This window comes from Parabacteroides sp. PF5-6 (assembly GCF_029504695.1).
Taxonomy (GTDB): Bacteria; Bacteroidota; Bacteroidia; order Bacteroidales; family Tannerellaceae; genus QVMG01.
In genome coordinates this window covers 230,686-288,356 of the sequence record NZ_JAQFIN010000003.1, presented here as the reverse complement: position 1 = coordinate 288,356, position 57,671 = coordinate 230,686, and the positions used below count along the sequence as shown (strand labels likewise).

The window sequence follows — 57,671 nt, the reverse complement described above, 5'->3', positions numbered from 1 at the left end:
ATGGTCATTGCCCAAACCGATCTCATCTTCCGCACAAATCATACCATTGGATTCCACGCCGCGTATTTTAGACCTTTTGATGGTAAAGACCTCATCATCCTTATACAGTTTCGTGCCGTTTACGGCGACAACTACTTTTTGTCCGGCAGCCACATTGGGTGCTCCGCAGACAATTTGTAAAGGTTCTTCTCCTCCTACATTCACTGTGGTGATATGTAAATGATCGGAATTCGGATGTTCTTCGCAAGTCAGTACTTCGCCGATAAACAGACCTTCCAGTCCGCCTTTTATGGTTTGTACTTCCTCCACACCGCCGGTTTCCAAACCGATAGAGGTAAGCGCCGCTGCCACTTCTTCGGGCTGCAGGTCGAATGACAGATAGTCTTTGAGCCAGTTATAGGATATATTCATCGTAATAAAGTTTATGCTTTATCTCATTTCGTAAATTGACGGGCAAAAATACGAATTATTCGTGAAACGGCTAATAAAATCAGGCAAAAACAATACCTTTGCTGCCCGGTTAAATACCTCAATCATTAATATTTTGTACCCATGCGAATCGATATACTTACCGTACTGCCCGAAATGATCGACGGGATGATTAATTGTTCTATCGTTAAACGTGCCCAGGATAAAGGATTGGCAGAGATCCATCTGCATAACCTGCGCGATTACACGACTAATAAATGGCGTCGGGTGGACGATTATCCTTTTGGCGGAGAAGCCGGTATGGTGATGCAAATCGAACCGATCGACCGGGCGATCTCTGCCTTGAAGAGTGAACGCACGTACGACGAGGTGATCTATACTTCCCCGGATGGCGAGACTTTCAACCAGCCGATGGCCAACCAAATGTCATTGCTGAATAATATCATCATCCTTTGCGGGCATTATAAAGGGGTCGACTACCGGATCCGGGAGCATCTGATTACGAAAGAGATCTCCGTCGGCGATTATGTATTGACGGGTGGTGAACTGGCTGCTGCCATTATCACCGATGCCGTTGTCCGCCTGATCCCCGGTGCGATTGGCGACGAACAAAGCGCCCTTTCCGACTCTTTTCAGGATAACCTCTTAGCCCCGCCCGTCTATACCCGTCCGGCGGAATACAAAGGTTGGAAAGTCCCCGATGTATTGCTGTCAGGCCACGAACGCAAAATCGACGAATGGAAGCTGCAGCAAGCCCAGGAGCGCACTGCCCGGTTGCGACCGGATTTATTACAAAGCACTAAACCGCGTGCAGGATGGGATGCCGCATTTGCCAGGCATTCTCAAGAGGGAAATGGTGAGGATTTGTTTCAATTCTGATAATTATACTCCAAATGAATCGTGTAGGTGTTCATGCCGCCGTTGTTGGTGGTATGATCGGTTTCTTCGATGAAGATGGTGGTGACGTATTCGTTGCGGAAGGTGTAGTCGAAGAGGTATTCGGCGCTGATGTCGGTGTTCGGAACCTGGTACCAGTAGGCACGGGATACCAGTTGTGCGTTCAATGCTCCCCGGTAGAAGTTGATCGGACTGAAAGCGTCGAAGCTAATGGGAGAGAATGCGCTTAAAACCATGAACGGCAGATTCTCCGGACGTTTATCCGGCATGTATTCATAAATCATTTCTTTTGTTTCCTGGGAGAACCGGTTGATATTATTCCCTTCCCAGGTATAGTTGTCGTAGGCGGAATAGGTTCTGGTCTCGTATTGCAGGCTGTTTTCCAAAGGCCAGCGGATTAGTTTGTCGGCTGTATTTAACTTATCCCTTCGGTAGGTGTACGTGTATTCTTCATTGCTGTAAACCGTGTTTTCCGCATAAGGATTGAGGGCGTAGGTTTTCATCTGCGTGATGAAGTTATTGTTCAATGCATACTCGATCTTTTCGGACTCGGGACCGCTCACCGTCAGTTTCTTCTTATCGACGTAAGTAAATTCCAACTTTCCTTTCTCTGCATCCTGCAGGCGTGAGATCGTGCCGTCGGGATTGTAATAAATCTCAACCTGAAAGACAGGGGCAGACTCACTGTTTTTGTAACAGGTGACTTTGGTCAGTTTGTTTAACTTTATTTTCTTGTCATCGTCGTCGCTGGAACATGCCGCCAGCCCTATCAGACCGGCCAACATCAAGAGAGTTAATCTTTTCATCTTTATCTTTTTTACCTCCTACGGACAAATATAACGGGTTTCGACGGATCGGCATGAAGACTTTTAGTTAATTGTATCAATCATTCGGGTATTAGACGAACAAATGCGAAGAAATGACCAATGGGCTAATCCTCTTTTTCTTCTGCCGTTTCCCGTGGCCTTTGCGGTGGGAGCAGGGCCAGTTCGGGGGCGTTTTCTACGATTTGCTGACGGATATACTCTTTGATCTCCGCGCGAAGATTGTGCGGCGTCGGATCGAGCTCTTTCTGGGTGGCCGCCTGGAAGATATCTTTGTAGCGGCATTTGACTATTTTGTACTTGAAATCGTCCAGGTTACCTGTCACATCGACCCCAAGCTTGAACGGAACGGGCGATTTCAATACGGACACGTGATAGTTGAACGTCATATCCAGGTTGTGCGTGCCGCCCACAGCCACCCGGTAGCGGTCCATCTCCAGAAGGAATGGGAAAATCTGGATTTTATTCTCTTTCACCACCAGATCGACCGAGATATTGTCGATCACATTCTTTTCTTTGTTCTTGAACATGAGTGTTTTCGATATCTCCGCAAAGGTTTCGCCATCCAGTAATACCATGTTTTTCCCCGCGACCGAGCAGCCGGTATGGAGCGAGGGCAGAATAACCGACGAGGTGGAGTCGATATCACAGGTCACCGCCATGGTGCAGTCCACAATCCCTTCAAAAGAGCGAAGCATCGGCAGTAGGGTGTCGATTGCCGGGTAAAGGTCGATGAGTTTTTCCACCTGTATGGCGCGCATCTCGAGGTCGCAGCCAACGGAAGCCTTCTCCGTGTTTTTTGCTGTGTAATACATACTGAAATTGCCTTCGCCGATATTCGACCGCATATCCAGTTTCTTCAGGTTGATGCTCTGGTTGCGCATGACGATCTCCCCTTCGACATGTTCCATCTCGAGGTCTTTGTAATCGATCTTCTTTGCATTCATGACCAGCGACATATCGAGAAAAGCCGGGACGACAAAGAGCCTGTCCGCCGAGTCGGCCGGTTGGGTTGCGACAGAGTCTTGCAGAATCTCCAGACTGGCCAGGTTGTCATCCGCCAATAGGACGTCCTGTTCCCGTTGGTCTTGTTGTTCCATCTCTTGCATGCCCCGGCTGATCGCTCCGATCAATTGGTTGCAATCCATATAATCGGACCCGACCGAGAACTTGCCTTGCAGTTTGCCTCCCCTGAGCATGGCCCGACGGATACTGTTGATCTCGCCGGTCAGGGTGAAGTTGCTGTTGCCGGCATAGAACAGGGCATCGGTGAACTGCACCGTGTTGGTGTCGAACTTCACCTTCGTCTTTTCCATCCGCATCGGCAACGGGAAGGCACGGCTGAAGAGACGCATCTGATCGAAGAGCACCGACCCCCGTACTTCCCAGTTGCGCAATAGATCGGTGGAAGAAGAGGCTGTTGTTGCATTGGCGGGCACGGAGTCGGTTGGCTGTTGGCGCCGGTTTGCCCGGGCTTCCCGTTGGCGTCCGGACGAAGTGCGTGCACTCATTTGCCGGGTGCTGTCTTGTCGTGCGGTTTGCATCCGTTGTCGCATCGCATCCCTGAGCGGGAGCGCTTCGACGCTGAATGTGCTTGCGGCAAACGAGATCCCCATCTGAGAGGGAATATCGAAATAGCGTAGCGAATCCACCGTAATGGCAGCCATCAATTGCGGGATTTTCTTATTGGAGTCCGACGGTTTGGTGCCGCCCCGCAGGTAAGCGTTCTTGGCCACGATCGTTACCGAGTCGGGCAGGCGCGAACGGATCTGTTCCACCCGTATATGGGAGGTGACCGACATCACTTCGGTCGTATCGATCACCGGGGAGGTCTTAGCCGTGATCTCCATGCCCCGAAGCATGGTATTAATATCTTCTTTGTACTTGACGCGCATCCGGTCGACCGTCAAAGCGCCGCTCAACAGGTTATCTCCTTTGATATACCGGCTGGTTGATTTGACAGTGTCCATCGTAAAGTGAACGCCTCGGACGAATACATCCATCTCGTAGGGTTCGCTGAACGCTTTGAGCGAGTCGATATTGAAGTAGCCCAGGGCTTGAATCTTATTGTATCGCCCTTCGAGTAGGTCGTCCACCGTGAAAGAAGCCTGAATATCGGCATCCATAAATCCTTCGATCAGTAATGTATCGGCATCCATAAGCTCTCCGGCCATGCGGGTAAGGTCGACCTTCCCTTTGATGGTTGCATCCACGGCCGGCGACTGCAGGATATCGGTTACCTTTCCGTTCATTTGCAGCGAAGTGTTCATTCCCGTCAGGTTCAACTTATCAAGGGTGACGTGCGACGCCTCGGGTTCCGCTCCGCTGAGTAGAATGTCCATTTCCATCTCCAGGGCGTCGATACCCTGATCGACTCCTTTCATGTGGTAGGAACCGTTCTCCAACGTGCAGGTTGCGTTGATCGTCGGCATGACATGATCTCCCAGTTCCCCGAAGATATTCGCATCCATCCGGATCGATCCGGTGGCGAGGATATCCGCCCGGTTCTTCAGGTAAGCCTCCGGAATGAAGCCGATCAGCTCGTTCAGGTCGGAAGCCTGCAAGCCCATCTCTACATTCATCGCGAGAATATTCATTTCGGGTAGGTAGCTGAATGAACCGTCAGCCGAGAAAGGCAGGTTGTTGAGTCGCATCGCCGAGTTTTTCAGTGTAACGGTATGGTAGTTGTCCGTCAGTTCGATGTCGCTTTCAAAATGAAGAGCCATATTGTTGTTCAACGAATAATCCGGACTTTCGAAAAGGATGGAGGAGGAGCCGGTTTCGACCGATAAGGTATTCCCTCCGTTGATGAGCGAACCGGTCAGTGTCAGGAAGAAGCCTTCTACCTCGGTATAGATATCTGCCTGCCGGTCGTCGTAGGTGAAAGAGCCGCCGGTGATTTCTACCTTTTGCAGATCGATGGGAGGGAGTTGCATGGTGTCCGCATCTTCTTCCTGCTCTTCTTCCGAAGCGATCAGGACATCCCAGTTTGCCCGGCCTTCACTATCCACCAATCCATAGAAGACCGGATCTTCAATCCGTACATCCCCGATCGTCAGGATCCCTTTGAAGAGATAATCCATCGGACGAATGGTCAATACCACCTCCTTGAAACGTAATAGGGAGTCTAACTGTCCGCCACTCAGGCTCAGCCCCAGATGCGGGTAGGTGTTGAAGAACGTCAATTCCACCTCTTCACATTCGAACTGCCCGTTGATGCGTTTGTTCACCTCGTTCACCACGATCGGCGTCAGCTTCCGCGAAGGCAGAATGCCCCAGTTTATTATACTGAACACGACAGCCGGCAATACAAAGAACAATGCAAACAGCGTAATGCCAATAGTGAAAAGGACTCTCTTCTTATTTTTCATATTTTTCCAGTATGGAGCACAGGACAAAGATAATGAAAGCCGAAGAACTTTACTCTATATTCTTCCGTATCTTCTTGAGGTAGGTTTTCATGGCTTCGCTGTCTTTCTTTTGGATGATCTCCTGCAGGGCGGACAGTTCTTCCTGGATGCGGTTGATTTGGTTGGGGGTGCGCGGGTTGAAAAGGATTTCCGTCAGGAGGTAATCGTCTTCGGAGAAGAGGCCGCGGGCGATCTTCATGTGACGCTTGAAGGTGGTTCCCGGCGCGTCCTGATGCTTCATGATCGCGGCAAAGACAATGGTCGAAGCAAACGGGATACCCAAGGAATAGGCGACGACTTTATCGTGCTCTTCGAACGTGTATTCGCAGATGTTCAGGTGCAGGCCGTTGTAGAGGTCTTTGAAAAAGATCTTACCCAGGTGATCTCCCTCGGAGATGATAATCGTATTCTCTTTTGCTAGGTTCGCCAGGTTGGCGAAGGTTGGGCCGAACATCGGGTGCGTTGAAACATAAGGGAAACCGCAGGTCTCATAGAACTCCTTCAGATGGGTCTTGACCGAAGCGATATCGGAGATAATGCAATAAGGCGGCAGGTAGGGCAATACCATCTGGAATGCCTCGATGGTGTAGTTCAACGTGACGCAGTTGATCACCAGCTCCGGTGCGAACTCCCGGATCTCTTCCGGCTTCTGCATACGCAGGGCGTTATAGATAAAGCGCATCCGTTTCGGATCCTGTTCCAGGACAGCTACTTCATGGTCGAAGCTCAATAGGTCGGTGAAGAAAGATCCCATCTTTCCGGCACCTAAGATTAGTATTTTCATTGGTTCATGATTATTACTTGTTGACGCACGGATTCTTCGTGGATCTCTTGCAGGATCTCTTTGACAAAGTCGGTATCCAGCTCCATGGCTTCGCCCATATCGGAACGTTTGGTGAGGATCTCATTGTAACGGGGAGACTGCAGGATGGGCATATTGTGCTCTTTCTTATAGATACCGATCTCACGGGAGATACGCATACGCTTGGCCAGGAGTTCGAGCAGTTGTTCGTCGATCTGGTCGATCTGGCGGCGCAGTTCACTCAGGTTCTCCGTCGTTTGGTGCACATCGCGGATCACCAACAGGTTCAAGACGTAATCCAATACCTCGGGCGTGATCTGTTGACTGGCATCGCTCCAGGCGTTGTCCGGACAGCAATGGCTTTCGATCATCAAGCCGTCGAAGCTCAGGTCCATTGCTTGCTGCGACAGGGGAGCGATCAGTTCGCGGCGGCCACCGATATGGCTGGGGTCGCAGAAGATCGGCAGGTTCGGCATCCGTCGACGCAGTTCGATGGGGATATGCCAGAGTGGGAGGTTGCGGTACATCTTTTTGTCGTACGAGCTAAAGCCGCGGTGGATCACACCGATGCGGCGGATACCGGCGCCGTAGATTCGTTCGATCGCTCCGATCCACAATTCCAGGTCGGGATTGACCGGGTTTTTGATCAAGACCGGGATATCCACGCCTTGCAACGCATCGGCGATCTCCTGCACGGCAAAAGGATTGACGGTGGTACGCGCCCCGATCCATAAGATATCGATGCCCATCTCCAAAGCTTCTTTGATATGATCTTTGGTGGCCACTTCGGTGGCGACATACATCCCGGTCTCTTCTTTGACCCGTTTCAGCCAGGACAGCCCGACGGTGCCTACGCCTTCAAAGCCTCCGGGTTTGGTGCGCGGTTTCCAGATCCCGGCGCGGAAGATCTTGACCCCACGGGATGCAAGCGCTTTGGCGGCTTCCAATACCTGTTCTTCGGTTTCCGCACTGCACGGACCGGCTATAACGATCGGGCGACTTGGGTCGACACCCGGTAATACGATTGATTCTAATGCTAAGTTCATTATATATCTATGTTACTTTTTTTACTTGATAACTATCTTGTGTCCTCGCCTGGTCAGACGAGGGGGAGACAACCTCTCCACCAACGCAAGCGTTGGTCCTCCTCTCCTGGCCAGGAGAGGAGCCGAGATAGTATATTGCTTCTATCTGAATTTCTTTTAATTCTGCAGCATTACGACTCTCCGTAATGCCTCTTTTAATGTCTCCTCCGGGCAGCAAAGGGATATGCGAATATATTTTTCTCCCTGATCGCCGAAGATAAAGCCCGGTGTGATAAAGACATTCGCATTGTATAGGATCCGGTCGGCCACTGCTTCGGCGTTTCCTGTGTGATCGGGCACCCGTCCCCAAAGGAACATGCCTACCTGTGCTTCATCATACCGGCAGCCCAGGGCTTTCATTATCTTACCTGCCAACCGCCGCCTTTGGGCGTACACCCGGTTCATACTTTCATACCATTCCTTGGGCGCGTTCAATGCTTCTGCCGCCGCATATTGCATCGGTTTGAACTGGCCGGAGTCGACATTGCTCTTCACTTTGAGTATCCAATGGATAAAGCGGGCATTGGTAGCCAGCATGGCGATGCGCCATCCCGGCATATTGTGGGATTTACTCATCGAGTTCATCTCGATGCAGATCTCACGTGCTCCGGGCACACTGAGGATACTCAACGGCTGATCGTTCAGTATGAAACTGTACGGATTGTCATTGCAGATGATGATTCCGTGTTTGAGGCCAAAGGTAACTAATTTCTCAAAGAGTTCCATTGTCGCGTTCGCTCCGGTGGGCATATTGGGGTAATTCACCCACATGATCTTTACTCCGGTGAGATCCATCGCCTCCAGTGTTTCAAAGTCGGGCATCCATCCCGTCTCTTCACAGAGGTTGTAGGGAACGATCTCAGCGCCGACCAGTTTGCTGACGGAGGTATAAGTGGGATAGCCCGGATTGGGAATCAACACCCGGTCGCCCGGATTCAGAAACGCCATCGATACGTGCAATACTCCCTCTTTGGAACCGATCAGCGGCAGGATCTCCGTTTGCGGATTGAGTTCGACACCGTACCAGCGATGATACCAGTCGGTAAAGCCTTTCCGCAGTTCCGGAATGCCGATATAGGGTTGATATCCATGCTCACCGGCGTGATGGGCATGCTGACACAAGGTCTCTATCGTCTGTTCCGACGGTGGAAGATCAGGACTTCCGACTCCCAGATTGATCACGTTCTTTCCCGCGGCATTCATCCGGGCTACTTCCTGCAGTTTCTTCGAGAAGTAGTATTCTTGTACGTTGCTTACGCGTGTAGCGGGTGCTATTTCACACGCTTTGTTTACCTTCTGCATATTCTCCTAAGATATTAAAGTCTTTTGTTAATGGGCGGATCGCATCGAGCGCCTGTTTGTATCGCGTGAAATCGGTAAAGGTGAGGTCAATGTAGAAAAGATATTCCCATTCGCGGCCGACGATCGGCAGAGATTGGATTTTGGATAGGTTCATATCGTAAAAAGAAAGGATAGAAAGGACTTTCGACAGGCTACCGGCGGTATGCGGCAGGGCAAATACCAGTGAGGCTTTATTGATTTCTTCCTGGTGGAACAGATCTTCGGCAGTCCAGCGATCGGCCAACGCCAGGAAGCGGGTGAAGTTGCGTTTGTTGGTTTCGATGCCTTCGGCAAGAACTTCCATCTGGTAGATCTCTGCGGCCGCTTTGCCGCAGATGGCCGCGTGTCCTTTCAGTTTGTTTTGCGCGATCCAGCGGGCGCTCATCGCCGTGTCTTCTTTTTCCACCAGTTTGACATGAGGCAGCGTATCGAGGAAATCGGCACATTGCATCAGGGCGATCGGGTGGGAGTTGACCTCTTCGATCTCGTGGATTGTGGTGCCGGGCAGGGCAACCAGCGAATGGGCGATCCGGAGTTTGTATTCTCCAATCACACGCAAACCGCTCAACCGGATCAGTTCGTGGTTTTGCAACAGACTGCCGGCAATGGTATTCTCGATGGCCATCAGTCCTAACGTAGCCGGATCTTTGCGGATCGTAGCGATCACTTCTTTGAAAGAGTTACATCCTACGATCTCGATTTCTTCCCCTTCGAAATAATTGTGGCTGGCGATATCGTGATACGAACCGGCAATGCCCTGGATAGCGACTTTCTTTTTTTTCATCATCTTGTTTGCCTTTGCGCACAAAAAAAGTCCCACCGTACGCGGCAGGACTTCTATTATGCTTATTGATTGTTCTATTTCTGTTGATCAATGCTCTACATACATATTCCTGCCTTTATTATGCGATAATAAAAGTAAAAATAAAAATATGTAAAGCTAAATCGATTCATTTCTGACAATTCTCTTGTTTGAGGGAGCAAATGTAACACTTCTTTTGAATATACAAACAAAAAGTGATAAATTTTTACACCACCTTGTGTCCGGGTTGCAACGAAAGGGTTGTTTTCGGCACGGCAGACCGGATACTTTCCGTGATCAGCTGGCCGACGGAATGGCGCACGAAGTCCTTCCGGGTAACCCATACAATCTCCCGGCAGGGACGGGGAATGGCAAAGGGGCGTACCAGTTTTTTCTGCTCACCACTCAGTTGCAAGGTGGCCAGTTCGGGAATGAATGTGATCCCGTTGCGGCTTTCCACCATACGCATAAAGGTCTCCAGGCTGCCCAACTGGTAAGCCGCCTGGCGCACTTTGACCTTTTCCATCTGGCAGAAGCGCATCAGTTGGTCGCGAAAGCAATGTCCTTCGTCCAACAGCCAGAGGTTTTCGTCGCTGATATCGGCTGTCTTGATCGTCTCTTTGGGAAAGATCGATTCGTTTTCGGCGATATAGACAAAGAACTGTTCGTAGAAAAGCACTTCGCCTTTGAATACGGCTTCCACCGGTTGATTGGCAATGATTGCCGCATCAATCTCGCCGCTTTGCAGGGCAAGCATGGTCTCGGCTGTTTTCATTTCCAGGATACGAATATCGAGTTCGGAATGTTTCTTGCGCAGTTGTTGGAAGAAGCGTGGCAACAGGTAAGGCGCGATCGTGGGCAGGATCGCCAGGCGGAATTCTCCTTTCAACGAATGGCGTTCTTCTTTGGCGATCTCCTGGATACGGCCGGTTTCGCGCAATACCACCTGTGCCTGTTCGATGATTTTCCGTCCGCTGGGCGTAGGGGTTACCGGTTGCATGCTGCGGTCGAAGATCTTCGTGTCCAGTTCGTCTTCGAGCTTCTGGATCATCATACTAAGGGTGGGCTGAGTGACATGGCAGTGCTCGGCTGCTTTGGCGAAATGGCGGTACTGATCGACTGCCAGGATATATTCGAGTTGTTGGATGTTCATCGTGCAAATCTTTGGTGTTTTCCTTACAAAGATAAGGAATTATAGATAAACTCTATTTCCCGATAAACTTTATCTGTTGGCAATAATAGAAACGAAACTTAGCTTTGCAATGTAAATCAAAGGCAATATCCATTATGAATACACATCAGTTTCAACAGAATTTAGTAGGCTTACAAGATAATATGCTGAATTTCGCCTTAAAGCTTACGGCCAATAGCGACGAAGCCCATGAATTGTTGCAGGATACCACCCTGAAGGTGCTCGATAATCAGGAAAAATATATAGATAACACGAATTTCAAAGGATGGGTGCTGACTATCATGCGCAATATCTTTATTAATAACTACCATAAGGTGGTGCGTACGCAAACGATGGTCGATCAATATGCCGATCTCTATAACCTGGAGGTATTAAGCGAGGCAAGCTTTGATTCTCCGGAGACCTCCTACCGCATTCAAGAAATAAACCAGGCAATCGAGAAACTGGAAGATGATCTGCGCATTCCTTTCTCTTTCTACCTGAGCGGCTATAAATATCATGAGATAGCCGATCAACTGGCCATGCCTCTGGGAACCGTAAAGAGCCGAATCTATTTTGCCCGGCAGGAACTGCAACAGAATCTTAAGGAACTTAATCTGGAAAGATAAACGTAACTTTCTGCCTTCCAGGGGGCATTTCGTGATTCGCCGGCTTGCTTCTTTTGTTTGACGGCTTTGAAACAGTTGTTTCACAGCTCTTTTTCATTGTTTGACAGCTGTGAAACAGCCGTTTCACAGCCGTCGAACGGCTGTTTGACAGCTGTCGAACAACTGTTTCACAGCTGTCAAACAACGAAAAGCGGGCCGGGAAGTGAGAAAATTTCCCGGACAAGAAGAAAAAGATGGCATTATAGATGAAAGATCAGTCTCCGATTGGCCGTACTTTGCCGGGAGTGGTTTGGGGGCTGTTTCGCTGGGGAAAAAGTGAAACCGCTGAAGGAACGCGGCGCTTTGCCGGGAAATGTGCGGAGAAATGCGTATTTTTATGCCCGATAAGTTAAACTGTATGGAAGAGCAAACAATCCTTTTACCGGCGGAATGGTATCCGCAAAGTGGCGTTCAGTTGACCTGGCCGCACGAGGAAACCGACTGGGCGCCCCTATTGGATGAAGTAATCCCTTGTTTCGTGGCGATTGCCCGGGAGATCCTGAAGCGTGAGAAGTTGTTGATTGTCGGGCGCGACGAAGAGGCGATCCGCAAGCAACTGGGTGAGGTGGATGAAAGCCGGTTGGTTTTTATTCCCTATGACCCGAATGACACCTGGGCGCGCGATCATGGCGGTATTACGGTGCAGGTGGATGGTGCGCCGGTCGTTTATGACTTTGTATTCAATGGTTGGGGCATGAAGTTTCCGGCCGACCGGGATAATCTGATTACCCGGATGCTTTTCATGGCGGAGGTGTTTGCCGAAGAGGTTGCTTATCAGGATATGCGGCCTTTTGTTTTGGAAGGTGGGAGTATTGAGTCGGATGGCGCGGGTACGTTGTTGACTACCGAGGAATGCCTCTTGTCGTTCAACCGCAACGAATATATTCCGAAGGAACAGTTGGAGCTTTATCTGAACGAGATGTTCGGCACAGACCGGATCTTATGGCTTAGCCACGGTTACCTGGCGGGCGATGATACGGACAGCCATGTGGATACGCTGGCACGCTTTTGCAGCGAGGATACGATTGCCTACGTACAATGCACGGATCCGGAAGATGAGCATTATGAAGAGCTGTGCGAGATGGAAAAAGAACTGCAAGCCTTTGTCCGCCGCAATGGTGAGCCTTACCGGCTGATTGCCCTGCCGATGGCCGACGCCGTCGAGTGGGAGGGAGAACGACTGCCGGCGACCTACGCCAATTTTTTGATCCTCAACGGAGCCGTTCTCGTACCTTTCTACGATTCACCGAAAGACGAGGTGGCGCGAACCGCCTTGCAGACGGCTTTCCCCGACCGGGAGATTGTCGGCATCAACTGCCTGGCGCTGATCAAACAGCACGGATCGTTGCATTGCGTGACGATGCAGTATCCGGAAGGGACGCTTTAATTAAAAATTACGAATTACGAATTAGGAATTGGAGCGAAGCGTAAAAAAATTATCAATTATCAACTATCAATTATTAATTAACGATGAAGGTTGGCATTATTCAACAGGCAAATACGGGAGATCACGCGACGAATATCGCGAAGCTGGAACAATCGATCCGGACGTGTGCCGCGCAAGGCGCGGAGTTGGTCGTATTGCAGGAGCTGCATAACGGACTTTATTTCTGTCAGACGGAAGATACGCAATATTTTGATCAGGCAGAGCCGATTCCCGGGCCTTCGACCGAACAGTTTGGCGCCTTGGGCAAAGCGTTGGGCATCGTATTGGTTCTTTCTCTCTTTGAAAAGAGAGCCCCCGGATTATATCACAATACGGCGGTGGTGATCGAGAAAGACGGCACGATTGCCGGGCGGTATCGCAAGATGCATATCCCCGATGATCCGGCATATTATGAGAAGTTTTATTTCACACCCGGCGACCTGGGTTTTGAACCGATCGATACCTCCGTCGGTCGCCTGGGCGTATTGGTCTGTTGGGACCAATGGTATCCGGAAGCCGCCCGCCTGATGGCGATGCGTGGTGCCGAACTATTGATCTACCCGACGGCTATCGGCTGGGAAAACAGTGATACGGAAGAAGAAAAGGAAAGGCAATGGAATGCCTGGATGACCGTGCAACGCGGTCATGCTGTTGCCAATGGCTTGCCGGTGGTGACGGTCAATCGGGTAGGGCATGAGCCCGATCCTTCCGGGCAAACGCAAGGCATTCGGTTCTGGGGAAAGAGCTTCGTGGCCGGTCCGCAAGGGGAACTGCTCACGATATTAAGCCCGGATGCCGAAGAGCTGCAGGTGATCGATATCGATAAAAGCCGCAGTGAGCAAGTCCGTCGCTGGTGGCCCTTCTTCCGCGATCGAAGGATCGATGCTTTTGAAGGGCTGACGGCTCGCTATTTGGAATAAGGGCTTTTAAGTCTTTTAGGTCTTTTAGGTCTTTTAAGTCTTTTAAGTCCTAAATGACCTAAATGACCTAAATGACCTGAAAGACCTAAAAGACTTAATGACCTGAAAGCCCCAAAGGCCTTCAACTCCTTATTCCTTAAACAAAGCAAACACTGATCGATAAAGGCTGCGACGTGCCTTTGTCTTTCGGGGAAGAGGAGCAAATATCCGAATATCCGAGCAGGAAGCTACCATAATTGCTTTCATTATAATACACCTCCTCGTAAGCCTCGGACATATTCTTTACCATACTGTCCGGATGGATCAGGATAACCAAATGCTGCGTGATATGCTTTAACGTGCGGATGGGAATGCTGCTCTCGGCGATCCAAACCATTCCGGTCTGGGACACTCCGAATTCGGCACGGATAATAGTTACATCCATTTTCCCCAGATCATACGGATTGATCACATGGTTCAGCTCCTTATTTCCTTTGATCTCCGGAACAGCTGAGCAGATCGTATCGGCTTGCGGATGGATCTGGTGGATAAGGGGCTTCACCTCTTCGGTAGAATTCAGTTCATACCAATGGATTCCCGCTTTGTTCAGGTTGCATTTGAAAGTTTCTAACATGGAAGATTGTCTGGTTCCGGATGCTGGTGCATCGAAACGCAAAGCGCTGTGGGGCGCCGGATAAAAGCTTGCGGCTTCACACATTAGGTCTCTGGTAGTTGTCATAAAACGTTTCTTTTAATTACTCGCCTGATGCGATGCGATACAACCCGGGCATGCCTGGTGTCAATCTCACTACTTCAAGCGTTCTTTTTGTTTACGGTTTAACATATACTCCGTAAGGAAATATCCCCAAATCCTTACTCGGCTAAATTATTGCATCTGTATCAAACAGAAGATGTCCTTTTTCTTTCTAAACAGTTAAATAGCAATCTTGTTCGCAAAGATATGGGTTATTTTTTGAAAATCCTAATAATCATAAGCTGTCTTTCTTTCGGATGGCAAATTCCTCTTTGTTGAAGACGCACGGGAGAGTGAAATGGAGCCACCCGGACCTTGCGGATTCTACAAATAGATATGCAATTAATAGGATCGAAAGGCTTATTCTCATTGGAATATCCTATATTTGCATGTTGTTTTGTCTGAAACGATAAAAGTGAAAGTTATGAAATATCTTCCGATTTTAATCTCTCTGTTGGTTTGTCTGTCATGTAGCGGGCAACAGAAAAAGAAAGAAGAAGGGCAGGAGAAGAAAATACCCGTCTTTGAAATGGTTACGATCCCCAGTTTAGTCACTGATCCGCAGCACAGGATGGAATATGCCGTTGAACATTACTGGGATAAGTTTAATTTCACCGATACCGCCTACATCCATCATCCGGAAGTGACGGAGCAGGCTTTTTCCAATTATCTCTATATGATGGGCGAGGTCCCGCTGGAAAAAGCCGTTTCTTCTATCCGCAATATGTTGAAGAAAGCTGAAGTAGAGAAACAGATGTACACCTATTTCACGGATCTGTTCGAAAAATATTTGTACGATCCCAATGCACCCCTGCGCAATGAAGAACTGTATATCCCTGTTTTGCAGGCGATGGTGGAAACCCCTTTGTTAGACGAGGTGAATAAGATCCGCCCGGCGCATTTGCTTGAAGTGGCTTTGCGGAACCGTTTGGGAGAGTCGGCGACCGACTTTGTGTATGAACTGCCCGATGGGAAAAAAGGCCGCCTCTACCAGGTGAAGTCCGATTATCTTCTTTTATATTTCTACAATCCCGACTGTGAGAACTGCCGGGAGGTGACTCAGGCGATGAAAGAGTCGCAGTTGATTAACGGGCTATTGAACGCCGGGAAGTTGAAAGTCTTATCCGTCTACCCGGATGAAGATAAAGAAGCGTGGGTGAATCATATCCCTCAGATGCCCACCGTATGGATCAATGGACAGGATCGCGAAGTGATACTAAAGAATGAAGAGATATACGACTTAAAGGCGATCCCTTGCCTTTATCTGTTGGATAAAAACAAAACGGTAGTCCTGAAAGATGCTCCTTTTGAACAGGTCGAAGCCTATCTCTATAATCATTCTGCCATATAATCTTATATTTATGTTCCTTTTAAATAAGTTAGATCTTAGTGGATACAAGAATTGAATTACGCGTACAGGGACTGACCAACAGTCAGATACAATCAGGAGCCTATGCCCTTATCCTGGCCGAAGAAAATGGTCTCAGGCGGATCCCTATTATTGTCGGCACGGCAGAAGCACAATCCATCGCGATTGCTTTAGAACAAATCATTCCACCCCGTCCGTTGACGCATGATTTATTTGCCTCTTTCTCCCGGACTCTTGGGGTAGAGCTGAAAGAAGTGTTCATCTATAAGTTTGAAGACGGTGTATTCTATTCCGAGTTGTTATTTTCGGATGGCGTGCGTGAGATCCGTTTGGATTCGAGAACCTCGGATGCGATCGCGATCGCGTTGCGGATGAAGTGCCGTATCTATACCACCGAAGCGATTGTGCGTGAATGTGGCGTGGTATTGGATGAAAGTCAGGATACCATAGAAAACGAAGAGGGTGAAGCGCTACTCGATGAGCTTGATGCGTATCTGTTAGATCTCGAACCGGAAGATCTGAAAGGGGAAGAAGAATTAGGCAAGTGGCTTAGCCTTTTGGATAAGGAGTCTTTGCAGGAACGTTTGGAAGAAGCGATAATAGAAGAGAACTATGAATACGCCAAGATGTATAAAGATGAACTACATAAACGAGAAGAGGAGGAAAGAACTTTATGATGGAAGAACAAATCGGTTTTAATTTGATTTCACTACTGAGAGGTATATTAGGTTTGGTCGCGATTATGGCTGTTTGTTACTTGATGAGCTATGATCGCAAGCGGATCGACTGGAAGTTGGTCGGTGGCGGGCTAATGATGCAGCTGGTATTTGCTTTGGCTGTGTTGTATGTTCCTTTTATCGGTTCCTTATTGGAAGGTTTAGGCAAGGTCTTTGTCAAACTTATGGACTTTACCCAGGAAGGGCTTAACTTCCTGTTGGGTCCTTACGCCTCGCGGGCCAATGGATTCAGCTTCCTTTTGCATTCCCTTCCGATTGTGATTTTCTTTTCGGCTTTGGTTTCCATGTTCTACCACTGGGGCATCATTCAAAAGGTCGTGGGCGGCTTTTCGTGGGTCCTTCGCCGGTTTATGAACATCTCCGGTGCGGAAGGGCTGGTGGTTTCCGGTAATATCTTTATGGGAATGACCGAATCGCCGGTACTGATCAAAAACTATTTGCCGGCGATGAATAAATCGGAGATCTTCCTGGTGATGGTTTCCGGCATGGGTACGATTGCCGGCTCCGTAATGGGAACGTATATCGGCATGTTGGCCGGAGCAGATCCGGCTTCCCGTATCTTATTTGCCAAACATTTACTCTCGGCCTCCGTCATGGCGGCTCCGGGCGCGATTGTTATTGCGAAAATGCTTTGTCCGCAGACAGAGAAAGCGACGGATATCATCGTTCCGGTAGAGAATGAATCAAAGAAGTCGACCGTATTGGATGCGATTTCCAACGGTACGGTAACCGGAGTAAAGCTGATGACAAACATTGCCGCTATGCTGTTGGTCTTTATCTCTCTTGTGGCACTGGCGAATTACGTACTGGATGATCTGATCGGGAGATATACAGGCCTGAACGAGTGGATTACGCGGATCACGGACGGTAAGTCTACCGGACTGACCTTTCAGTTTATCGTCGGTATTGTCTTAGCGCCTTTTATGTGGCTCATCGGCGTTCCTGGGGCCGACATCACTACCGTCGGTTCTTTGTTGGGACAGAAAACGATCCTGAATGAATTTGTCGCTTATGCGCAGATGCAACAATGGAAAGACGCCGGTGTTTTTGTGTATGAGAAATCAATCTTGATGTCTACCTATATTCTTTGTGGCTTTGCCAATATTTCATCTATCGGTATCCTGCTGGGCGGAATGGGCGTATTGGCTCCGGAAAAGAAAGGCATGATTATTCGATTCGGTGTGCCGGCAATGATTGGTGGCGCCTTGGTTTCTGTTCTCTCTGCTACTATGATAGGAATGATTCTCGGCTAATATGCAGATCTTTTATACTCCGGATATTATTGAGAAATATGTGTTGCCTGAAGAGGAGGCAGCCCATGCAATCCGTGTCCTACGGCTTTCGGAAGGGGATCCTGTATTATTGACCGACGGAAAAGGTTACTTTTACGAGGCAATAATCATTAAAGCCCATCCCAAACATTGTGAGATTGCGATTCGGAAAACGATAAAACAGGAGCCGTTATGGAATACTCATTTACATATAGCTGTGGCTCCGACAAAGAATATGGATCGGATGGAGTGGTTTGTGGAGAAATCAACAGAGATTGGAATCGATTCGATCACCTGTTTATATTGTCGTTATTCGGAACGGAAAGAAATCAAAACAAACCGGTTGGAAAAGATTATGGTTAGCGCCATGAAACAATCTCAAAAGGCCTGTTTACCGACACTGGAAGGAATGACTCCTTTCCGGGAATTCATAAAACAACCGTATGCCGGCCGCAAGTTCATTGCCCATTGCGGAGCCGGGGAGAGGGTTTTGTTGAAAGATACCTATAAAGCCGGACAGGATGCGCGGATCGTTATCGGTCCGGAGGGTGACTTCAGTGCGGAGGAGGTCGATTTAGCGATAGCCTATGGTTATGAACCGATCTCGTTGGGTGAAAGTCGGCTGCGCACGGAAACGGCCGCCCTTGTCGCCACGCATACCATCCGGCTGTTGAATCCATAACAAAAAAAAGGATACCCTTTCTTTTCCGGGGTATCCTTTTATTTTGTTTGCGCTTGATAAATTACAGATTGTACTTTTGATCTGTATCTTTCAGCTTTTGCAACTTCAATTCGATCTCTTCTTTTTCTTTGATCAGGCGAAGTTCTTCTTCTCCCATCTTTTCTTTTTTGTAGCGTAACGCTAAACCAATGGTGTTTTCCAGATCTTCGAAGCTAAGAAGTTTAAGATTCGTTGCTACCAAATTGAAAGCAGATTCTTTTCCTAATTTATTCGCTTCCCGTTTCGCCCGCATTGCTGCTTTGGCCTCTTCCGTCATTTTTGAACCTTTAATTCGTCCCATAATTGTTCCTTATTTCCAAATTTTTTAAATGAATAAACAAATTACAGGACAAATATAAAATAATCTATTGATAAATAACAAAAAAAAGACGTCTTTTTTTATTTTAATCAAATTAGGGGTCAAATGATTCCCTCTCGATTATTTTATTCCCACTCGATTGTTGCCGGTGGTTTGGAGCTAATATCATAGACCACGCGATTGACTCCTTTGACTTTATTGATTATTTCGTTGGAAACTTTCGCCAGGAAGTCGTAAGGAAGCTGCGCCCAGTCGGCTGTCATCGCGTCTGTTGAGGTGACGGCCCGCAAGGTGATCGTGTTTTCGTAGGTTCGTTCATCTCCCATCACGCCGACGGAACGGATTGGTAAGAGGATGGCGCCGGCCTGCCATACCTGGTCGTATAGTCCCCATTCGCGCAGTAAAGAGATGTAGATATCGTCGGCATCCTGCAGTACGCGAACTTTTTCGGGCGTAATATCTCCCAGGATACGGATTCCTAATCCGGGACCGGGGAAGGGATGGCGTTTGATCAGGTGCGGTTGCATACCCAGTTCGATCCCAACGCGGCGTACTTCGTCTTTGAACAACAGGCGTAGCGGTTCGACCAGCTTCAGATGCATCTTCTCCGGCAGACCTCCCACGTTGTGATGACTCTTAATCACCGTGCCTGTGATCGATAAGGATTCGATCACGTCGGGATAGATCGTACCCTGTCCCAGCCATTTGATATCTTTCAGTTTATGTGCTTCTTCATCGAAGACATCGATAAAGCCTTTGCCGATGATCTTACGTTTCTGTTCCGGATCGGTCACGCCGGCCAATTCGTTGTAGAAGCGGTTTTTGGCATCGATTCCGATCACGTTTAATCCCAGGTGTTCGTAGTCTCTCAAGACGTTTTCGAATTCATATTTGCGCAACAGGCCGTGATCGACAAAGATACAGGTCAGGTTTGCCCCGATGGCTTTGTTGAGCAGTACGGCGGTAACGGAAGAGTCGACACCGCCGGATAGGGCGAGTATCACTTTGTCGTCGCCCAGTTTTTCTTTGAGCTCGGCCACGGTGGATTCGATGAAAGAGGCGGGGGTCCAGTCTTTGGCTGCGCCGCAGATATCGAGGAAGTTGTCCAGTAGCTTGGTTCCGTCGGTGGTATGGAATACTTCGGGATGGAATTGTACGCCCCAGGTCTTCTCGCCTTCGACGGTATAGGCTGCTGCCTGCACATCGCTTGTGCTTGCGATGGTTTTGAAGTTCTCCGGAAGAGAAGTAATCGTATCGCCATGCGACATCCATATTTGCGTCTCTGCGGGAATGCCTTTCAACAGGGGATCGTTCGGATCGATCGATGTCAGGTTGGCCCGTCCGTATTCCCTCGAGTTAGCCGGTTCCACGTTGCCTCCCGAAGTGTAGGCAATGTATTGCGCTCCGTAGCAGATGCCCAAGATCGGGAATTTGCCTCTGATCTGACTCAGATCTGCCTTGAAAGCATGGGTGTCGTACACTGAATAGGGACTTCCGGAAAGAATCACCCCTTTTACATTCTTCGTCTCGTCGAAAGGAAATTTGTTATACGGAACAATCTCGCAATACATGTTCAACTCTCTGATCCTGCGACCGATTAGTTGAGTGGTTTGCGAGCCGAAATCAAGAATAATAATCTTCTGCATGCAATAATATTTCTAATTAGATAAGCTGTGCAAAGGTAAGAAAAAATTATTGAAAGGGAATAAAGTTGTAACCCGTGCCTTCCGCTTTTTTGATCTGCCCCATTCCCGGGAAAGGAATATGCATTCCGGCAACTGGTATCCGGTATTTTTCAACATATTCCAGAATTTCCCTACGGGCCCGGATAGCGTCTTCGGGATGGACGTCGTAGGTGACGGCCACTTCCGGATGTGGCATCTGAATGGCCATCGCATGGGTAAGGTCGCCCCAGATCAAGAGTTTCCGCTTTTCTGTTTCGACGAGAAAGACCGTATGTCCGGGCGTATGTCCGTAAGCGGCGATGCCTTGTATGCCGGGCAGTATCGGTTGGGCTTTCTCTCCCAACCGGTCGGGGACGAACAGGTGCAATCGGTCCTTATAGCTTTCGATCACCCGGATGGCATTGTGGAATCCGCCCCGGCGGTTCTCGGGTGTTTGCGCGATAATTTCCGGATTGGTCCAATAGTCATATTCGGGTTGGGGCAGATAAACATCGGCATTGGGAAATGCTTTGTCGTCGCCTTTCAGCATTCCGCCGATATGGTCGCCATGCATATGTGTGATCATCACGATATCGATCTTCTCGGCCGCCACGCCCAGTGTCGCCAGGTTATCGAATAATTTCCGTCCCATTCCCGTGTCGAAAAGAATATTCTTGTCGGGTGTTTGCAACAGAAAAGCATTCATCGCATTGGGAAACGTGCCGTCGGGTGCGTACGTTTTCAGGATCTCTTCAGATGCCCCGATCAGGATGCCGGGATTGGCTTTTTGTTGCGATTCGCAGAGCAGGCTGAGCGTGCAGTTTCCTATTGGATAGGTAAAGACCGAAGGCAGCTCCTGGGCGGAGGCCACCGCAGAGAGGAGCCAAAGCCCCAGACACAGTTTCGTCGCTAAACGTTTCATGACTATATGTATTTGTTGAAGGTTAAGATCTCCCGGTAGCCGGTTAATCCTTGCGAATATAAGGAATAATTTCGGACGAACCGTCGCTTTTCTTTATTTACTTGTCCCTGTTTTTCTGCGCAGTCGGGCGGAGTTTTTTGGTATGAGGTACCTCAAAATCGGCTAAGAGGTACCTCATAATTGTTTTTGACGTACCTCATAATTTGTTTTGAGGTACCTCATACCAAAAAAAGAAGGCTTCTTTATCCTTTTTTCTTCCTGAATACGGAAGAAAACGGTCAAAGACTAAAGAAAGCGAAGCCTTATTAAAAAATGTATAAATTCCTCTTTTTCTTCCGGCGCATCTGTTTTAATCGTACTTTTGTGCGTTCATAGATTGAATTCCGATGAGTACTGAAGAGAAGAAGAATACGAAAGAAGTAAACAAAATGTCGCTATTGATTCTGGCGATTGTTGTGTTGATTTTGATCATAGCCGGTGCAGCCTATTATATCTTTCATCAGAAAGCGCAGATGGATGACATTGTGATGGGTTATGAATTGGAGAAAGAGATACTGGCGGATGAATCTCACGAAATGGTATCATGGTATGATGAGAAGAAATATGAACTCAGCAACGATTCGCTGATCGCCCAGCTCACGACCGAACAAGCCAAGGTGCAACGCCTGCAGGAAGAACTGCGCACGGTGCGCGCCACCGACACCCGTCGGATCAATGAACTGAAGAAAGAATTGGAAACCCTGCGCACCATCATGCGTAGCTACGTCATACAGATCGATTCGCTCGACCAGGCAAACAAACGGTTACAGAAAGAAAAGCAGGAAGCGGTCAACAGTTACCGACGCGCTTCGACCCAAGCGGCCAACCTGCAGAAAGAGAAAGAACAGCTGACCGAACGGGTCACCCTGGCCAGCCGTCTGGATGCAACCGACATACAGGTTAAGGCGGTCAACTCCAAAGGAAAGGTAGCCAAGAAGATCAAGCAGATGCAACAATTTGTCGTTTCATTCAAAATCACCAAAAACATAACCGCCCCCGTCGGGGAAAAGATCGTTTACGTGCGGATTATGAAACCCGACGACGATGTGTTGGTCAAAAGCCGTGCCGATGTGTTCCCCTTTGAAGACAAAGAAATCAACTACTCCATGAAGCGGATCATCGAATACGACGGGGAAGAAACAGCGGTGACCCTGTATTGGGATATCGAAGAATTCCTCTCGCCGGGCGAATACCGCGTGGATATCTTTGCGGATGGCAACCATATCGGCCGTCGCACTTTCTCTCTGGAAGGTTGATCGCAAACGTTTCTGATTGCATTCGTTCAACTATTCAAGTGATTTAAACCAGTTGTTTGGTGGCAAATACAGTATATTTGCCTCAACGGTTATGTTTGTTCCCCGCGCGATTGAACAAACTCTCCGGCATGAGTGTTTTTTAGGTAAGTAAATCAAGGTTTAGGTTAAAAACAATAGATAAATGAAGAAGTTAATCGGGTGCATAACCCTTTGTTTAGGCTTTGCTGTGGGAATGCCGGCCCAAAACCCCCTCACCCTGGAGGAATGCCGGCAGTTGGCCATCCAAAACAATAAAGCCTTGCGAATCACCAAAGAAAAGGTCAAGATCGCCGAGCAGGAAAGGCATGCGGCGCGCACGAAGTATTTCCCCGAGCTCTCGGCTATGGGCGCTTATCTGTGGAACCAGAAAGATATCAACCTGTTTGATTTCAGCCAACTGGGCGAGGTCGGCGCTTTGATTCCCCAAAGTATAAAAGAAGTCGTTCATCTGGATATTCAAAACATCTGGTTGGGCAATATCTCGTTGGTGCAACCTGTCTTTATGGGCGGGAAGATCATTTCCTACAATCAGATCACCCGTTATGCCCGCGAGTTGGCCGAAGCGATGAACGACCTGCAACTGCAGGACGTGATCTATCAGACGGATGAGACCTACTGGCAGGTGGTCTCGCTGGTCAATAAAAAGAAACTGGCCGATAGCTATGTCGACCTGCTGCGCCAAATGGACAGCGATGTGCGGGAGATGATCCGCGAAGGCGTGGCAACCGAAGCCGACGGCCTATCGGTACGCGTGAAGCTCAATGAAGCGGAGATGGCGCAGACCAAGGTCGACAACGGCTTGGCACTTTCCCGTATGCTATTGGCGCAGCTCTGTGGCCTGCCTTTAGACCAACCGGTTGCTCTGGCCGATGAAGCCATCGAAGCACTGCCCGTCGAAGCGGTGACGGCCGCAGCCGATGTGAATGAAGCCTTTATTAACCGGCCGGAATTGAAAAGCCTCGACCTGGCCACGCAGATATACAAGAAAAAGGAAAACATCGTCTTAGCCGATCATTTACCTAATGTCGCGCTGATGGCTAATTATCTGGTGACGAACCCCAATGCCCGGAATGGCTTTAAAAATGAATTCGCCGGCGGTTTCCATGTCGGAGCCGTATTGAAGATCCCTTTATCCGGCTGGTGGGAAGGCACCTATAAACGCAATGCCGCCCGGGCGGAAACGACCATTCAACGCCTGCAGTTCGAAGAGGCCAAAGAAAAGATCGAACTCCAGGTCAACCAATCCGTTTATAAGGTGAACGAAGCCGAAAAGAAACGGATTGCCTCCAACCGCAACATGGAAAGCGCCGAAGAGAACCTGCGACATGCCAATTATGGTTTTGAAGAAGGGGTTATCCCTGCATTAAACCTGATGGAAGCGCAAACCGCCTGGGTGCAGGCCCGTTCCAATCTGATCGATGCCCAGATCGAAGTCCGCCTGACGGAGGTCTATCTGAGTAAGGCATTGGGGAAGCTGTCTGGAAATTAAAAGTTACGAATTAAAAATTACGAATTACGAATTACGAATTATAAAAAGATATGGGCAAGAATAAGAAATTTAAGATGAGCAATATGATGCTGGCTTTTATCGCTGTATTGGTGGTGATCGGTTTAATCGCATTAGCCGGGTTCTTTCTGTTGACACCCCCCGACGATGTGATCCTGGGCCAGGCGGAAGCTACCCAGGTCCGGATCTCGGGAAAGGTGCCCGGGCGTATTGTTTCCTATCGGGTAGATGAAGGAGATAAGGTGATGGCCGGCGATACGTTGGTCTTTATCGATACTCCGGAAGTAGAAGCCAAGTTGCAACAGGCCGAAGCCGCCCAGGCAGCAGCGGAAGCCCAGAGTGCAAAGGCCCGCAAAGGCGCCCGCGTGCAGGAGATCACCGGCGCGTACGAACTCTGGCAAAAAGCACTGGCTGGTGTCGATATTGCCAAGAAGTCGTACGACCGGGTGCAAAACCTGTACGACAAAGGAGTCATGTCGGCACAGAAACGCGATGAGGCCGAAGCCAACTACAACGCGATGGTCGCCACCGAGAAAGCCGCGCGCTCGCAATATGATATGGCAAAGGAAGGCGCTCGCCAGGAAGATAAAATGGCAGCCGAAGCCTTGGTCAGACAGGCCGGAGGAGCGATTGCCGAGGTCGAATCGTACGTCAGTGAAAGTATATTGCTTTCTCCGATAAATGGCGAGATCGCCGAACGCTTCCCACAGGTGGGTGAACTGGTCGGGACAGGAGCACCGATCATGAACGTGGTCGATCTGAATGACCTCTGGGTGACCTTCAGTGTGCGCGAAGAGCTGTTGAAGACGATCCGCATAGACTCCGAACTGAATGCTTTTGTGCCGGCACTGGATAAGGCCGTGCGCCTGAAAGTGTATTATCTGAAAGATATGGGAACGTATGCCGCCTGGAAAGCAACGAAGACCACCGGGCAGTACGACTCGAAGACCTTCGAAGTGCGTGCCCGGCCGATGGAGAAAATCGAAGGCTTACGACCCGGTATGTCGGTGGTCATGAAGAAAAAAGGAACAGAGATCTTATGACATTAAATCAGGGTTTACATTCGATCTGGAATATCGCGAAAAGAGAAATGCGGCGACTGGTCAGTCGGCCGATCTATTTCTTCTGTATGCTGTTCGCACCGGCATTGAGTGTGGTCTTTTTCATCACACTGATGCAGGAAGGACTGCCTAAAGACCTTCCGATTGCCGTGGTCGACCTGGACAATACGGCCACTTCGCGCAATCTGATCCGTCAGCTCGATGCTTTCGAACAGACCGAGGTGGCGATGAAAACCCTGTCGTTTGCGGAAGCACGCGAAGAGATGCAGAAAGGAGAGGTCTATGGTATCTTCTATATACCGGCGAACTTCTCGGTCGAGGCAACCACCGGCAAACAGCCGACTTTGTCGTTCTATACCAACGGTTCTTACCTGATCGCTGCCTCTTTATTGTTCCGCGATATGAAAACCATGTCGGTACTCGCCGGAGCCTCGGTGGGTTTGCAAACCGGCACGGCTAAAGGACTAAGCACCGAACAGATCATGGGGCAACTGCAACCCATCGTGATCGATACCCATTCGATCGGTAACCCTTGGCTGAACTATTCGGTCTATCTGAACAATACAGTCTTGCCGGGCATCCTGGAGCTATTGATCTTTATGATCACGGTCTTCAGTATCGGAACGGAGATCAAATATTCCACCTCCCGGCGCTGGTTGCAGATGGGAGGGAATTCCATGACGGTAAGCCTTATCGGGAAACTGCTTCCGCATACGGTAATCTTTACCTTGGTGGGTTTTATGATGTGTGCCGTATTATACGGCTACAATGCCTTCCCACTGCATAGTGGCTGGGCGCCCATGCTGACAGCTATGTTCCTTTTGGTGATTTCCTCGCAGGCGGTCGGCGTTTTTATGATTGGCGTTTTGCCGACCTTGCGTCTGGGACTTAGTTTTGCCAGCCTGTTTGGTATGTTGGCGTTCTCGATCGTCGGCTTTTCTTTTCCGGTGCAGGAGATGTATCCGTCTATCCAGGCGTTGGCGAATCTTTTTCCCTTGCGCCACTACTTCCTGATCTATGTCGATCAGGCCTTGAATGGGCGCGAACTGGTTTATTCCTGGGCGGAGTATGTCTGGCTGGCAGGATTTCTTATGCTTCCGCTATTGATCCGCCGGAATCTGAAGAGCGCGCTTCTTTATTTCAAATATATACCGTAGGGGGGAATTGACAATTGACAATTGATAAGGATGGAAAGAGAGCATCGTATACATTATATTATAAAAGAAGGAATCCAGGATACCTTTTATATCTGGCGGGAAGAACTGAAGAATGTCTTCCGCGACTCCGGGGTGATGATCTTCTTCTTCCTGGTGCCTTTGGCTTATCCTGTTTTGTATGCCCTGATCTATAATAATGAAGTGGCGCGGGAGGTGAAGATGGTTGTGGTCGATCAGAGCGACTCTTTCCTGAGCCGGGAGTTCGTGCGCCGGGTGGATGCGACCGCCGATGTGCAGGTGGTGGGTGTTTACGGCAATATGGAAGAGGCCAAGCAGATGGTTGACAGTAAACAGGCGTATGGTATCCTGTATTTCTCGCCCGACTTCAGTAAAGATATGCATGCCGGACGGCAGGCCACCGTTTCACTCTATAGTGATATGAGCGCTTTATTGTTTTACAAAGCTTTCCTGCTTTCGGCAACGGAGGTGTCGTTGGACTTGGGCAAAGAGTGGTCGGCCAGGAATCATCCGGCTTCGACGGAGCAGATGCAACAGATCACGATCAATCCCATCCCGTATGAATCGGTTACATTATATAATACGCAGAATGGCTTTGCCAGCTTTCTGGTACCGGCGATCCTGATATTGGTCATTCAGCAGACATTGATCCTGGGCATCGGCATGCTGGGCGGAACGGCACGCGAGCGCAACCGCTTCCGCAGTCTGGTGCCCGTCGGCAGGCAGTACAAAGGGACCTTCCGTATCGTAGGAGGGAAGGCGCTGACGTATATCGTGCTCTACGGTATCGTTTGTTTGTGGGTACTGATCATCGTGCCCCGCTTGTTTACGCTTCCGCAGATCGGCAATCCGGGTACGGTCTTGTTGTTCGTCTTGCCTTACCTGTTGGCTTGTATCTTTTTCTCGATGACTTTGTCCGGCTTCATGACCAGCCGGGAGTCGCCGATCCTGGTCTTTGTCTTTACCTCTGTGATTCTTTTGTTTATCTCCGGCATCTCCTGGCCCAAAGAAGCCATACCGGCATTCTGGAAGGCGGCAGGATATCTATTCCCTTCGACATTCGGTATCCAGGGCTTTGTGCGTATCAATTCGGCAGGAGCCACCTTATCGCAGGTCGCTCATGAGTATCAAGTGCTTTGGATTCAGACCGGGGTTTACTTTATTACCGCCTGCATGATCTACCGTTTTCAGATCATTCGCCTCAAAGGTATATTGCACAAACAGTACATGCACCTGAAACAACTGAGAAAATCATCGGCAAATCATTGAGCAGCCGTTGATTTTTGAAGATTTTAACGCAATTATCCTTTAGTCCCAGAGAAATAGTTCTACTTTTGTGCAGATTCTTTAGTAAACCTATAAAACAAAAGTATTTATGCAAAACAGACGTGACTTTTTGAAAAAGGCTTCCCTCTTACTTGCCGGAGGTGTAGTCGCTCCTCAATTCATCTCTTCTAATGTAGCGCATGTCGCTGCCGACGCGAAGAAACGTATCGGCCTCCAGTTATATTCTCTGCGTGAGATGGTCAAAGACGATGGCATCCAGGCTGTACTCGAAGCGGTTGCCCAGATGGGTTATACCCATGTGGAAACTGCCGGTTACGACGATGGCAAGATCTACGGCTTGGATCCGAAAGATTTCAAACAACGCCTGGACGACCTGGGCATGAGATGCACCAGCGCTCACCTGGGACCGGACTATTCAAAAGATAAAGAAGCCGAAATCATGGCTTGGTGGGATAAAGCAGTCGAAGCTTACAATCAGGTGGGTGCCAAATACCTGGTGAAACCTTCTATGCCGTTCAACGAAAAGACGACGGCCGACGATCTGAAGATCTATTGCGACTATTATAACTCAGTAGGTTACAAAGCGGCTGCCGCCAGCATGGCTTTCGGGTATCACAACCACGACTTTGAGTTCAAATTCAAGTTCGACGGCAAGACCGGTTACGACTTCCTGCTCGACAATGTCAGCCCGCAGCACGTATTCTTCCAGATGGATGTCTATTGGGTAATGATGGCCGGCTACGATCCTGCGAAGTACCTGAAAGAACGTCCCCGTCAATTCAAATGTATCCATATCAAAGACGAAATGGAAATCGGCGCCAGCGGTAAGATGGACTTCCAGGCGATCTTCGAACAGATGAAAGCCAACCGCGTGAAAGACTGGTATGTAGAAGTAGAAAACTACACCAATAACGACCCGGTCGAAAGCGTACAGGAAAGCTATGACTTCCTGAAAAACGCCGCTTACGTCTATTGATCCACCGATCTCGTTTGATCCGATCATAAAAAAAGGAGTTTACCCGATCGGGTAAACTCCTTTTTTAGGATTTAGTGTGATGGGGCAAGGACATAGATCTTATGGGATTTCATGCCCGAAGAGGCGATCAATCCATCCGCCACAAAACAATCGATGTCTTTCCGGGCCTGATAGCGCGAGCAATGATTCAACAACGCATATTTCGAGATATTGATATACCCGTAGTTTTTCAGATGGGCGATCATCTGTTTCTTACGCTTCTCCTGTGAGTGAAGAGCCGGAGATGCTTTGATCTGCTCAAATTGAGCCTCGCGCAGTTTCTTCTTTAAGGCTTTGCTGCATCTGAAATTAACGCCGTCCGCCTCAACCCGGACCGTTTTCCCGGCCTCTTTCTCGATCAGCGAGCTGCGGAGCGATAAAGAAAAGGTGCCAATGTCCTCCAATTCAAAATTATAGCCGTAGATCAATGACTTACCCAGATATTTCGCTGTCGCATCCAATACCGCTTTGATCTGAGCGGAATTGACCCCCAACTCCCGCAATTCATAGCAGATCTCCTGCAAACGGATGGTTCCTTTGGTGTGTACACGGGCCTGTGGCCGACTGTCTTCCGGTTGTTCCCCCGGAAGAGGAATTTCATAAAGGCTGAATCTTACGTTCATAGTTCGTTCTTTTATTGTTAAACCATACGGATTATTTTACTGTCCATGGGCATCGACAGTACTGTCCATGCCCTTCATTAGTACTGTCGATGCCCTTCGTCAGTACCGACGAAGCCCATCGACAATAACAGAGTCCGGTGTAAATATAATGAAAACCCGGGAGAAATTCCTCCTAATCCCGGTAACTTTTAGCTGTGGAGCGAAAGAATAAAGGATCGCCCTCTATTATCATCAAGGATGAATAGGGGTGATCCTTTCAGGATCTCTTGCGATGTGGGATTGAAAGCTGTTTTGTTATTTGATGATCTGATGCTTCTTGAATACGCGTTCGATGGTTTCCAAAGCGAAGTCCAGCTGTTCTTTCGTATGGGTAGCCATCAGTGAGAAGCGGATCAACGTATCCTCGGGCGCGACGGCGGGCGTAACCACGGGGTTGACGAATATACCGGCGTCGAGCAGTTCGCGCACAACCATGAAGGTCAGGTCGTTGTTGCGGATAAACAAAGGGATAATAGGTGTGGAAGTATGCCCGATCTCACATCCCATCGTGCGGAAACCGTCGAGGGCGTAATGGGTCAGGTCCCATAACTTCTGGATCCGTTCGGGCTCGTTGATCATGATATCCAACGCGGCGCTGGCGGCAGCCGTAGCGGCCGGCGTATTGCTGGCGCTGAAGATGTACGAGCGGGAGTTGTGACGGATATAATTGGTAACCGCTTCGTCGCCGGCGATAAATCCGCCGATAGAGGCGAGGGATTTACTGAACGTGCCCATAATCAGGTCTACGTCGTCGGTCACGCCGAAATGGTCGCAGGCGCCGCGTCCCTGACGGCCCAGAACGCCCAGTCCGTGGGCTTCGTCGACCATAAGGCTGGCGTTGTATTTCTTTGCCAGTTTGTTTATTTCCGGCAGATTGGCTACGTCGCCTTCCATGCTGAATACACTGTCGGTAACGATCAGTTTTATTTTGTCCGGGTCGCACTTCTGCAATTGCTTCTCGAGCGACTCCATATCGTTATGCTTGTATTTCAGTTTGGTGGAGAACGACAGGCGGTGTCCTTCGATAATCGAAGCATGATCCAATTCATCCCAAAGGATATAATCTTCGCGTCCTGTCACACAGGATACAACGCCCAGGTTGACCTGGAAGCCGGTTGAATACACGATCGCGTCTTCTTTGCCGACAAATTCGGCCAGACGTTTCTCGAGCTCGATATGTATATCTAATGTACCATTCAGGAAACGGGAACCGGCACAGCCTGTTCCGTATTTGCGGATTGCGTCGACCGCTGCTTCTTTTACTTTCGGATGGTTGGTCAGTCCCAGGTAGGCGTTGGAACCAAACATCAGGACTTTCTTCCCGTTAATGATCACCTCAGTATCCTGATCGCTTTCGATCACCCGAAAGTACGGATAGATCCCCGCGGCTTTCGCCCGTTGAGGCGCGTCGTATTTTGTTAGTTTCTCTTGTAAAAGTTTCATATTGTCTAAAGAGAATTATGTCTTGATATGTTATTTTCTTTGAAAGAGTTATCGTAATAGCACTGTACACTTTATCTACTAAATGAACAGGTTTTCGCAAAGCCAGCCGCAAAATTAGTAAAAAAAACACTTCTGTCGGTTGAAATGGCTCAAAAGTTTTATAAATGCATTAAATTTGTTCACTAAAAGTTAAGGTGACATGAGTGAAGCGCGCGAAAAGGTACAAGCAATTATCAATCCTATCTCAGGCGTAGGATCGAAACGCAAGATACCGGAGATGATACAGGATGAGTTCCCGATTGATCAATATGAGTTGAAAATCTCTTTTACCGAATATGCCGGGCATGCCAGTGAACTGACGCGGCAGGCGATAGCGGAAGATACGCATATCGTGCTGGCGGTGGGGGGAGATGGCACGATCAACGAAGTAGCCCAGTCGATGATTCACTCGGACGCTACCCTGGGCATCATCCCGAAAGGTTCAGGAAACGGCCTGGCGCGCGAACTGCATATCCCGATGGATGTCAAGAAGGCATTGGATGTGGTACAGAAAGGACATATCACGACCATCGACAGTTGCAAAGCCAACGGCCGGGTTTTCTTTACCACCTGTGGCGTCGGTTTCGATGCGGCGGTCAGCCAGAAGTTTGCGTATGAGAAACACCGGGGATCATTGACCTACCTGAAGAATACCGTAGAAGAGTACCTGAGTTATAAACCACAGGTCTACGAATTACTGATCGACGATACGATACGGGAAGAAAAAGCTTTTCTGGTGGCCTGCGCCAATGCCTCTCAATATGGGAACAATGCCTTTATCGCTCCCCTGGCCAATATTGAAGACGGACAGATGGATATCACTATCTTATCCCCGTTCACCCCATTGGATATCGCTCCATTGTCTATTCAGCTCTTTACCAAACAGCTCGACCGCAACAGTAAGATCAAAACACTGAAAGGAAAAGAAGTAACCATCATCCGGCAGGAACCGGGCATCATGCATCTCGACGGGGAACCGGTAGAGGCAGAGGCGGAGATACGGATCTCTGTTGTGCCCAGTTCCTTGAAGGTGTTCACCCCCACGGAGATTCCTTTCACCGAGGAAGTGTATAACTTCTTCGGACAGGTCACCCGCTTCTTCGACAATCGATTGCCTTACATCTTCAGGTAAAAATCCCGGGTCAGCGTTTCGTATGCTTCAGTGTACCGGTGTCTTTCGATTTCAATCGTCAGGCATTCCGGCGCGTAATCCGGATTGGGGGTAGGGGATAATTCGACCAGTATTCGTTTGACCGGCGTATGGGGCGTTGGAGAGATATTCGTTTGACGGATTCGGTGTAATTGGTTGGCTGCGGATACTTCGGTGAGCTTCTGATCCTGTTCGACCGGCAAGATCAACGCGATCCGTCCTTTTTCGGAGAGAAGCGGTACACTTCCGGCGATTAGCTCTTCCAGCGGCAACAGTTCATCATGCCGGGCTTTACTTCTTTTCTCATCCGGGCTTTTCAGTGACTGACTGAAATACGGCGGATTGGAAACGATCAGATCAAACGTCCCACCGGCAGAGTCGTAGTCGGCAAAAGCCGAATGACAGACGCGGATCTGCCCGGCAAAAGGTGAATCGAATACATTGCGGCAAGCCTGCCTGTACGCACTCTCATCGATATCGATGGCCTCAATCTGCGCCGTGCTCCTTTGGGCAAGCATCAAAGCAATCAAACCCGTGCCGGTTCCCACATCCAAAATCCGCTGCGTACCCCCAACCCGCACCCACGCACCCAGAAGGACGCCGTCGGTTCCTACTTTCATCGCACATTGATCATGAAAGACTGTGAATTGTTTGAAAGCAAAAAAAGGATTCGCCATAGTCTTGAGATTATCCGGAGCAAAAATAGTAACAATTGAACGAAATGATGTAACTTTGGCACGCTTATTGCTTTTTTGGTGTGCGAACAAAGCTAAGAGCAAGAAAACAAAATGAAAGAGAATAAAGAATTTCTATTCAGTGATATGGAAAATATGATAATGCCTGTAATCATGGAGTGCGATGCGGACGACGACTTTACCCAGGGAATGGATCGAGTCGGCGAGCTGGTGCCTATCCTGCCGTTACGTAATATGATTTTATTTCCGGGAGTAGCTCTGCCGGTCATCGTCGGACGTGTGAAATCGATGCGACTGATCAAAGAAGCGGTGAAAAAGAAGAAGATGATTGGCGTAGTCTGCCAGAAAGAACTGGAGACGGAAGAGCCCGGTTACGACGATCTATATAATATAGGTGTAGTGGCCAGTATCGTACGCGTCTTGGAAATGCCCGACGGGAATACGACAGTCATTATCCAGGGAAAGAAACGCTTTGAACTGCAAGAGATAACAACCAGCGAACCTTTCCTGAACGGACGAATCAGAGTCTTGGACGATAGTCGCCCGGAGAAAGACGATCCGGAGTTTCAGGCACTTGTCTCTACCATAAAAGACTTAACGATCAAGATGCTGGCCGCTTCTAACGAGCCGGCACGCGATCTGATCCATTCGTTCCGTAACAATCAGAATGTGACGTATCTGGTGAATTTCTCCTGCAGTAACCTGCCCGTGACGGCGGAAGAGAAACAATCCCTCTTGCGGATCGATGATTTGCGCGATCGGGCTTATCGTCTGTTGTTCCTGTTGAACCGGGAGTTTCAGTTGCTTCAACTGAAGGCTTCTATCCAGATGAAAACCCATGAGGATATCAACCAGCAACAACGGGAATACTTCCTTCAGCAACAGATCAAAACGATCCAGGAAGAGCTGGGCGGCAATATCAATGAATTGGAGATCAAAGAGCTGCGCGAGAAAGCTGCCCTGAAGAGCTGGCCGGCTTACGTAGGCGAAGCCTTTGAAAGAGAACTGCGCAAGCTGGAACGTTTGCATCCGCAATCGCCCGACTACTCCATCCAGACGCAATACGTACAAACGATCATCAACCTGCCCTGGCAGGAATATACTACGGATAACTTCAACCTCAAGCACGCCCAGAAGGTATTGGACAAACAACATTACGGCTTGGAAAAGGTGAAAGAGCGAATCATCGAACATCTGGCGGTCCTGAAGCTGAAAGGCGATATGAAGTCGCCGATCATCTGTCTCTATGGCCCTCCGGGTGTGGGCAAGACCTCGCTGGGACGATCCGTCGCTGAGGCGTTGAACCGCAAGTATGCCCGAATCTCCCTGGGTGGCTTGCACGATGAAGCGGAGATCCGCGGACACCGCCGTACCTATATCGGTGCAATGAGCGGACGGATCATTCAGAACCTCTTGAAAGTAGGAACGTCCAATCCGGTCTTTGTATTGGACGAGATCGATAAGGTCTCCAGCAACTTCAAAGGCGATCCGGCTTCGGCTCTATTGGAAGTGCTCGACCCGGAACAGAACAATACCTTCCACGACAACTACCTTGATATCGATTACGACCTGAGCAAGGTCATGTTTATCGCTACGGCAAACAACCTGAATACGATCTCTCAGCCGTTGCTCGACCGTATGGAACTGATCGAAGTGAGCGGTTACATCATGGAAGAAAAGGTAGAGATCGCCTATCGTCACCTGATCCCGAAGCAACTCGACGCACACGGCATCGGGAAAGATATCATCAAGTTCCCGAAGAAAACCATCCAGAAGATTGTCGATGCCTATACCCGCGAGAGTGGGGTAAGGGAATTGGATAAGAAGATCGCCAAGTTGATGCGTAAGCTGGCCCGGAAGATCGCTTCCGATGAGCCGGTACCCGCCCAGCTTCTGCCCGAAGATCTCTATGAATACCTGGGCGCGGAAGAATACGCGCGCGACAAATACCAGGGAAATGATTATGCCGGAGTCGTTACCGGACTGGCCTGGACGGCTGTCGGCGGCGATATCCTCTTTATCGAAGCCAGCCTGAGCAAAGGCAAAGGCGGCAAACTGACCATGACGGGAAACCTGGGTGATGTGATGAAAGAGTCGGCTATGCTGGCGTTGGAATATATCCACGCGCACGCGGCATTGTTTGATATCCCCGAAGAGATGTTCGAGAACTGGAATGTGCACGTGCATGTTCCCCAGGGAGCGATCCCGAAAGACGGACCGAGCGCGGGGGTGACGATGGTCACTTCCTTAGTATCCGCTTTCACCCAACGTAAGGTAAAGAAGAACCTGGCCATGACCGGCGAGATTACCTTGCGCGGAAAAGTGCTTCCCGTAGGAGGCATCAAAGAAAAACTGTTGGCAGCCAAACGTGCCGGCATTAAAGAAGTCATCCTGTGCAAAGAAAACCGCAAGGATGTGGAAGAAATCAATGGCGACTACCTCAAAGGCCTAACCTTCCACTTCGTCGAAGACATCAGCGAAGTCATCAACCTCGCGCTATTAAAGCAGCGGGTGGAGAACCCACAATTTTAGTTGAAAGTTGAAAGTTGAGAGTTGAAAGCGGACTCGGCAAGCCTCGTTTGGGAGAGCTTTCAACTTTTAGCATTTAGCATTTAGTCTTTAGCTTTCAACTTTCAACTCTCAACTTTCAACTAAAAAAAAGGAACAACCCTTTGGGTCGTTCCTTTTTTTTATTGTTTGCCTTCTGTTGTTGCTGAGCGATCAATCTTCTTAATCAATCCTTGCAAGACGGCACCCGGGCCGAGTTCGATGAAATGATCCGCGCCGTCGGCGATCATATTCTGTACGGTCTGTGTCCAACGTACGGGAGCGGTAAGTTGCGCGATCAGGTTCTTTTTGATCACTTCGGGATCGGTTGCCGGACGGGCGTCTACATTCTGATAAACCGGGCAGATGGGCGTGTTGATCGTTGTCGCTTCGATAGCAGCAGCCAGTTCTTCGCGCGCCGGTTCCATCAACGGTGAGTGGAAAGCACCGCCAACATTCAGTTTTAAGGCTCTCTTTGCACCGGCTTCCAGCATCTTGGCACAAGCGGCTTCGATTCCCGGAACGGAACCGGAGATCACCAATTGTCCCGGACAGTTGAAGTTGGCACAAACCACCACCTCATCGGTAATGCTCGCGCAGATCTCTTCTACCTTTTCATCCGGCAATGCCAATACGGCAGCCATGGTCGACGGAGTCAATTCGCAGGCTTTCTGCATCGCCTGTGCCCGTTTGGATACCAACACCAATCCATCCTCGAAAGAAAGAGCTCCGGCAGCTACCAAGGCAGAGAATTCACCTAAGGAATGACCGGCGGTCATATCCGGTTGGAACTCTTCGCCCAATGATTTGGCTAAGATAACCGAATGCAAGAAAATTGCCGGTTGTGTCACTTTGGTTTGCCGTAAATCCTCATCCGTACCCGAAAACATCAGGTCGGTGATGCGAAAACCAAGGATTTCATTCGCTTTCTCAAACATCTCTTTGGCCAACGGATTGTTGTCGTACAGATCCTTGCCCATTCCTACAAACTGTGCCCCTTGACCGGGGAATACATACGCTTTCATATTCTCTAAGAATTTTCTAATTTCAGATTTTTAAGACCGTGCAAAGGTAATAATTTTGGAATACATGGGCCGTTTTCTCTTTCTAATTGTATCTTTGCCTACGAATTTGTGGCGCAAACAAACAGCATATTAACTAATTAAATAAATAATCTATCATGGACAATTTACTATTCTTAGGCAACCTGGGCACAGGTGAAATTATCATCATTGCATTGATCGTATTGTTGTTATTCGGCGGACGCAAGATACCCGAATTAATGAAAGGCCTGGGTAAAGGCGTGAAGAACTTCAAAGACGGTGTGAAAGGCCTGGAAGACGAAATCAAAATAGACGATACAGACGACAAGAAATAAGCCGAAGCGATGCAACAACAAGATGAAATGTCGTTCTGGGATCACCTGGAGGATCTCCGTTGGACTATTCTTCGTTCTTTAGCGGCGCTTTTAGTATTTATGATTGCTTTCTTCGCGTTTATGCGGGGAGAGCATGGTCTGTTCCATGGCGTAATCATGGCGCCCACTCGGGGAGACTTCATTACCTATCAGTGGTTCTGCAAGGCCGCCAGCTTTTTTGGGGTAGAGAGCGATTTCTGTGATACCGGTTTTACAATACATGTCTTTAATATCAAACTGGCATCCCAGTTCTTTACGCATATGACTACCTCGTTCTGGCTGGCGTTGGTATTGACTTTCCCGTATCTGATGTTTGAGATCTGGAAATTCATCAGCCCGGCGCTCTATGAGAACGAGAAGCGGAGTGTCAGCCTGGTGTTTATGTTTGGTACGGGTATGTTCTTTATCGGATGTGCCTTGGGTTACTTTATGGTATTCCCCGTTACCCTGCGTTTCCTGGCAACCTATCAGATCAGTGAGGCGATCACCGAGCAAGTCTCGCTGGAGTCCTATATGGATAACTTCCTGATGCTGATCTTTATCATGGGAGTGATGTTCGAGATGCCGCTTCTGTCGTGGCTATTGTCCAAACTGGGACTGATCAACCGCGGCTTGTTCCATACCTATCGGCGGCACGCGATTGTCGTATTGTTGATCCTGGCAGCTGTGATCACGCCCAGTGGCGACCCGTTCACGCTGATGATCGTATTCGTCCCGCTTTACCTCTTGTATGAGCTGAGCGCCTTCTTTGTCAAGCCGGCGCCACCGGAAGAGGCCGACGATGACGAGAACGACGAACGGCTCCCGGCGACGGTGGATTAAAGAGAAAGTAAGGGGTTTAAAGGGCTTAAGGGGCTTAAGGAGTTTAAGGGACTTCTGCCCCCTTAACCCCCTTAATCCCTTTAAACCCCTTATCCCCCTTATCCCCCTTAAATCCTTTATCCCCCCTTAAACCCCCTCAAACTAAATTATTATGAGAACCTTCTTTCTTTTCAGCCTTTCTTTCTTTTTGTGTGTAGCTTCTGTCATGCAGGCGCAAGAGCGTGAGTATGTTTTAGCCATCCACGGTGGTGCCGGGGCTATGGGCGCTTTGGCGGATAATCCTTCGCAAGCGGAGGCTTATTACGCCGCCTTAGACTCCGCCTTGCTGATCGGCGATCGTTTATTGGCCGCAGGCGAAGAAGGTCCTGTGGTGGTGATGGCCGTTGTGAATTACCTGGAGAATAACCCCTTGTTTAATGCCGGCAAAGGTGCCACGGTGACCGAAGAGGGTCGTTTCGAACTGGATGCTTCCATCATGCTGGGCAAAGACCTTTCGGCGGGAGCCGTCGCGGGCGTGCGCACGGTGAAGAACCCCATCAATGCCGCTTATGCCGTAATCACGGCTTCGCCCCATGTGTTCCTGAGCGGTGAGGGTGCCGACCGGTTTGCCGCCGAACAAGGGCTGGAAACGGTCGATAACCTCTATTTTATGACACCTAAAACGATGAAATGGGTCGAAGAAGTCAAGCAGAAAAGCGGCAAGAACGGCACCGTCGGCTGTGTGGTCCTGGATAAACAAGGCAACCTGACGGCAGGAACCAGTACCGGAGGTATGTATCGCAAGAAATGGGGCCGCATAGGCGACGCCCCGGTGATCGGCGCCGGAACCTATGCCGATAACCGCAGTTGTGCCGTCTCCTGCACCGGCCACGGCGAATATTTCATCCGCCACGTCGTTGCCTATAACCTTTGTGCCCGCTACAGCTACCTGGGCGAGACCATCGAAGAAGCCGCCAATCATATTATTCATACCGATCTCAATACCCACGCCGGCAACGGTGGCCTGATCGCCATCGATAAAGGCGGCAACATCGCTATGCCCTTCAATAGCGGCGGCATGTTCCGCGGTTTTCTCTACAAAGAGAAAAACAATGTGCAAGCCGTTAAGAAGGTAGGCATTTGGGACGAATTTGTGGAGAGATAAGCCCCTTTTTATGACGAATTAAAGGAAAGAAGCTCATAAACCGGCTTCTTTTCTTTGTTTGATAGCTGTGAAACAGTTGTTCGACAGCTATGGAACAGCTGTTTGACAGCTGTCGAACACGTGTTTGATAGCCGTCAAACAAAAAAAACCGGACGGCCATCCCCAAATTCCCCGGAAAAAATAAACAATAACACACGGATTAATACAAAAGATTGAAGAGAACAACAGGGGGTTGATTCGCGAATTTTTAGTACTTTTGCACGGGTTAAAAAAAGATTGAAGGTTATATTTCTAAATGAGAGAATGAGAACCAAAGGCTAAGAGTAATTGCCATAATTTCTAAACTTTATATTTCTAAAATGAAAACAAGAACAATCATTTTCGGGATGATGACGGTATTTGTCATGGTTGCCTGTGGAGAGAAGTCTGCGCAAGGCAATATACAAAAAGAGCCGTCGGCTTATCCTACTTCTTTGTTGAGCGTGCAGAGCGTTCAGCTCGAGTCCGTGTATCCTGTTACTGTTAAAGGTCAGGAAGATGTTGAAATCCGGCCGCGTATCGATGGCTTTATCGATGCGATCTACATTGATGAAGGTTCGGTCGTGAAAAAGGGACAGTTGATGTTCAAGATCAACTCCCCGCAGTCCGAACAGGCGCTGACTACGGCGGAAGCGGCGTTGAACAGTGCCGAGGCACAGGTGAATACCGCCAAATTGAATGTCGACCGTATCCGTCCGTTGGCCGAGAAAGGTATCGTGAGCCAGGTGCAACTGGAGACGATGCAGAACACCTATGCCACCGCGATGGCCGCGAAAGCCCAGGCGGAAGCGGCGTTGAAGAATGCCAAAGCGACTATTGGCTGGACGAACGTGAGCAGTCCGGTGGATGGGGTGGTCGGTCCGATCGCTTATCGGTTGGGGAGTCTGGTAAATAGCCAGAACACCTTGACTACGGTTGCCAACACCCGCAATGTCTTTGCTTATTTCTCGCTGAACGAGAAGGTATTGATGGAATTCCTCTCCACACTGGAAGGAACGACGCAGGCAGAGAAAATAAAAAACGCGCCGGAGGTGACACTCACCCTGGCCGACGGAACGGTCTACGCCGAAAAGGGACGGATCGAAACGATCACCGGTACGGTGAACGTAACGACCGGCTCGGCTAACTTCCGTGCGGAGTTCCCCAACCCGGAAGGGCTTTTGCGGAGCGGAGTCAGTGGCAAGATCATGATTCCCCGTACGCTGGACAACGTGCTGGTGATCCCGCAGAAAGCGACCTTTGCCCAGCAGGATAAGATCCTGGTGTATAAGGTACAGGGGGATGTCGTAGAGCAGCAGATTATTACCGTATTGCCTACGCCCGACGGCAAGAGTTACGCGGTGACCAGCGGCTTGAACGCGGGCGACCGGATCGTTACCGACGGCGTAGCGACCATTACAAATGGCATGAAGATTAAAATAAACAACTAAAGACAGATGTTAAAGACATTTATAGACCGACCGGTATTATCTACCGTCATCTCGATCCTGATCGTCGTATTGGGCGTGATCGGGTTGGCGCTTTTGCCGGTCGAGCAATACCCGAATATCGCACCGCCGACCGTACAGGTCTCGACTTTCTATTCCGGTGCGAATGCCGATGTGGTGATGAACAGTGTGGTGATCCCGCTCGAAGAAGCGATCAACGGGGTGGAGGGCATGACGTATATGACCTCCTCCGCCTCCAACAGTGGTATGGCAAGTATCACCGTATATTTCGAACAGGGCATCAATCCCGATATCGCGGCGGTGAATGTGCAGAACCTTGTCGCCCGCGCTACGCCTTTATTGCCGCAGGAAGTGACCCAGGTAGGGGTGACCGTGCGCAAGCAACAGAGCAGTACGATCATGATGATCTCGCTCTACTCGGAGAATCCCGATTACGACCGTACGTTTATTCAGAACTATGCCAATATCAACGTGCTCCCCCAGATCAAGCGGGTGAAAGGGGTAGGTGATGCCAACGTTTACGGGGCGCAGGACTATTCGATGCGTATCTGGCTCAAACCCGACGTGATGGCTTCGTACAAGATCAGTCCCAGCGAGGTGATTGCCGCCTTGCAGGAACAGAATATCGAAGCGGCTCCCGGCGAATTGGGACAGAATAGCGACCAGAGCTTCCAATATACATTGAAATACACCGGACGACTGAAGTCGGCCGAAGAGTTTGGTAACGTGATTATCCGTTCACAGAACGGGCAAATCCTGCGGGTAAAAGACCTGGCGGATGTCGAACTGGGGGCATTGAACTATACCGTACTCTCTCAATTGGACCGGAAAGAATCCGTAGCGATCGGCATCAGTCAGACGGCCGGATCCAATGCCCAGGAGGTGATCGAGAACATCAAAAAGGAACTGGAGGCGGCTTCCGAAAGTTTCCCTCCGGGATTGAAGATCACCTACGTGATGGATGCCAATGAGTTCCTGAGCGCTTCGATCAATAAGGTTGTTTCGACCTTGCTCGAAGCTTTCCTTTTGGTGTTCCTGGTGGTGTTTGTCTTCTTGCAGAATATCCGCTCGACACTGATTCCGGCGATTGCCGTGCCGGTGGCTATCGTGGGCACGTTCTTCTTCCTGCAATTGTTTGGCTTCTCGGTGAACCTCTTGACGCTGTTCGCCCTGGTGCTTGCCATCGGGATTGTGGTCGACGATGCCATTGTGGTGGTCGAGGCGGTGCATGCCCAACTCGACTCCGGGGTGAAGAATGCCCGCGAGGCGACATTGATCGCCATGAAAGAGATTGCGCCGGCGATCGTTTCGATCACCCTGGTGATGTCGGCGGTATTTATTCCCGTCAGCTTTATCGGCGGTACCTCGGGTGTGTTCTATCAGCAGTTCGGCTTGACCCTGGCGATCTCTATTATGATCTCGGCAGTCAACGCCCTGACCCTGAGTCCCGCCCTCTGTGCCCTTTTCCTCAAACCGCACGACGAAAGCGCGCAGAAGAAAAAGAACCTGATCGAACGCTTCTACGACGCGTTCAACAGAGGCTTTACGGCGGTGACGAACACTTATAAATCGATCCTGCTCTACCTCGGTAAACGCGGACACCGCTGGATTACGGTAGCGATTATTGCCGTCAGCTCCCTGATCTTATTGGGACTGATGCGTATGATCCCCACCGGCTTTGTGCCACAGGAAGATAGCGGGGGCGTATTGGGGATGGTGACACTGCCTCCGGGCGCATCGCTGGAACGCACCAGCGAATTGATGGACCTAGTTGTTTCCCTGGCGGAAGAAGTACCCAGCGTGCAGCATATCCAGACGATCACCGGGGTGAACTTCATGAGTGGGCTCGGCAGCTCGTACGCTACCCTGATGATCAAGATGAAACCCTGGAACGAGCGTGAGATCAGTACGAACGAAGTGGCGGCATTGATGCAGCAGAAGACCGACTCGATCAAGGACGCTACCTTTATCTTCATGGGAACGCCGACATTGCAGGGCTTCGGCTTGAGTAACGGGGTGGAGATGCAGATGCAGGACCGTACCGGGGGCGATATTCATGCGTTCTATGATATCACCAACCGTTTCCTTGCGCAGATGCGCCAACGCCCGGAGGTGATGATGGCCATGACCACCTTCAATCCCAACTTCCCGCAGAAGCAACTCGAAGTGAATATGCCCAAGATCAAAGACGCCGGCCTGACACTGAGCCAGGTGATGTCGACCTTGCAGGCGTATGTAGGAAGTATGTATATCTCCAATTTCAACCTCTACGGCAAACAGTTCCGCGTGATGGTGCAGGCTGCGCCTGAGTACCGCTCGAAACTGGAAGATATGAACGGTTACTATATCCGTACCGCCTCGGGCGATATGGCGCCGGTCACCGAGTTCCTGACGATCACCGATATCACCGGACCGCAGATGTTGAATCGTTTCAATATGTACTCGTCGATGAGTGTGACGATCATCCCGAACTTCCTCGAAGGCTATAGTACGGGTGACGCGATCAACGCCGCGGCGGAAGAGAGCGCGCAGGTATTGCCAGCCGGTTATGGTTATGAATTCTCCGGCATGACGCGTGAGGAAGAAAAGAGTGGGGGACAGACATTGATCATCTTTGCCCTCTGTCTGATCTTTGTGTATCTGCTTTTGGCGGCGTTGTATGAGAGTTATATTCTGCCGTTGGCGGTTATCCTGTCGTTGCCTGTCGGGCTTTCGGGTGTGTTTATCTTCATCTTTGTGGGCATGATGGCCGGAACGGGTATTGTGAATAATATCTATGTGCAGATCTCCCTGATCATGCTTATCGGGTTGTTGGCGAAGAATGCGATTCTGATTGTGGAGTATGCGATTCAACGTCGCCAGCAGGGCATGAACATTGTCGAGGCGGCGGTGAATGGAGCCGTGGCACGTCTGCGTCCGATCCTGATGACCTCGTTTGCCTTTATCTTCGGCCTGCTTCCGCTGGCGATGGCTACGGGCGCCGGAGCGATCGGTAACCGTTCGATCGGTATCAGTGCCATCGGAGGGATGCTGATCGGTACATTGATCGGTGTCCTGGTGATCCCTTCACTCTACATCATCTTCCAGACGATGCAGGAGAAGTTCAGTAAATCAGGAATTATTAATAAGTAGAAGATAGAAGATGAAGAATATAAAGAAACACATACTACTGGGAGGGCTTCTGCTGGCTTTCGGCCTGAGCTCTTGCCAGGTAGTAAACAAATACAAAACGCCGGAGATCGAGTCGGATGCACTCTATCGCGACGTGAATCCGCAGGATACGACCACGATCGCGTCGATCCCCTGGCGCGACTATTTCACCGATCCCGATCTGCAGGTGTTGATTGCCGAAGGATTGGAGAATAATTTCGATATGCGTATCGCCACGACCCGGATCCGCACGGCGGAAGTCGGGCTGAATGTGGCGTATGGCGCCTATTTCCCTTCACTGACGCTCGTAGGACAGGCACAGCAGAACCGCATCAGCCTGACCAACGGCGAGAAAGATGTATTGGGCAATGCGTCCAACCAGTTCTCGTTGGGCATTGCCGTACAGTGGGAAGCCGATATCTGGGGGAAGATCAATCGCCAGACACGGGCGTGGTATGCGCAGTTCCTTAATACGCAGGCGTATCGGAACCTGGTACAGACCTCATTGATCGCCAATATCGCTACGTCGTATTATTCCCTTTTGGCGCTCGACGAGCAGTTGAAGATCACCAAGGAAACGATCGAGCTATTGAAAGAGAGTGCTTCCACAATGGAAGAACTGATGAAGGCGGGTATGTTGAACGGTGCCGCGGTGCAGCAAAGCCGGGCGTTGCTCTACAGTACGCAGGTGTCGGTGCCCAACCTGGAGATACAGATCCGCAAACTGGAGAATACGCTCTCCGTCTTGATTGGACGTAATCCCGGACCGATCGTACGCCGTACGTTAGACGAACAAACCGTGCCTTCCTCCCTGCAACAGGGTGTGCCGGTGCAGATGTTGGCCCGTCGTCCCGATGTACGTCAGGCGGAGCTCTCGTTCCGTTATGCCTTCGAGATGACCAATGTGGCGCAGGCGTCGCTTTATCCTTCGATCACGCTGAGCTCCGGCTCGATGATCGGTTACGGCGCCACCTCGCTCTCCGAATTATTGAAGCCCGAACATCTCTTTGCCAATATCATCGGTGGACTGACCCAGCCGCTCTTCGCCCGTGGCCAGTTGCTCGGCCAGTTGAAGATCGCCAAGGCACAGCAGGAAGAAGCCTTGCTCTTGTTCCAGAAAACGGTCTTGGCTGCCGGACAGGAAGTGTCGGACATCCTCTATACCTTCGAGTCGTCATTGACAAAGAATGCGCTGCGTGCCGAACAAGTGAAATCGCTCGACACCGCCGTTTACTTCACCCAGGAACTGCTCAAAGCCGGCGAAGCCAATTATACCGAAGTGCTCAACGCCGAACAAAACCTCCTGCAAGCCCAACTCGGCCAGGTAAGCGACAAACTCGAACAGCTCCAGGCCTCAGTCACATTGTACCGTGCCCTGGGCGGCGGAACGGAATAATAAGCAATAAAGAATATACTTGGAGAATGGAGAAAGGAACTGCCCTTTCTCCATTCTTTTTGTAAATACCCCTTTCAACCCCTCTGTGAGGGCTATTCTACTATATTTTTATGCATAGAAAAAAGATAGTGATGGAATAATTACTAACTTTCCGGCGTGAAGTAATACAAATCAGCCTATCAATTACAAATTTTTAAAAATGAAACAATTATGAAACAAACATTTGATGAAGAGAATAAAGTGATTACGATAGAAACCCCTGGCGGATACAAAATCACTATCAGTGATGAAGAAAAAGAAATCAGATTAACTGATCAGAAAGGTAGTGTGATCAAAATGAATGAGCACGGAATTGTTCTTGAATCCAAAGGTGATCTGGTTCTCAAAGCACAGAAAAATATCACTATGGAATCGGGAATGGCTACAACGATAAAAGCGAAAACAAACTTGAAGTCGGAAGCCATGAATGTAGAAACAAAAGCAAAGGTTAACCTCAAAATGCAAGGCACAGCCTCTACTGAACTCTCTGCTGACGGACATACTGTTGTCAAAGGCGCTGTGGTCATGATCAACTAATTAACAATTAATCATTAATCATTAATAATTAAGAATATGCCTCCCGCAGCAAGAATAACCGATATGCATACCTGTCCGATACAAACACCGGGCATACCCCCTGTTCCTCATGTTGGCGGCCCGATTATAGGGCCGGGCGTTCCGACCGTACTGATAGGCCGATTGCCGGCAGCCGTTATGGGTGATAGATGTATTTGTGTAGGACCACCTGACACGATTGTGAAAGGTTCGGAAACAGTGATGATTGGTGGGAAACCCGCAGCAAGGATGGGAGATCCGTGTGCCCATGGTGGTTCCATAGTTCTGGGGTGCCCAACTGTAATAATAGGAGGGTGAACTGAAAGAGAAATGTCTAATTAATTGTAATATAAATGTAACTTCTTCTTTAACAAGATGAAAAATGGCGGTCGTATCTTTGCCGTGTCAAATTAAGAAGAATGTATGAAGACAAGACAAGTAATTCTTACTATTAGCTTTTTATTCGGTGTTTTTATTGCTTATGCACAAGATGGGCTTAAGAACCTGACTGTTTCGGGTTACATCCAGGGACAGTATCAGTATGGGCAGCAAGACGCATCGTTAAAAGTCGGCGGAGCGAATGAAGATCCGGATGATTCGTTCAGCCGGATCGGTATCCGTCGGGGGCGCCTTAAGGTGGTGTATGAAGAGGGGATTGCTTCCGGTGTCTTTCAAATCGATTTAACCGAGAAGGGGATCGGCTTTAAGGATGTTTATGTGAACGTGAAAGATCCCTGGTTGAAGACCAATGCGCTACGTGCCGGTATATTCGATCGTCCTTTCGGTTATGAGATCAGTTATTCCTCTTCCCGCAGGGAATCGCCCGAGCGTTCGACTGTGTTTCAGACCCTTTTCCCGGAAGAACGCGATTTGGGAGCCATGTTGATTCTTCAGCCCGCCCAATCGTCTCCTTTCCATTTTCTGAAGCTCGAAGCGGGATGGTTTGCCGGCAACGGTATCAAACAGGAAACCGACAATAAAAGAGATTTTATCGGGCATCTCTCGGCAACGAAACGTTTCACAAACGGAGTTGCCTTCGGCTTGGGTGTTTCCCATTACAACGGATCGGTTTATCAGGGAACGGAGAATGTATATCGGATGTCAGGCGATGGATTTGTGTTGAACACTCATACTTCCCATACCGGAAAGTTTGCCAAGCGCGAGTATTACGGTCTGGATGCACAGGTGTCAGTAAACAGTATCTTGGGGAAATCCCAGTTGCGCGGTGAATATCTTTTCGGACAGCAACCGGGAACGGCCGTCGGAACCCAAAGTCCCAATTCATCCGCTTTGCCGGTGACAGATACGTATATCCGCGATTTTCAGGGTGGATATATCTTCTTTGTTCAGGATCTCGGTCAAACTCCTTTCGGCGCCGTCTTGAAATACGACTGGTATGATCCCAATACAAAGGTGTCCGGCGATCAGGTCGGCCGCAAGGACACTACCCGTGCCGATCTGGCACAATCCACCTGGGGCGTAGGCGGACTCTGGCACATCACAAGCGCTCTTCGCCTGCAAGCCTATTACGAATTTAATCAAAACGAAAAGACTTCCGCTTTGGAAGGAATGAATCAAGATCTCGACGACAACGTTTTTACACTTCGCATACAATATAAATTTTAAATTAAACAATTGACGTATGAAAACAATTATGCTGACAGCAGTTTCACTGCTGCTAAGTCTTTCTTTTGTCCAAGCCCAACGTATCAAAGGTTCTGATACGGTTTTACCCTTGTCTCAGAAAGAGGCTGAAAACTATATGAAAATAGATCCTTCCCGCACTGTTACCGTGACCGGCGGAGGCAGTGGTGTCGGGATCTCCGCTTTATTGGAAGGAACGACAGATATCGCGCAGGCTTCCCGTAAGATCAAATTCGACGAACGGCAGAAACTGCAAGCCAAAGGAAAGAAAGTGCAGGAGGCAGTTATCGCCTATGACGCGCTGGCCATTGTGGTTCACCCTTCCAATAAAGTGACTCACCTGACCCGTGAGCAGCTTGAAGGAATATTCACCGGAAAAATCAAGAACTGGAAAGAGCTGGGAGGCGCCGATCTGAAGATCGTTCCTTATGCCCGCGAAACCTCATCCGGCACGTATGAATTCTTTAAAGAAAGCGTATTGAAGAATAAAAATTACATGAATGGCATGATGAGTATGCCGGCTACCGGTTCCATTATCCAGTCGATCAGCCAGACCAAAGGTGCTATCGGTTATGTCGGACTTGCCTATCTGAATAAAGACGTAAAAGCCATCCATGTCTCTTACGATAAAGGGGCAACCTATACCGCTCCATCCGTGGCGAATGCAAAGAATGAAACCTATCCTATTGTCCGTCCTCTATTGTATTATTATGAAGCCGGATCGGAAAAGCAGGTAAAACCTTTCATTGACTATATCTTATCACCCGAAGGACAAAAGACCGTTCGGGAGATCGGCTTTGTACCGGTTATTTAACATAGAAGAAATGAAACAACTAAGAAAAATCGCGGAACGAACGGTGGAGACTCTTCTGACAGCCAGTGGAGCCATAACGACGTTGGTTATTTTCCTGATCATTGTTTTTCTTTTTAAAGAAGGACTGGGTTTGTTTAACAGTCCGGTGGTAGAGAAAGGATATGTGCTTTGTGTTCACGAAAAGAACAGCGTCGCAGACCTGACCGCTTATCAAATCAAGCAGATCTTTGATGCGGAAGTGGAGAATTGGAAAGCACTGGGCGGGAAAGATGAAGCGATTGAACTTTTCCGGTTTGAAGAGATCTTCAATCATTACCCGGAAGCGGAGTTCGGTGAAGACTATCAATACCTTCCGGATAAATTGGGCGAGTATATCCGGCATTCATCCGGTATCATCGCTTTCTTGCCTAAGCGATATGCTCCGGTGGACAAACCGGGTGTAAAGACATTACGGGAGGCGCAGATCCGTATCACCGATTTCTTTTTCGGAAAGGAATGGATGCCCACATCGACCCCGGCACCACTCTTCGGTGTTCTTCCTTTGATCATGGGTACGTTATGGGTTAGTTTCTTTGCCATTTTGATTGCGATGCCGTTAGGTATGGGTGTTGCGATTTATCTCTCCGAACTGGCCAACGAACGGGTACGGAAGATCTTGAAACCGACGATTGAATTGTTAGCCGGAATCCCTTCGGTTGTCTATGGCTTTTTCGGTTTGGTCGTTCTTGTTCCTTTCATTCAGCAGCTATTTGATTTACCTGTGGGAGAGACTGCTTTGGCCGGAAGTGTTATCCTGGCCATTATGGCTTTGCCAACGATTATTACGGTGGCGGAAGATGCGATGCGCAATACGCCCCGTGCGATGCGTGAGGCCAGTCTGGCTCTGGGGGCTACCCCTTGGCAAACGATCTGCCGGGTGATCATTCCGTATGCCTCTTCGGGCATTTCCGCTGCTGTCGTCTTAGGGATCGGCCGGGCTGTGGGAGAAACAATGGCTGTATTAATGGTTACCGGGAATGCGGCCGTAATGCCCCGTACCCTTTTTGAACCGGTACGGACTATTCCGGCGACGATTGCTGCCGAGTTGGGCGAGGCTCCTGCCGGAGGCGCGCACTATCAGTCGCTTTTCCTTCTGGGCTGTATTCTTTTTATTATTACCATGATAATAAGTATCACTGCTGAGGTGATTTCAAAGAAACAACATCATGCGGTTTAATCAACTTAATCAGCTTATTGCTTTTAGTATCTTCCGCATACTGGGAGCATTGATTGTCGGCTTCCTTTTATTGATACTCGGATTTATTATCTGGCAGGGAGTGGGAGTGATTAGTTGGGACTTCCTGACAACCGCTCCGACCGACGGGATGACGGCAGGAGGAATATATCCCGCTATTGTAGGCACCCTCTATCTGGTGATCGGCAGTATGTTTATCGCTTTTCCTCTGGGGGTGATGTCGGCTATTTATACGGTGGAATACGCGGGGAATGGGAAGATTGTCCGCTTTATCCGGGTGATGACCAATAATCTGGGAAGTATTCCTTCCATCATATTCGGCTTGTTCGGTATGGCGCTTTTTGTGAATAGCCTGGGTTTTGGCGATTCCATCATTGCCGGTTCATTCACTTTAGGTTTGTTGGTGTTACCTCTGATTATCCGAACGACGGAAGAGGCATTAAAAGCTATTCCCGATCATTTTCGTACGGGGAGCCTGGCATTGGGAGCATCCAAATTGCAGACTATTCACCGGGTGGTTCTACCCATGGCCTTTCCCAATATTATCACCGGATTGATCCTTTCCATCGGAAGAGTATCGGGGGAGACCGCACCTATCTTATTTACCGTAGCCGCCTATTTCCTACCCAAACTTCCCGAAAGTATATTTGATCAGGTAATGGCATTGCCTTATCATCTTTATGTGATCGCAACAAGCGGAACAGATCTGGAAGCGACACGCCCCATTGCGTATGGGACGGCGCTGGTGTTGATCGCGATTGTTCTGGGTATGAATTTGCTGGCTTCGTTTCTGCGGCGGTATTTTGGAAAGAGGATAAACGTTTGAAGTAGCGAGTGCAGAAGCCAAACTTGTTTGGATTATGCCGAGTCACGCCAAACGACTAATGTAAATGAACGTTTGAAGTAGCGAGTGCAGAACCAAACTTGTTTGGATTATGCCGAGTTACGCCAAACGACTAATGTAAATGAACGTTTAGAATTAAAATTGAAAAATCAAATGATAGAAGCAAAACAAGTAAATTTTTATTACGGCGATTTTCAGGCCTTAAAAGATATCAATATGCGAATAGAGCCCCATACGGTAACCGCCTTTATCGGCCCTTCCGGATGTGGCAAATCGACTTTCCTGCGTCTGTTTAACCGAATGAATGATTTGATCCCGGGAACGCACCTGACCGGCGAATGCCTGATCGACGGTGAGGATATATATCATAAGTCCGTAGAGATCGATGCCTTGCGTAAAAAAGTGGGGATGGTCTTTCAGAAACCGAATCCGTTCCCGAAGACTATTTTTGAGAATGTGGCCTACGGCCTGCGGGTGAATGGGATAGGAGACCGGAAATATATCAATCGACGGGTAGAAGAATCTCTTCGGGATGCCGCCCTTTGGGATGAGGTGAAGGATAAATTGAAAAAGTCAGCCTTTGAATTGTCGGGTGGTCAACAACAACGCCTTTGCATTGCCCGCGCCCTGGCGATTTCTCCTTCCATACTGTTGATGGATGAACCGGCTTCGGCGCTCGATCCGGTCTCTACCTCCAAAATAGAAGAACTGATCTATCATCTCAAAAAAGATTATACCCTTGTGATTGTTACCCACAATATGCAACAAGCTGCTCGCGTGAGTGATAAGACCGGCTTTTTCATGTTGGGCGAATTGATCGAATTCAGCGAAACACGTAAGATGTTTCTTAACCCCGAGAAAGAACAAACACAGAATTATATAACCGGAAGGTTTGGATAAATAGTAGAAAAAATGAAACATACAGAAAAAGAACTGATAAATATAAGGGATGAAGTCAACCAGATGTGGCTTCTGGTCATGTCCCAACTGGAGAAGTCGAAAGAAGCTTTGCTCCGGAATGATATTGAACTGGCAAGGGAAGTGATCAGCCGGGAAAAGCGGGTGAATACTTTTGAATTGAAGATCGATAGTGATTGCGAGAACTATATAGCCCTCTATAATCCGGTAGCTATCGATCTGCGGCTGATCCTTTCTTTGATCCGGATCGGCAGTACCCTGGAACGTATCGGTGACTTTGCGGAAGGTATCGCCCGGCATGTCATTGAAGACGACTGCATCCCTTTGACTGAAAAGTTAGGCGAAGAACTTCAACTGAAACGGATGTTCGATACGCTTATCACCATGTTGTCTGATAGTTATGCCGCACTAGAGAAAGAGGAAACCAAACTTTCCGGAAAGATACTCGGATATGACGAGATTGTCGATGAACTTTATCATAAAGCAATTCAAGTCTTAGCTATTTATTTGCAAGATAACACTGCCGATATCGAATGCGGATTGAAAACGATGATCCTTATCCGCAAACTCGAACGTATCGGCGATCATTGCAGCAATATTGTAGAAGAAATCGTGTTTTATCTTGACGCAAAGGTGCTTAAACATGCCTACACATAAAAGATACAACTTTAGGGAAGCTCTTCCCAAGCTTTCACCAAAACGCTGATCAATACAGGGATCTGGCGACCGGGTGAAAGGTGGAAGGGGGGTGCGAAACTTTTATGTGTAGCCTGTAAAAATTAAACATCGCACTTTGGTCAATCAAAGCGCAATGTTTTGGAAAAGGGGGTTCTGGCGGGGGGCAAATATTTTGAGAAGTGAAGGTTTTTGAAGCCGCATAGCGGCTGTCTGTATCCAGCCCCGTGCGGAAGCGCGGGGTCATAGATATCCCAATCAAACAGCGCCACGTAGTGGTGCTATATAGATGGATGACAAATACATAGCACCACTACGTGGCGCCTTTCCTTTTTATATGCCAGCAACCCCGCGCTTCCGCACGGGGCTGTATACAGTTGGCCGCTATGCGGCCTCCAGGACACCGGCCCACCTTCCCATTTTCTTCGCTTGGCGCCTTCTATCTTCTATCTACTATCTACTGAAGAAAATCGGAAGATTTTCTTTAATGCGATTTCTAAACCATTGTAAATGAAGCATTAATATTTCCTTCAGAAACTACCGGTAGTTTGCGCACCAACTACCGGTAGTTTGTCGACAAAATATTAGTAGTTTGCGCGCAAAGTACCGGTAGTTTGAAAAAGGGGGATTGCGGCAGCGAAGACAAGGAGTAGATATTTGTTGACAACCGTCAACACATTTGTTGATAACTGTCAACAAATGAATGGTCCAGGGAATAGGTTGAAATAGAGCTGCGTATAAGCTTCGTATTTTCGTCGACCAAAGCGCTATTGGCGCTTTCTCCTCTGTGACCTCTAAACCCCGTGCCCCCATGTCCTCTGCGTTGAATTGTCTTCCCATTTCCTTCGAAGCGAGTAGAACATTTAATCAGTAAAATCAGAGTTGGTTCGGGATGATTCGTAAAGATTTTTGATTGACCGATCAGTATTAAGACGATATTACATGAAAAGCTCCCCTCTGTATGGAAGGGAGCCTTTCTTTTAAACTATTCGTGATATGAAAAGTTCATCATAGTTAAAGTATTGGCATAGTATGATATTTAATATGTGGAAAGTTTTTGTTTGTCTGTTGGTTTTCGCTTTGCCTCCAAAACTAATGGATAAAATAAAAAAAACAATGGCATTCTAAGTGTATTTGTTAGTAATCAGAGCCAAAAAGATAAAGAGGTATAGCAAATAGACACAAAAAATGAAACTATGAAGCAAAGTTGACATTTCTATTGTATTTTGCGGAAAAAAATATTCGTAACCTTGTACTCCAACAAAAACAAAGGGTCTGAAAGCTTTAGATGGATAGGTAAATCCGACATTGTTGGTATTATTGCAGTAAAATATCTATTTTTGCATAAGAACACGTGTGTTGACTCTGCGGGAATGCAGAGAACAGGTGTTTTAGAAATAAACCAAAAGGATGAGTATGTCAGACAGCGTTGTAATTATTCCGACCTATAATGAGAAGGAGAATATAGAGAATATTATCCGTGTCATTTTTGCTTTGCCCAAGGCTTTTGATCTGTTGATTATTGATGATGGTTCGCCCGACGGTACGGGTGCGATCGTCAAGCGGCTGCAGCAGGAATTCCCGGATCGTCTTTTTATTATTGAGCGTGAGGGGAAACAAGGTTTGGGAACCGCTTATATCCGTGGGTTCCAATGGGCTTTGGAACATTCCTATGCCTATGTGTTCGAGATGGATGCGGACTTCAGCCATAATCCGGAAGACTTGCCACGTTTGTATAAATCGTGTGCGTTGGAAGGGGCGGATGTGGCGATCGGTTCCCGCTATATCGACGGGGTAAATGTGGTCAACTGGCCTTTAGGCCGGGTGTTGATGTCGTATTTCGCCTCGATGTATGTCCGGATTATTACGGGGATGCGTATCAAAGACACGACAGCCGGCTTTAAGTGTTACCGCCGGGAAGTGCTCGAAACGCTTGAACTCGACAAGATCCATTTCAAAGGATATGCTTTTCAGGTGGAGATGAAATTCACCGCTTATAAGTGTGGGTTTACGTTGAAGGAAGTCCCGATTATCTTTGTCAACCGGGTATATGGTGTCTCCAAAATGAATACATCGATCTTCGGAGAAGCGCTTTTTGGGGTGCTCAAACTGAAATGGTGGAGCTTCTTCCGCAAATATCCGCAGAAGAAGGAGAGCGCTCAGTTGACCGCGTAAAAATTAGTCATCTGAACAAAAAAGAAATGAAAAAGATTCTGATCAAAAACGTACGGATTGTAAATGAAAACCGGATTTTCAACGGAGCCGTACTTATTCTGGATAACATGATAGAGGCTGTGTATGAAGACAGCCTGCCATTTGGAATAGAAGAAGAAACCGACCGGGTCATTGATGGGAAGGGACGTTTGCTGATGCCCGGCGCGATCGACGACCAGGTGCATTTCCGCGATCCGGGACTGACACATAAAGGAGATATCGAAACCGAGAGCCGGGCCGCCGTAGCCGGTGGAGTGACTACTTTTATGGATATGCCGAACACCAATCCGCAGACGGTAACGATAGAAGCGTTGAACGATAAGTTCAAGCGGGGGGCAGAAGTCTCTGCTGCCAATTATTCTTTCTTTTTCGGGGGAACAAACGATAATCCGGATGAAATAAAAAAGCTGGATAAAAGCCGTGTGCCCGGGCTCAAACTGTTTCTGGGTTCGTCGACCGGGAATATGTTGGTCGACCGGAAAGAAAGTTTGGAAAGGATATTTGGTGAAACGGATCTATTGATCGCCGTTCATGCGGAGAAAGAGGAGATTATCCAACGCAATATAAAACATTACACCGGTTTGTATGGCGAAGACCTGGATATCTCTTTCCATCCGAAGATAAGGAATGAAGAGGCTTGTTATACTTCTTCGGCAGAAGCGGTGGAACTGGCGACACGCCTGAATACGCGGCTTCATCTGCTTCATCTGTCGACTGCCCGGGAAATGACATTGTTGGACGGCTCCCTGCCTTTGAAAGACAAAAGGATCACGGGTGAGGTTTGTGTGCATCACCTGTGGTTCGACGACAGCGATTATGCCCGTTTCGGTAACCGGATCAAATGGAATCCGGCCATAAAAACAAAGGAAGACCGGAACGCATTGCGCGAAGCGATCCGAACGAACAAACTGGATATCGTGGCAACCGACCATGCGCCGCATCTGCCGGCAGAGAAGGAGGGGAGTTGCCTGAAAGCGGCTTCGGGCGGGCCTTTGATCCAACATTCGCTGGTAGCGATGCTGGAAATGGTTTCCCAAGGGCATTTTACTTACGAAAAGGTGGTCGAGAAGATGGCGCATCTGCCGGCCGAACTGTTTCGGATTGATCGTCGGGGCTACATACGCCCGGGATATTATGCCGACCTTGTATTGGTTGATCCGCAGGATGCCTGGACCGTGACGAAAGACAACCTTTTGTACAAATGCGGCTGGTCGCCTTTCGAAGGATTTACTTTTGGGCATAAGGTATGGAAAACCTTTGTGAACGGACAGGAAGTGTATAGTGAAGGAAAGATCGATCCCGGGGTACGCGGCATGGAAGTGAGGTATAATGGTTAATGTTTAATGATTAATGTTTAATGATATAAGGATAAGAATGCGAAAAAAACTATTCACTCAGGTACTGCAGTCTGCCGGATTCTCTTTTCTGTTGGCAGGCGTTTTATCCGGATGTGCCGGAAATGTAGAACCGCCGGCACCTTACGGCGCTTTACCTTCTGCAAAGCAAATCGACTGGCATCAGTTGGAATATTATATGTTTATGCACTTCGGCCCCAACACTTTCACGGATGTGGAGTGGGGCGACGGGAAAGAAGATCCGAAAGTCTTTAATCCTTCCAACCTCGATGCCCGGCAATGGGCTTCGACAGCCAAAGCGGCAGGCATGAAAGGGATTATCATAACAGCTAAACACCATGATGGTTTTTGTCTGTGGCCCAGCAATTACAGTACGCATACGGTTCGGGAAAGCGCCTGGAAAGATGGCAAAGGGGATGTGCTTCGTGAACTTTCCGATGCTTGTAAGGAATATGGCCTTTTGTTTGGCGTGTATCTTTCTCCCTGGGACCAGAATCATCCGTCGTATGGCACGCCCGAATACAATGAGGTGTTTGCCAATACGCTGACGGAGGTACTTACCCAGTACGGGGATGTGTTCGAACAATGGTTTGATGGGGCTAACGGAGATGCCCATAAAGGGAAACGGCAGGTCTATGATTGGGATCTGTTCCATAATACGGTCTATACACATCAGCCGCAGGCTTTAATTTTCAGTGATATCGGCCCCGATTGCCGTTGGATGGGTAACGAACGGGGAATTGCCGGGAAAACGAATTGGGCCACTTTGAATATTAAAGGATTTGAACCGGGCCTGGGCGCTCCTTCCTCTGATATATTGAACACTGGAAACAGGGATGGTGAGAAATGGGTGCCGGCCGAAGTGGATGTTTCTATTCGTCCGGGGTGGTTTTATAGTCCTACTACAGATAACCGGGTGAAAAGCGTTGAACATCTGATGGATATCTATTATACATCTATCGGACGAAACTCGAATCTGTTGCTTAATGTGCCGCCTACGCGCGAAGGACGTATCCATAAAAACGACTCCACCCGCCTGATGGAGTTTAAGCAAGTCATAGAAGAAAGTTTTGCGAACGATTTGATGAAGAATGCAAAATTGAAAGCGACTAATACCCGTGGCAATTCCTCCCGTTATGGCGTGAAGAACCTTATCGATGGGGCTTTTGATACTTATTGGGCAACGGATGATGAGGTGAAAGAAGTATCAATAGAGATTGAATTGCCTAAAATGCAATCATTCAATCGTTTTCAGGTCCAGGAATATATTCCTTTGGGACAACGTATCGCTGCATTTACGGTGGATGTATGGAATGAAGAAACAGGTAGCTGGCAGGAAATAGCCAGTGAAACGACAGTGGGGTATAAGCGGATCGTTCGTTTCCCGTTGGTGACGGCCCAGAAGTTACGTTTACATGTAAAAGATGCATTGGCTTGTCCTGCCCTGAATGGTATCGGTTTGTTTAAAGCCGTTGAATTCATTTCTACGCCTCAGATCAGCCGGGATAAAGAAGGCCGGGTCACGATTGCCTGTCCGACACCCGATCCGGTAATCTATTATACGACAGACGGAACAACGCCGACAGTTTCCTCCATTCGTTACGACAAACCTTTTGCATTGTTGCGAGGCGGAATGATAAAGGCTGTAGCCATGATTGATAATAATCAGCAGCAAAGCGAAGTGGTAACTGCCGACTATGATATCGCACCGGCTAAGTGGTCGATTGTCTCGCATAAGAACGAAGAAGTCGCAAAAGCGATTGACGGTAACACGGCCAATCGCGTCCTGATCGATAAGGGTCAACCGTTGACCATTGACTTAGGGGAGACTTTGGATTTGAAAGGATTTGTTTATACACCAGTCAACCATACGGCAGCCCCCAATATCTATCGCTATACCTTCTCCGTCAGTGAGGACAATAAGCAATGGCAAACCCTTCAGCGTGCAGCGACCTTCAACAATATCCGGAATAACCCGATCGCACAGGAAGTCCTGTTTGAAACCCCTGCGAAAGCCCGTTATATCAAACTGGAAGCCTTGGAGTTGGCCAACCCCGCTGCTCAGTATGCCGTCTCGGAAGTTAGTGTGCTGACGGTGAAATAATCCCGGCAAGAACTTATAAATTCCCGGCAAGAAATAAAAAAACTCCGGCAGCATTTATCAAAATGCTGCCGGAGTTTTTTTTGTTTATTCCTTATTACCTTTTTTTACCAGGTGGTAAGCGTTACGTTGCGGAACAGGATGTCTTTGCCTTCGCTTTGCAGGCCGATATGGCCGCTTTTCACTTTGTTGGTTCCCGTGTTCTGGTACACACCGTTGATAAATACGGTGATCGTTCCGTCTTTGATCCAGATATTGGCTTCGTTCCATTCGCCGACCGGTTTCTCTGTAGTACCGTTGGCACGGTCGACTACCGGAAATCCCGGACGCGGAGTGCCCGGACGTTGGTGGAATTCGAACAGGTCGGAGCCGCCCAATAATACAAAGTCGCCGGCTTTACCGGCTGCCAGTTGGCATTCGATGCCGTTCGGGAACG

At 48.9% G+C, this 57,671-nt stretch carries 49 protein-coding genes and 1 pseudogene (2 of these 50 only partly in view); 33 read left to right on the top strand and 17 right to left on the bottom strand.

Annotated elements, in window-relative coordinates; translation table 11 throughout:
* Positions 1-411 carry the 5' portion of a phenylalanine--tRNA ligase subunit beta gene (gene pheT / locus M2133_RS05430; RefSeq protein ID WP_277464980.1) on the bottom strand. 2,052 nt of this gene lie to the left of the window's left edge, so 411 of the gene's 2,463 nt are visible here — the first part of the coding sequence; it begins with the start codon at positions 409-411; the stop codon falls past the left edge of the window.
* A 141-nt stretch (positions 412-552) separates the two neighbouring features.
* Here pheT and trmD point away from each other — a divergent pair.
* Positions 553-1,224, top strand: a pseudogene (gene trmD, locus M2133_RS05425) (tRNA (guanosine(37)-N1)-methyltransferase TrmD); the annotation flags it as partial.
* A gap of 74 nt (positions 1,225-1,298) precedes the next feature.
* On the opposite strand, the gene M2133_RS05420 reads toward trmD, so the two are convergent.
* The 7 genes from M2133_RS05420 to M2133_RS05390 all read right to left on the bottom strand — a co-directional run bounded on the left by M2133_RS05420 (position 1,299) and on the right by M2133_RS05390 (position 10,743).
* Positions 1,299-2,132, bottom strand: coding sequence for a DUF5032 domain-containing protein (locus M2133_RS05420; RefSeq protein ID WP_277464979.1), 834 nt, complete (start codon positions 2,130-2,132; stop codon positions 1,299-1,301).
* Between the two features lie 125 nt (positions 2,133-2,257).
* Positions 2,258-5,521 (bottom strand): AsmA-like C-terminal region-containing protein, encoded by a 3,264-nt coding sequence (locus M2133_RS05415; protein ID WP_277464978.1) that lies wholly within the window; start codon positions 5,519-5,521, stop codon positions 2,258-2,260.
* 49 nt (positions 5,522-5,570) lie between these two features.
* On the bottom strand, positions 5,571-6,344 hold the full coding sequence (locus M2133_RS05410; protein WP_277464977.1) for a prephenate dehydrogenase/arogenate dehydrogenase family protein: 774 nt from the start codon (positions 6,342-6,344) through the stop codon (positions 5,571-5,573).
* Entirely contained in the window at positions 6,341-7,408 is a 1,068-nt protein-coding gene (locus M2133_RS05405; RefSeq protein WP_277464976.1) for a bifunctional 3-deoxy-7-phosphoheptulonate synthase/chorismate mutase type II, read from the bottom strand. The genes M2133_RS05410 and M2133_RS05405 overlap by 4 nt, the downstream gene beginning before the upstream one ends.
* 156 nt (positions 7,409-7,564) lie before the next feature.
* Entirely contained in the window at positions 7,565-8,749 is a 1,185-nt protein-coding gene (locus tag M2133_RS05400) for an aminotransferase class I/II-fold pyridoxal phosphate-dependent enzyme (RefSeq protein WP_277464975.1), read from the bottom strand.
* On the bottom strand, positions 8,724-9,572 hold the full coding sequence (locus M2133_RS05395) for a prephenate dehydratase (protein ID WP_277465108.1): 849 nt from the start codon (positions 9,570-9,572) through the stop codon (positions 8,724-8,726). Before M2133_RS05395 ends, M2133_RS05400 begins: the two co-directional genes overlap by 26 nt.
* 244 nt (positions 9,573-9,816) lie before the next feature.
* Entirely contained in the window at positions 9,817-10,743 is a 927-nt protein-coding gene (locus tag M2133_RS05390) for a hydrogen peroxide-inducible genes activator (protein WP_277464974.1), read from the bottom strand.
* Positions 10,744-10,877: 134 nt separating this feature from the next.
* Here M2133_RS05390 and M2133_RS05385 point away from each other — a divergent pair, with 134 nt between their 5' ends.
* From M2133_RS05385 to M2133_RS05375, 3 genes are all read left to right on the top strand, one after another.
* A complete protein-coding gene (locus M2133_RS05385) occupies positions 10,878-11,390 on the top strand; it encodes an RNA polymerase sigma factor (protein ID WP_277464973.1) in 513 nt (170 codons plus the stop codon).
* 397 nt (positions 11,391-11,787) lie between these two features.
* Entirely contained in the window at positions 11,788-12,816 is a 1,029-nt protein-coding gene (locus tag M2133_RS05380) for an agmatine deiminase family protein (protein ID WP_277464972.1), read from the top strand.
* An 83-nt stretch (positions 12,817-12,899) separates the two neighbouring features.
* Entirely contained in the window at positions 12,900-13,775 is an 876-nt protein-coding gene (locus tag M2133_RS05375; protein ID WP_277464971.1) for a carbon-nitrogen hydrolase, read from the top strand.
* A gap of 136 nt (positions 13,776-13,911) precedes the next feature.
* Here M2133_RS05375 and M2133_RS05370 read toward each other — a convergent pair whose 3' ends face one another.
* Positions 13,912-14,493: a hypothetical protein gene (locus tag M2133_RS05370; RefSeq protein WP_277464969.1), complete on the bottom strand. Its 582-nt coding sequence runs from the start codon at positions 14,491-14,493 to the stop codon at positions 13,912-13,914.
* 439 nt (positions 14,494-14,932) lie between these two features.
* Between M2133_RS05370 and M2133_RS05365 the strand changes: the two genes are divergently transcribed.
* The 4 genes from M2133_RS05365 to M2133_RS05350 are packed head-to-tail and all read left to right on the top strand — an operon-like array spanning position 14,933 to position 18,567.
* Complete coding sequence (locus M2133_RS05365) at positions 14,933-15,859, top strand: DUF5106 domain-containing protein (protein ID WP_277464968.1); 927 nt, start codon at positions 14,933-14,935, stop codon at positions 15,857-15,859.
* Positions 15,860-15,897: 38 nt separating this feature from the next.
* A complete protein-coding gene (locus M2133_RS05360; protein WP_277464967.1) occupies positions 15,898-16,554 on the top strand; it encodes a bifunctional nuclease family protein in 657 nt (218 codons plus the stop codon).
* The gene (locus M2133_RS05355; RefSeq protein WP_277464966.1) at positions 16,551-17,867 is read left to right on the top strand and encodes a nucleoside transporter C-terminal domain-containing protein; all 1,317 of its coding nucleotides are present in this window, start codon (positions 16,551-16,553) and stop codon (positions 17,865-17,867) included. Before M2133_RS05360 ends, M2133_RS05355 begins: the two co-directional genes overlap by 4 nt.
* A 1-nt stretch (position 17,868) precedes the next feature.
* Positions 17,869-18,567: a 16S rRNA (uracil(1498)-N(3))-methyltransferase gene (locus tag M2133_RS05350; RefSeq protein WP_277464965.1), complete on the top strand. Its 699-nt coding sequence runs from the start codon at positions 17,869-17,871 to the stop codon at positions 18,565-18,567.
* A gap of 61 nt (positions 18,568-18,628) precedes the next feature.
* Here the strand turns inward: M2133_RS05350 and M2133_RS05345 are convergent, their stop codons facing one another.
* The 3 genes from M2133_RS05345 to M2133_RS05335 form a co-directional block, all read right to left on the bottom strand.
* Positions 18,629-18,907, bottom strand: a complete 279-nt coding sequence (locus M2133_RS05345; RefSeq protein ID WP_277464964.1) for a hypothetical protein — start codon at positions 18,905-18,907, stop codon at positions 18,629-18,631.
* 143 nt (positions 18,908-19,050) lie between these two features.
* Entirely contained in the window at positions 19,051-20,571 is a 1,521-nt protein-coding gene (guaA, locus tag M2133_RS05340; RefSeq protein ID WP_277464963.1) for a glutamine-hydrolyzing GMP synthase, read from the bottom strand.
* Between the two features lie 46 nt (positions 20,572-20,617).
* The gene (locus M2133_RS05335; protein ID WP_277464962.1) at positions 20,618-21,511 is read right to left on the bottom strand and encodes an MBL fold metallo-hydrolase; all 894 of its coding nucleotides are present in this window, start codon (positions 21,509-21,511) and stop codon (positions 20,618-20,620) included.
* 386 nt (positions 21,512-21,897) lie between these two features.
* Here M2133_RS05335 and M2133_RS05330 point away from each other — a divergent pair, with 386 nt between their 5' ends.
* The 6 genes from M2133_RS05330 (at position 21,898) to M2133_RS05305 (ending at position 28,851) form a co-directional block, all read left to right on the top strand.
* Complete coding sequence (locus M2133_RS05330; protein WP_277464961.1) at positions 21,898-22,806, top strand: hypothetical protein; 909 nt, start codon at positions 21,898-21,900, stop codon at positions 22,804-22,806.
* Between the two features lie 181 nt (positions 22,807-22,987).
* Complete coding sequence (locus tag M2133_RS05325; RefSeq protein WP_277464960.1) at positions 22,988-24,334, top strand: TolC family protein; 1,347 nt, start codon at positions 22,988-22,990, stop codon at positions 24,332-24,334.
* A gap of 50 nt (positions 24,335-24,384) precedes the next feature.
* On the top strand, positions 24,385-25,395 hold the full coding sequence (locus M2133_RS05320) for an HlyD family secretion protein (RefSeq protein WP_277464959.1): 1,011 nt from the start codon (positions 24,385-24,387) through the stop codon (positions 25,393-25,395).
* On the top strand, positions 25,392-26,570 hold the full coding sequence (locus M2133_RS05315; protein WP_277464958.1) for an ABC transporter permease: 1,179 nt from the start codon (positions 25,392-25,394) through the stop codon (positions 26,568-26,570). The genes M2133_RS05320 and M2133_RS05315 overlap by 4 nt, the downstream gene beginning before the upstream one ends.
* Positions 26,571-26,600: 30 nt before the next feature.
* On the top strand, positions 26,601-27,857 hold the full coding sequence (locus M2133_RS05310; protein WP_277464957.1) for an ABC transporter permease: 1,257 nt from the start codon (positions 26,601-26,603) through the stop codon (positions 27,855-27,857).
* Between the two features lie 106 nt (positions 27,858-27,963).
* Positions 27,964-28,851 (top strand): sugar phosphate isomerase/epimerase, encoded by an 888-nt coding sequence (locus M2133_RS05305; protein ID WP_277464956.1) that lies wholly within the window; start codon positions 27,964-27,966, stop codon positions 28,849-28,851.
* 71 nt (positions 28,852-28,922) lie between these two features.
* Here M2133_RS05305 and M2133_RS05300 read toward each other — a convergent pair whose 3' ends face one another.
* Both M2133_RS05300 and M2133_RS05295 read right to left on the bottom strand, forming a co-directional pair.
* Positions 28,923-29,513, bottom strand: a complete 591-nt coding sequence (locus M2133_RS05300) for a DNA-binding protein (protein ID WP_277464955.1) — start codon at positions 29,511-29,513, stop codon at positions 28,923-28,925.
* A gap of 294 nt (positions 29,514-29,807) precedes the next feature.
* The gene (locus tag M2133_RS05295; RefSeq protein WP_277464954.1) at positions 29,808-30,995 is read right to left on the bottom strand and encodes a pyridoxal phosphate-dependent aminotransferase family protein; all 1,188 of its coding nucleotides are present in this window, start codon (positions 30,993-30,995) and stop codon (positions 29,808-29,810) included.
* A 199-nt stretch (positions 30,996-31,194) separates the two neighbouring features.
* On the opposite strand from M2133_RS05295, the gene M2133_RS05290 reads away from it, so the two are divergent.
* Positions 31,195-32,166, top strand: coding sequence for a diacylglycerol kinase family protein (locus tag M2133_RS05290; RefSeq protein WP_277464953.1), 972 nt, complete (start codon positions 31,195-31,197; stop codon positions 32,164-32,166).
* On the opposite strand, the gene M2133_RS05285 is transcribed toward M2133_RS05290, so the two are convergent.
* Entirely contained in the window at positions 32,151-32,861 is a 711-nt protein-coding gene (locus M2133_RS05285) for a methyltransferase (RefSeq protein ID WP_277464952.1), read from the bottom strand. The genes M2133_RS05290 and M2133_RS05285 overlap by 16 nt on opposite strands.
* Before the next feature lie 111 nt (positions 32,862-32,972).
* On the opposite strand from M2133_RS05285, the gene lon reads away from it, so the two are divergent.
* Complete coding sequence (gene lon / locus M2133_RS05280; RefSeq protein ID WP_277464951.1) at positions 32,973-35,411, top strand: endopeptidase La; 2,439 nt, start codon at positions 32,973-32,975, stop codon at positions 35,409-35,411.
* Between the two features lie 158 nt (positions 35,412-35,569).
* Here lon and fabD read toward each other — a convergent pair whose 3' ends face one another.
* Entirely contained in the window at positions 35,570-36,451 is an 882-nt protein-coding gene (fabD, locus tag M2133_RS05275) for an ACP S-malonyltransferase (RefSeq protein WP_277464950.1), read from the bottom strand.
* A gap of 155 nt (positions 36,452-36,606) precedes the next feature.
* On the opposite strand from fabD, the gene tatA reads away from it, so the two are divergent.
* From tatA to M2133_RS05190, 17 genes are all read left to right on the top strand, one after another.
* The gene (gene tatA, locus M2133_RS05270; RefSeq protein ID WP_277464948.1) at positions 36,607-36,804 is read left to right on the top strand and encodes a twin-arginine translocase TatA/TatE family subunit; all 198 of its coding nucleotides are present in this window, start codon (positions 36,607-36,609) and stop codon (positions 36,802-36,804) included.
* Between the two features lie 9 nt (positions 36,805-36,813).
* Positions 36,814-37,665, top strand: coding sequence for a twin-arginine translocase subunit TatC (gene tatC / locus M2133_RS05265; protein ID WP_277464947.1), 852 nt, complete (start codon positions 36,814-36,816; stop codon positions 37,663-37,665).
* A gap of 151 nt (positions 37,666-37,816) precedes the next feature.
* Positions 37,817-38,809, top strand: a complete 993-nt coding sequence (locus M2133_RS05260; RefSeq protein WP_277464945.1) for an isoaspartyl peptidase/L-asparaginase — start codon at positions 37,817-37,819, stop codon at positions 38,807-38,809.
* Positions 38,810-39,168: 359 nt separating this feature from the next.
* On the top strand, positions 39,169-40,278 hold the full coding sequence (locus tag M2133_RS05255) for an efflux RND transporter periplasmic adaptor subunit (RefSeq protein ID WP_277464944.1): 1,110 nt from the start codon (positions 39,169-39,171) through the stop codon (positions 40,276-40,278).
* Between the two features lie 6 nt (positions 40,279-40,284).
* The gene (locus tag M2133_RS05250) at positions 40,285-43,428 is read left to right on the top strand and encodes an efflux RND transporter permease subunit (protein WP_277464942.1); all 3,144 of its coding nucleotides are present in this window, start codon (positions 40,285-40,287) and stop codon (positions 43,426-43,428) included.
* A 10-nt stretch (positions 43,429-43,438) separates the two neighbouring features.
* Positions 43,439-44,842 (top strand): TolC family protein, encoded by a 1,404-nt coding sequence (locus tag M2133_RS05245; protein ID WP_277464941.1) that lies wholly within the window; start codon positions 43,439-43,441, stop codon positions 44,840-44,842.
* A 210-nt stretch (positions 44,843-45,052) separates the two neighbouring features.
* Complete coding sequence (locus tag M2133_RS05240) at positions 45,053-45,418, top strand: hypothetical protein (RefSeq protein WP_277464940.1); 366 nt, start codon at positions 45,053-45,055, stop codon at positions 45,416-45,418.
* A 36-nt stretch (positions 45,419-45,454) separates the two neighbouring features.
* On the top strand, positions 45,455-45,754 hold the full coding sequence (locus M2133_RS05235) for a PAAR domain-containing protein (protein WP_346843230.1): 300 nt from the start codon (positions 45,455-45,457) through the stop codon (positions 45,752-45,754).
* Positions 45,755-45,859: 105 nt separating this feature from the next.
* A complete protein-coding gene (locus tag M2133_RS05230; RefSeq protein WP_277464939.1) occupies positions 45,860-47,062 on the top strand; it encodes a porin in 1,203 nt (400 codons plus the stop codon).
* Between the two features lie 16 nt (positions 47,063-47,078).
* Entirely contained in the window at positions 47,079-47,894 is an 816-nt protein-coding gene (locus tag M2133_RS05225) for a PstS family phosphate ABC transporter substrate-binding protein (protein WP_277464938.1), read from the top strand.
* A gap of 10 nt (positions 47,895-47,904) precedes the next feature.
* Positions 47,905-49,110 (top strand): phosphate ABC transporter permease subunit PstC, encoded by a 1,206-nt coding sequence (pstC, locus tag M2133_RS05220; protein WP_277464937.1) that lies wholly within the window; start codon positions 47,905-47,907, stop codon positions 49,108-49,110.
* The gene (gene pstA, locus M2133_RS05215; RefSeq protein WP_277464936.1) at positions 49,100-49,954 is read left to right on the top strand and encodes a phosphate ABC transporter permease PstA; all 855 of its coding nucleotides are present in this window, start codon (positions 49,100-49,102) and stop codon (positions 49,952-49,954) included. Before pstC ends, pstA begins: the two co-directional genes overlap by 11 nt.
* Positions 49,955-50,125: 171 nt before the next feature.
* Positions 50,126-50,872 (top strand): phosphate ABC transporter ATP-binding protein PstB, encoded by a 747-nt coding sequence (gene pstB / locus M2133_RS05210; RefSeq protein ID WP_277464935.1) that lies wholly within the window; start codon positions 50,126-50,128, stop codon positions 50,870-50,872.
* 12 nt (positions 50,873-50,884) lie between these two features.
* Positions 50,885-51,547 carry a phosphate signaling complex protein PhoU gene (phoU, locus tag M2133_RS05205; RefSeq protein ID WP_277464934.1) on the top strand — a complete coding sequence of 221 codons (663 nt, stop codon included), beginning with the start codon at positions 50,885-50,887 and terminating at the stop codon, positions 51,545-51,547.
* 1,434 nt (positions 51,548-52,981) lie between these two features.
* Positions 52,982-53,740, top strand: a complete 759-nt coding sequence (locus M2133_RS05200; protein WP_277464933.1) for a polyprenol monophosphomannose synthase — start codon at positions 52,982-52,984, stop codon at positions 53,738-53,740.
* 26 nt (positions 53,741-53,766) lie between these two features.
* The gene (locus M2133_RS05195; protein WP_277464932.1) at positions 53,767-55,116 is read left to right on the top strand and encodes a dihydroorotase; all 1,350 of its coding nucleotides are present in this window, start codon (positions 53,767-53,769) and stop codon (positions 55,114-55,116) included.
* A 37-nt stretch (positions 55,117-55,153) separates the two neighbouring features.
* Positions 55,154-57,238, top strand: coding sequence for an alpha-L-fucosidase (locus tag M2133_RS05190; RefSeq protein WP_277464931.1), 2,085 nt, complete (start codon positions 55,154-55,156; stop codon positions 57,236-57,238).
* 104 nt (positions 57,239-57,342) lie between these two features.
* On the opposite strand, the gene M2133_RS05185 is transcribed toward M2133_RS05190, so the two are convergent.
* Positions 57,343-57,671: the 3' portion of a DUF1080 domain-containing protein gene (locus tag M2133_RS05185; RefSeq protein ID WP_277464930.1), read on the bottom strand. The gene runs 325 nt beyond the window's last position; only the last 329 of its 654 coding nucleotides appear in the window; its start codon lies off the right edge, out of view; the stop codon is at positions 57,343-57,345.

Coding starts and splice junctions, on each gene's coding strand:
- M2133_RS05420 (WP_277464979.1), bottom strand. CDS start 2,132: ATGAAAAGATTAACTCTCTTGATGTTGGCCGGTCTGATAGGGCTGGCG.
- M2133_RS05415 (WP_277464978.1), bottom strand. CDS start 5,521: ATGAAAAATAAGAAGAGAGTCCTTTTCACTATTGGCATTACGCTGTTT.
- M2133_RS05410 (WP_277464977.1), bottom strand. CDS start 6,344: ATGAAAATACTAATCTTAGGTGCCGGAAAGATGGGATCTTTCTTCACC.
- M2133_RS05405 (WP_277464976.1), bottom strand. CDS start 7,408: ATGAACTTAGCATTAGAATCAATCGTATTACCGGGTGTCGACCCAAGT.
- M2133_RS05400 (WP_277464975.1), bottom strand. CDS start 8,749: ATGCAGAAGGTAAACAAAGCGTGTGAAATAGCACCCGCTACACGCGTA.
- M2133_RS05395 (WP_277465108.1), bottom strand. CDS start 9,572: ATGAAAAAAAAGAAAGTCGCTATCCAGGGCATTGCCGGTTCGTATCAC.
- M2133_RS05390 (WP_277464974.1), bottom strand. CDS start 10,743: ATGAACATCCAACAACTCGAATATATCCTGGCAGTCGATCAGTACCGC.
- M2133_RS05385 (WP_277464973.1), top strand. CDS start 10,878: ATGAATACACATCAGTTTCAACAGAATTTAGTAGGCTTACAAGATAAT.
- M2133_RS05380 (WP_277464972.1), top strand. CDS start 11,788: ATGGAAGAGCAAACAATCCTTTTACCGGCGGAATGGTATCCGCAAAGT.
- M2133_RS05375 (WP_277464971.1), top strand. CDS start 12,900: ATGAAGGTTGGCATTATTCAACAGGCAAATACGGGAGATCACGCGACG.
- M2133_RS05370 (WP_277464969.1), bottom strand. CDS start 14,493: ATGACAACTACCAGAGACCTAATGTGTGAAGCCGCAAGCTTTTATCCG.
- M2133_RS05365 (WP_277464968.1), top strand. CDS start 14,933: ATGAAATATCTTCCGATTTTAATCTCTCTGTTGGTTTGTCTGTCATGT.
- M2133_RS05355 (WP_277464966.1), top strand. CDS start 16,551: ATGATGGAAGAACAAATCGGTTTTAATTTGATTTCACTACTGAGAGGT.
- M2133_RS05350 (WP_277464965.1), top strand. CDS start 17,869: ATGCAGATCTTTTATACTCCGGATATTATTGAGAAATATGTGTTGCCT.
- M2133_RS05345 (WP_277464964.1), bottom strand. CDS start 18,907: ATGGGACGAATTAAAGGTTCAAAAATGACGGAAGAGGCCAAAGCAGCA.
- guaA (WP_277464963.1), bottom strand. CDS start 20,571: ATGCAGAAGATTATTATTCTTGATTTCGGCTCGCAAACCACTCAACTA.
- M2133_RS05335 (WP_277464962.1), bottom strand. CDS start 21,511: ATGAAACGTTTAGCGACGAAACTGTGTCTGGGGCTTTGGCTCCTCTCT.
- M2133_RS05330 (WP_277464961.1), top strand. CDS start 21,898: ATGAGTACTGAAGAGAAGAAGAATACGAAAGAAGTAAACAAAATGTCG.
- M2133_RS05325 (WP_277464960.1), top strand. CDS start 22,988: ATGAAGAAGTTAATCGGGTGCATAACCCTTTGTTTAGGCTTTGCTGTG.
- M2133_RS05320 (WP_277464959.1), top strand. CDS start 24,385: ATGGGCAAGAATAAGAAATTTAAGATGAGCAATATGATGCTGGCTTTT.
- M2133_RS05315 (WP_277464958.1), top strand. CDS start 25,392: ATGACATTAAATCAGGGTTTACATTCGATCTGGAATATCGCGAAAAGA.
- M2133_RS05310 (WP_277464957.1), top strand. CDS start 26,601: ATGGAAAGAGAGCATCGTATACATTATATTATAAAAGAAGGAATCCAG.
- M2133_RS05305 (WP_277464956.1), top strand. CDS start 27,964: ATGCAAAACAGACGTGACTTTTTGAAAAAGGCTTCCCTCTTACTTGCC.
- M2133_RS05300 (WP_277464955.1), bottom strand. CDS start 29,513: ATGAACGTAAGATTCAGCCTTTATGAAATTCCTCTTCCGGGGGAACAA.
- M2133_RS05295 (WP_277464954.1), bottom strand. CDS start 30,995: ATGAAACTTTTACAAGAGAAACTAACAAAATACGACGCGCCTCAACGG.
- M2133_RS05290 (WP_277464953.1), top strand. CDS start 31,195: ATGAGTGAAGCGCGCGAAAAGGTACAAGCAATTATCAATCCTATCTCA.
- M2133_RS05285 (WP_277464952.1), bottom strand. CDS start 32,861: ATGGCGAATCCTTTTTTTGCTTTCAAACAATTCACAGTCTTTCATGAT.
- lon (WP_277464951.1), top strand. CDS start 32,973: ATGAAAGAGAATAAAGAATTTCTATTCAGTGATATGGAAAATATGATA.
- fabD (WP_277464950.1), bottom strand. CDS start 36,451: ATGAAAGCGTATGTATTCCCCGGTCAAGGGGCACAGTTTGTAGGAATG.
- tatA (WP_277464948.1), top strand. CDS start 36,607: ATGGACAATTTACTATTCTTAGGCAACCTGGGCACAGGTGAAATTATC.
- tatC (WP_277464947.1), top strand. CDS start 36,814: ATGCAACAACAAGATGAAATGTCGTTCTGGGATCACCTGGAGGATCTC.
- M2133_RS05260 (WP_277464945.1), top strand. CDS start 37,817: ATGAGAACCTTCTTTCTTTTCAGCCTTTCTTTCTTTTTGTGTGTAGCT.
- M2133_RS05255 (WP_277464944.1), top strand. CDS start 39,169: ATGAAAACAAGAACAATCATTTTCGGGATGATGACGGTATTTGTCATG.
- M2133_RS05250 (WP_277464942.1), top strand. CDS start 40,285: ATGTTAAAGACATTTATAGACCGACCGGTATTATCTACCGTCATCTCG.
- M2133_RS05245 (WP_277464941.1), top strand. CDS start 43,439: ATGAAGAATATAAAGAAACACATACTACTGGGAGGGCTTCTGCTGGCT.
- M2133_RS05240 (WP_277464940.1), top strand. CDS start 45,053: ATGAAACAAACATTTGATGAAGAGAATAAAGTGATTACGATAGAAACC.
- M2133_RS05235 (WP_346843230.1), top strand. CDS start 45,455: ATGCCTCCCGCAGCAAGAATAACCGATATGCATACCTGTCCGATACAA.
- M2133_RS05230 (WP_277464939.1), top strand. CDS start 45,860: ATGAAGACAAGACAAGTAATTCTTACTATTAGCTTTTTATTCGGTGTT.
- M2133_RS05225 (WP_277464938.1), top strand. CDS start 47,079: ATGAAAACAATTATGCTGACAGCAGTTTCACTGCTGCTAAGTCTTTCT.
- pstC (WP_277464937.1), top strand. CDS start 47,905: ATGAAACAACTAAGAAAAATCGCGGAACGAACGGTGGAGACTCTTCTG.
- pstA (WP_277464936.1), top strand. CDS start 49,100: ATGCGGTTTAATCAACTTAATCAGCTTATTGCTTTTAGTATCTTCCGC.
- pstB (WP_277464935.1), top strand. CDS start 50,126: ATGATAGAAGCAAAACAAGTAAATTTTTATTACGGCGATTTTCAGGCC.
- phoU (WP_277464934.1), top strand. CDS start 50,885: ATGAAACATACAGAAAAAGAACTGATAAATATAAGGGATGAAGTCAAC.
- M2133_RS05200 (WP_277464933.1), top strand. CDS start 52,982: ATGTCAGACAGCGTTGTAATTATTCCGACCTATAATGAGAAGGAGAAT.
- M2133_RS05195 (WP_277464932.1), top strand. CDS start 53,767: ATGAAAAAGATTCTGATCAAAAACGTACGGATTGTAAATGAAAACCGG.
- M2133_RS05190 (WP_277464931.1), top strand. CDS start 55,154: ATGCGAAAAAAACTATTCACTCAGGTACTGCAGTCTGCCGGATTCTCT.